Consider the following 57,671-nt stretch of genomic DNA (forward strand, 5'->3'; position numbering starts at 1 on the left):
TGATAACGGGCATTTCTATATCAAGAAATATAAGGTCTATATTATTAAGAGAGATACAGCTTTTTGCTTCAATTGCATTAGAAAAATCCCCGATTAAGTGCAAACCTGGGTGATTATTAACTAATTTTGCAATAATTGTCCTCTGTATAGAACTATCATCAACAACAACACAGTTTAGTTTCATAACATTAAATTTAGAATAATTTCAGGATAGCAGTAGTAAATGTATTATTTTTTTGCAAAAAAAACTAAAGTCATCCTGTGTTTTTTACTTTATAACGAATAAAAGTAAAATAATGTTGTATATATAAATTAATTGGTTACTTTTGCACCCAATTTTAACAAATAAATATTGTATTTATGAATCATTATGAAACTGTTTTCATTTTAAATCCCGTTTTATCTGAGGTTCAGGTGAAGGAAACAGTAACGAAATTTGAAGAATTTCTTACTAGTAGAGGAGCTGAAATGGTGTCAAAAGAGGATTGGGGTCTGAAAAAGATGGCTTACGAAATCCAAAACAAAAAAAGTGGTTTTTATCACTTATTCGAATTCAAAGTAGCTGGAGAAGTTCTAATTGCTTTTGAAACTGAATTTAGACGTGACGAAAGAGTTATGCGTTTCTTAACTGTAAGTTTAGATAAACATGCTATTTCTTGGGCTGAAAGAAGAAGAGCCAAATTAAAATCTACTAAAGCTTAATTATTATGTCTACAATAGAGCAATCTGCAAAAGGAAAAAAAGACGGAGATATCAGATATTTAACGCCTTTAAACATCGAAACTAACAAAACTAAAAAGTATTGTCGTTTCAAAAAATCAGGAATCAAATATATTGATTATAAAGATGCTGATTTCTTATTGAAATTCGTTAATGAGCAAGGAAAAATTCTTCCTCGTCGTTTAACAGGAACTTCATTAAAATACCAAAGAAAAGTTTCTGTAGCTGTAAAAAGAGCTCGTCACTTAGCTTTAATGCCATACGTGGCGGATTTATTAAAATAATATTAAAAACAAAGTTGTTGGTTTCCGGTAAGATGGAACCTAACTTCTCAAATAAAGGACAACAACATGGAACTTATATTAAAACAAGACGTACAGAATCTAGGATTTAAAGATGATGTAGTTTCTGTAAAAGCAGGTTACGGACGTAACTTTTTAATACCTCAGGGTTTTGCTGCATTAGCAACTCCTTCTGCTAAAAAAGTATTGGCTGAAAACCTTAAACAAAGAGCTCACAAAGAAGCTAAAGTTGTTGCAGACGCAAAAGCATTAGCTGAATCATTGAAAGCAATTGAAATTAAACTTTTTGCAAAAGCAGGTGGTGAAAAATTATTCGGTTCAATCACGAATATTGATATCGCTGACGCTTTAGCTAAAGGTGGACAAGTAATTGATAGAAAATTCATCACTAGCGGTATCGTTAAACGTACTGGTAAATACACTGCAAATGTGCGTTTACACAGAGATGTAATCGTTGAATTACCATACGAAATTGTTGCTGAAAAGTAATCGTTTTATATACTATATAAAAATCCCGATGCAAATCGGGATTTTTTTGTTTAAAAGAAATAATTAATTAATCAGACTTAAGGTTATTTGCTCAAAGCATCTTGCTTAAAGCTTATAGCGTAAGACATAAAGCCTGAAAGAAATGAAATACGCAAGATTAACAAAAGAGCAATTTGATGAATTGCACGCAGAATTCGCTAATTTTCTGGCGACTCAAACTATTGATAAAGCAGAGTGGGATGCTATTAAAATAAATAAGCCGGAAGTGGCAGAACAGGAACTGGATGTTTTCTCTGATTTAATCTGGGAAGGTGTTTTATCAAGAGCCGAATATTTAGAACATTTCTCTAAAAATCATATTTTCTTATTCAAATGTTTTGAAACAGATGTGCAATCTATAGTCTTAAAATCACTGGTTCCTGAAACGGATTTTTTAACTAAAGACGGCTTGCAATGGCTAAGTGATAATATGTTTACTGAAAACATAGAAATGAAAGTTGGAAAGAAAGTATTTACTGAAGATCGAAATGTTTCTATTTTTGAACTAATTCAGCAAGGTGCGTTTTTAAGTGACGGTCAATTGTTCACCCAAATCAATACTATTATTGAATCATAGTTTTTAAGCTGATATTATATAAAAATGGTAAGTAGTTGATGTTAAATTATTTACCATTTTTTATTTTTTTAAGAATTGTTTAAACTTTTTTATTTTTTTTACCCCGTATTTATACTTGTTTTTTCCTAATTCTGCAAAGAATCATTTTTATAGCTTTAAATTGTAAGTTTTACTTTTCAATTTTTATTTTACACCTGTTCCTCAACCGATTGCGCTGTTTTAAAAGTAATACTAAACTTACTTTTTGTTGTTTTATAAAAAACAGATATTTAATTTTGTGATATTTATAACAATTTTTTTTCATCATAAAGTCCTTGTTTTTCTGATGGTTTCGAGTTTTTGTTTAATGTTTTAATTTTTAATGTTAAAAAAAATAAGAATTTTATTCTTGTTTTGCATTTTAGTTTTTTATAATTTTAGGATAGAAAGTTAAACAAAATTGTTTTTCGGACTAGTTTAAAATTAAAAGATTTAGAACTGATTTTTTTATTTGAATTAGTAATATAAGAAGAATGACAATTTTGGATATAAAACTGAAACATTAAGAATAACTTAAATTAGTTGCATATGGAATTGACACTTACTCTCTTTATTAAGTTTGCATTAGGTATTTATATTATTTTAGATTTATTTATTATCAAATTGAAGATCACTAAGGGTATCGTTAAATTTGGTTTTAGAAAGTATGTAAACTTTTCTCAACAATTTTTTAGTTATGCCAGTTTTTTATTTTCAAAGCCCAAGCGTAGACTTTGTTAATGAAGAACTTTTTTGCGTTTTAATTTCAAAAACGCTTCAAATTAAAATAATGGATTCAATTTTAGAATTAATTCTAAAGAATAAAATTTATAAATTGGCTAATCAACTTTTTATAAATATTGAATCATCTCTATATAAACTAGAATTTTCCCCCTCTACATCAACTTAAATTTTCTTTTATGAAAATTAGTCCTATAACAAATCACTCCTTTTGGAAGATTGATGTAGATCAATATTCCCTAAAATTTTTGAGACTTTTTTTATTCTTACAGGATAAAAAATGCTCTTCGGTATACTTTGGTATACTGAATACAACATGATTTTTTTACTGAAATGCAGTTTACACTCTTAGCATTCTAGGATTTTAAATTTCATTTTAACTATCTGATTATTAATGTTTTTTGAATTGCCTAAGCATACGTGCTTATCGCAACAGGTATTTTATTGTCCATTTTCTAATCTTCCAAATTATGAAAAAAAATTTTACTTTTTATGATCTCATCGTAAAGACGAGATTATTGGGTTTATTGTTTTTGTTGCTTTTATGCAATAAAAACTTTGCACAAACCTTTTGCAGACCTATTTCTCATACTTCAGGTATTGGTGGTGTGTGTCTTGGTACAACCGAAATCCTTAATCCAACTTTGGCTTATGATTCGAGTTTAAGTACTTATGCAACTTTGACAAATGCACTTGGTGTACTTTGTTTTGCGCAGGAAACAGTAACATTTAATCAAACCGCACGAGCCGGAGATCAAATTGTTATTTATTATGGCTCAGATTCTGGTTTGTTAGACGTTGGTTTATTGTCTAATGCCAGTATTCAGCCAAGAAATTCTATTGCAGGTACCAATGGTCCTACAGTTGCATTAAATAGTCCGTTACTAAACATTCAGTTGTTAGCGGGAAACACAACCGGTGTTATAAGATACACACTTACCGGTGATGCTGACCAGGTTAGAATACAAGTAGGCGGACTTGTTAGTTTGTTATCTAATTTAAGAGTTTATGACGTACGCTTACAATTTGCAAGACCAACGATTGCAAATGGAGAAACACAAGCTGTTTGTATTGGTCAACCAGTTGCACTCTCGGCTACAGCCGCGGCTGGAACAACGGTAGCATGGTATGATTCACCAACATCTACTACAGCACTTTCACCTAATGGCAATTATACTACTCCGGCTTTAACAGCTTCAACTACTTATTATATCAGTACTTCAAGAATTGCGGGGTGTGAAAGTGACGCAAGAATACCGGTTACTATTAATGTGATAGATCCTGTACAACCTGTAATAAGTACTACAGGAACTTCGATTTGTTCTTCGGGGCCTACACAAGCAACAACTTTATCAGTCATAAATCCAGTGCTTGGAACAAATTATTCCTGGTATAATGTAGCAACTGGGGGTGTTGCATTATCGACAGGCAGTACATATACACCCACTGTGCCTACAGGAGTTAGTAATTATTATGTTGAGGCATCAATTGGTGCCTGTATATCAGCAAGAACTCCTATTACTGTTACTTCAAGTCCGGTTCCGGCACTTCCAACAGTTTTAACACAAAGTGTATCGATACTCTCTGGTCAGAATGCAACATTGAATGCTTCTACGACAGAAGCAGGAGTTGTTTTAGATTGGTATGATGTAGCTACAGGAGGTACTAAATTATTAGGGGCTTCAAATACTTTTACAACTCCTATTTTAACTGCAAGTAAAACATATTATGTTGAGTCACGTAATAGTGCTGGAGGATGTGTAAGTGTTACCAGAGTACCTGTAACTGTGACCGTTTTACCTAATCCGTTAGGGGGATGTTTAGAAGCGAATAGCCAACAAACTACTCAAAACGGACTTTGTGTACTTTGTTCTTCTACAACTCCAAATAATTCTGTTGATGGGAATAGTGCAACTGCAGCCAGAATAACTCTTCCGGTAGGATTGCTAAACGGATATATCCAACAAACATTACAATTTAATAATCCTGGTAAAGCAGGTGATATTGTTGATGTTGAATTAGCATTACCAGGAGGGATCGCAGATGTTTCATTATTAGGAGCCGTTAGTTTAGCAACTTACAATGGAGCAACCTTTAATAACGACAGAATTTTTATCAATAATCCTTTAGTTACTTTACAGTTATTGACAGGAAACCGATTTAGAGCCAGTATTGTTGCCGGTGCAAATTTTGATCGTGTCGAAATTAGATTAGGCGGTATAGTAACGGCTTTAACTAATTTAGATATCTATCAGGCAACTTATAGATATAAAGCAACTGTAGTTTCAGGAAATACGACTATTTGTAGTGGGCAAACAGCTACACTACTTGCTAATTTAGCTGTTGGAGAAACAGTTGGCTGGTATACTACAGCAACAGGAGGAACTCCGTTAGTTACAACAGCATCTTATACAACACCAATTTTGAATGCGACTACTACTTATTATGTAGAGGTTGCCAGAAATGGTTGTGTTAAGAGCGAAAGAACTCCGGTAACAGTCACAGTAAATAATCCTGTGGCTCCAACAGCAGTAAATATTGTTCCTCTAAATTTATGTAGTGGAGAATCGACTACTATAACAATTCAGGCACCGGTTGCAGGTACAACTTATAATTGGTACGATGCAGCGACTGGTGGGAATTTATTATTTACGGGAACATCTTATACAACACCAAATTTAACTGCTAGTACTTCATATCATATTGAGGCAGTCATTGGAACTTGTTTAAGTCCAACCAGATCACAGGCTATTGTAAATGTAAATGAACGACCACCTGCGGCTGTTCCGGTATCTTCAAATGTTATCATTCAGTCTGGTCAGGATGTAATTTTAGCAGTGACGGCACAGGCTGGCACAACCTATAACTGGTATGATGCACCTACTGGGGGAAATCTTTTACAGGCGAGTTCCAATACTTATAGTCCAAACCCAGCTTTGACAGCGAATAAAACATTCTATGTTGAGGCAATAGCTGGAGCATCAGATTGTACAAGTAGTACAAGAGCTGTAATTAATGTTATGGTAATTAATACTATTAACAGCTGTTTGCAACCCAATTTTCAAGTAACTACGACAGATGGTTTGCTTTGTACTTTGTGTACCTCTGCAAATCAAAATAGTTCTGTAGATGGAAATATAAATACATTTGCAACTCTTTTTACACCCGTTGCGGCAGTTGGTGCCTATATACAACAGCAATTAACTTTTCCTACTCCAGGTCAGGCGGGAGATATTATTGATGTCGAATTAGGATTACCGGCTGGTCTTGCTGATGTTTCATTATTAGGGGGCGGAATTAGTTTGGCAACTTATAATGGTGCAACTTACAATAATGACAGACGTTTACTGACTAACAATTTACTGAGCCTGCAACTATTATCAGGAAGTAAATTCAAAGTAAGTTTTAATGCTACTGCACCATTTGATAAAATAGAAATCAGAATAGGAGGAGCAGTTGCGACATTATTAACCACTTTAGATATTTATGAAGCTTCCTATAGATTTCCGGATGCAACAATAACAGGAGCAACAGCGCCAATTTGTGCAGGAGGAACTGCTACATTAACTGCAATTTCTACAGGAACAGAAACTTTTACATGGTATGATGCTCCAACAGGGGGAAATATCGTGGCAGTTAATCCAACTGTTCCGTTAAATGCTACTACTATTTATTATTTAGAAGCAACACGCGGAGGAACTTGTATTAATAGCGTTCGTCAGCCTGTTACAATTACTGTACTACCAATTCCAACAGCAGCTGATATTACTATTGCAAGTCCTTTAACAGCTTCATGTGCGGGAGGTATTGTATTGAATCCAACTTCTGCTTTAGCGGGAGCCACATTTAGATATTATACTGATCAGAATAAAACTCAGGAAATTATAACAGGATCTGTTGTTGCTTCTCAGCCGGGAGCAACTTTTTCTAAAGATGCTACAACGGGAGCGCTTACAATTAGCGGATTAACTCCCAATGCATCTTATACTTATTATGTTTCTGTGCTTAACGGAGGAACTTGCGAGAACCTAAACGGAACATTAAAAGAAGTTATCGTAAATGATCCTGCCGAATCAGCTTTAACAGTTCAGACTCCGCTAGTTCGTTGTGGTACGGCAAATTTAAAAGATGCTATCACAAATTTAGATACATCAGGAAATACAACTTATACTTTCTTTGATGTAGCCAATAATCCAATTACAGATCTTGCTGCTTCAAATATTCTGGCAAGTGGCACTTATTTTATTGAGGCACAAACAACAGGCGTTGCTTGTCCATCTTTAAGAGAACAAGTAATTGTAACTGTTAATCCGTTACCAACACTAACCGGAGTAACAAGTTCTATTGCTGTTACAACAGGAAGTTCGGTTGCATTAAATGCAACATCAAATGGAACAGTTGCCTGGTATGATCAACAAGGTAATTTGTTACCATCAAATAACACAGGCATTCTTACTACAGTTGGTGTTTACAGTTATACTGTAATTGCTACTCTTGGAACTTGTACTGTAAGCCAGACGATAACCGTTAGTGTTATTGATGCTGCTGCTTGTGATTCGTTATTAGAAAGAGTATATGCTAATTCTCAATTATCAGGTAGTATTATTACTGGATCTGTTACTAACGGACCTTTGGCTGCAGATGGTAATCCGGCAACTTTTTCAACAATAACTACAGGATTGGGACTTTTAGGCATTGGAACAACATGGCAGAATTTGCAATGGCCAACAACAATTCCTAAAGGAACTCCTGTGACAGTGAAACTAGGTTTACAAAATAGTCTGGTTGCGGTAGGACAAAATATTTCGGTAATAGGAACTAAACGTGACGGATCTAATAATCCTGTTGATATTGGAACTTTACAATCAGTATCAGGATCATTATTAAATTTATTACCGGGTCAAAATTCATTCGAATATACATTTGTACCTTCTAATACAGCTGGTCTTCAGGATTATGATGGTATCCGTGTACAATTAGGATCTGTTTTAAGTGTGGCACAAAATATCAATGTTTATGATGCACATTATAAAAAACCGGTAACACAAATTGCTTGCGGACAAGGAGATATTGAAGATATTTTTTCTGGTGTAAGAGATTTAGGAGTTGGGGCATTAACAACAACGGTAGGAGTTTCTGATCCTTGGAATGTAGCTGATGGCGATGTTGCTACTTATGCTACAATGTTTACAGGAGTAGGAGTTCTTGCTGCGGCAGAACTTACAACAACTTTTAGAACACCAAGTATGGTGGGAGATAGTTTAAGAATTACGATTTCAAAACCCGGAACTCTTTTAAATCTTGGTTTACTTACAGGATTTACTATTCAGCTTTATTCAGGAGACATCGCTGTTGGTGCTCCAATCCAAAACACAAGTAATTTATTGACTTTAAAATTACTTGCCGGAGATACAATGGCAATGACAATTATTGCACCACAAACACAGCCTTATGATAAAGTTGTAATTACTTTTGGAGGTGCTGCAAATGTCTTAGACCAACTTAGAGTTCATACTATTGATCGTGTAACCAATACTAAAGTTATAGGAAGTGATCCTGATAATGCTGTCACGGTTTGTCCCGGAGCAGCTATTACGCTCACGGCTACGCCTAAATCTTGTGCTGATTATGCCTGGTATGATTCTCCAACAGGAGGAAATCAGGTGGCAAGTGGTTTGACTTATACACTTCCTGAAACATTGGCTGCCGGAACATATAAATATTATATCCAGCCAATTCGTTATGGTTGTCCGGCTTTAGAAAGAGGTGAAGTAACAGTAATTGTTAGAGCCACAACTCCTGCAGCTGCAATAGCAAACGTAACCATAAACGGAAATAATAATACTATTGTTTGTACTGAAACTGGTACAGTAACATTAGACGCGATCTTAAATGGTGTACCGGCACTTACAAATCCGGTATATCACTGGTATAGTTTTGATGGTACAACAAGTCAGGAAATTGCTGGTGAGACAACGCCACAATTAATTTTGACAGGATTAGCTCCGGGTACTTATACCTATTATGCAGGAGTTAGTTCAGATGAATTTTGTGAAACTGCACCGGCAGATAGAAAACAGGTAACATTTACAATTTTACCAAGTTCTCTGCCAGCTGATATCTTGGTTGACAATGCTTCAATTTGTCATGATACAGCCGCTACATTAACACCAACAAGTGCTTTAACAAATCCGGTTTTCTTCTGGTATTTAGATGCTAATAAAACACAGCCTGTTACAGATGGTGCAATAATTGGCGGTGTAACCTATACTATTAGCCCTGCCGGAGTTTTAACAGCTACAGGGTTAACAACAGCAATGAGCCCAATTTCTTATTATGTTGCGGTTACAAGTGATACTACTTGTCCAAATAAAAACGGAGAACTGGCAGTTGCAACTGTTATTGTTAATGATCCTGCAACACCAACATCTACTACTGATCCTCAAAATTTTTGTGCAACGACAAATCCAACAGTTACTAATCTTCAGGCAAATGAGGCAAATGTAGTCTGGTATCTGTCACCAACAGGAGGAACTGCTTTAGATCCAACAACTGCATTAATAAACGGAACAATTTATTACGGAGCAATACAAGATCCAGCAACCCTTTGTGAAAGCTCAGTTCGATCTGTTGTAAATGTAACTATAACAGCTCCTGCAACACCAACATTGGTAACTGCCGGAACTCAAAACTTCTGTCAGGTAAATGCGCCAACATTTGCAAGCGTTCAATTTAACGAAGCAAATATTATCTGGTATACAGATTTAGTGGGTGGAACAGTGATTCCGTCAACTACAGCATTGACAAGCGGAACTTATTATGCGGTAATCCAGGATCCAACAACACTTTGTGAAAGTGCCGTAAGATTATCAGTAACCATAAATGTTTCTGATCCCGGTACACCAACATTGGTAACTGCAGGAACACAAAACTTCTGTCAGGTAAATGCGCCGACATTTGCAAGCGTTCAGTTTAACGAAGCAAATATTATCTGGTACACAGATTTAGTGGGTGGAACAGTGATTCCGTCAACTACAGTATTGACAAGCGGAACTTATTATGCCGTAATACAAGATCCAACAACACTTTGTGAAAGTGCCGTAAGATTATCAGTAACTATAAACGTTTCTGATCCCGGAACTCCAACATTAGTAACTGCAGGAACACAAAACTTCTGTCAGGTAAATGCGCCCACATTTGCAAGTGTTCAGTTTAACGAAGCAAATATTATCTGGTATACAGATTTAGTGGGTGGAACAGTGATTCCGTCAACTACAGTATTGACAAGCGGAACTTATTATGCCATAATAAAAGATCCTGCGTCAGGATGTGAAAGTGTAACAAGATTATCAGTAACTATAAATGTTTCTGATCCCGGAACACCAACATTAGTAACTGCAGGAACACAAAACTTCTGTCAGGTAAATGCGCCAACATTTGCAAGTGTTCAATTCAATCAGGCAAATATAGTTTGGTACACAGACTTGGTTGGAGGAACAGTAATTCCTTCAACTACAGTATTAACAAGTGGAACTTATTATGCCGTAATAAAAGATCCAACAACACTTTGTGAAAGTGTAACAAGATTATCAGTAACTATAAATGTTTCTGATCCCGGAACACCAACATTAGTAACTGCAGGAACACAAAACTTCTGTCAGGTAAATGCGCCAACATTTGCAAGTGTTCAGTTCAATCAGGCAAATATAGTTTGGTACACAGACTTGGTGGGTGGAACAGTGATTCCTTCAACTACATTATTGACAAGCGGAACTTATTATGCCGTAATACAAGATCCAACAACATTATGTGAAAGTGCTTTAAGATTAACGGTAACTATAAATGTTTCTGATCCCGGAACACCAACATTGGTAACTGCAGGAACACAAAACTTCTGTCAGGTAAATGCGCCCACATTTGCAAGTGTTCAGTTCAATCAGGCAAATATAGTTTGGTATACAGACTTGGTAGGTGGAACAGTGATTCCCTCAACTACAGTATTGACAAGCGGAACTTATTATGCCGTAATAAAAGATCCTGCGTCAGGATGTGAAAGTGTAACAAGATTATCAGTAACTATAAATGTTTCTGATCCCGGAACACCAACATTAGTAACTGCGGGAACTCAAAACTTCTGTTCAGGAAATAATCCAACTTTAGCAAGTATTCAGTTAAACGAAACAAATATAGTTTGGTACAGTGCCCCAACCGGAGGAACAGTATTACCTGCAACAACAGCATTAACAAGCGGAACTTATTACGCAGCATTAAAAGATGCAATTACTGGTTGTGAAAGTAATGTTAGACTTCAGGTTACCGTGAATATTGGAAATTCAAATAATCCAACGACAAACAATGCAGCGCAAAATTTCTGTTCAAATGCTGCACCAACATTTGCAAGTATTCAGGTTAACGAAAGTAATGTATCGTGGTTTAGTACTGCAACCGGAGGAACAGCAATTCCTTTAACAACAGCATTAAGTTCAGGTACTTATTATGGAGAAATTACAGACCCAATTACAGGATGTAAAAGTGCAGTTCGTTTAGCGGTTACCATCACCATTGTAAATCCTATGGGAACGCCTACAACTAATTCAGCTACACAAAACTTCTGTTCTGTAAATGCGCCAACAGTTGCTAATATTCAGGTAAACGAAGCCAATGTAATTTGGTACAGTACTGCAACAGGAGGAACAGCAATTCCCGCAACAACAGCTTTAGTTAGCGGTACTTATTATGGAGTTGTGGCAAGTGGTTCAGGTTGTGAAAATTCAAATAGATTAGCAGTTGTAGTGAATGTTAACACTCCGCTTTTAGTGACAGCACCCAGAACAACTCAAACATTTTGTTTATCAGCGGCACCAACAGTAGCCAGTATTTTGGTAAATGAAGCAAATGTGGTATTCTACAATTCTGCAAACGGAGGAACACCATTAGCAGCAAATACACCGCTTACAGCAACAACATATTATGCTGCAGCGAATAGTAATTTAACAAATGGCTGTGCGGCCGCTTCGAGGTTAGGAATAACAGTTGCGTTTGAAAATGATGCGATGGTTCCAATCACGACAACAGATGATACTCCATGTGTTTTCCAGGGAATTACGTATTCAATTTCTAATGGAAAATCAGATTATGTCTGGTCAATTACAAATGGTACAATTACTTCCGGAGGAGGAAACGCTGATGGAACCGTAACAGTTTCATGGTCTGATATTGGACCTGGTAAAGTTGAGGTTGCTTACATTAATACTTGTAATGAAAGAACCATTAAATCATTAAATGTAACAGTAGCAACTTGTTCTGATCTAACAATAACAAATACAGTTAGTAATCCTACACCTAATTTTGGTGAGCAGATAACATTTACTGTAACAGTCAATAATGTGGGTCAGGGTAACTTTATCAATACCATAGTGAGCGAGTTACTTCCAAGCGGATTCGATTTAATTAGCGCTAGTACCACTTTAGGCACATATGATTTAAATACACAGCTTTGGACAATCCCTACATTAAATGCAGGACAAAGTGTTGTACTTACAATCGTTGCCGAAGTATTGCCAAGCGGTAATTATACAAACGTTGCAACTGTCGAGATTTCGACTCCATTAGATGTTGATGCATCAAATAATTCGGCTTCAGTAACTGTAGTTCCCGTTTGTTTGACAGTTTATAATGAGTTCACTCCTAATAATGACGGAGCAAATGATCTTTTCAGAATAGACTGTATCGAATCATATCCTAACAATGAGTTGAAAGTATATAATAGATATGGCGCATTAGTATATAGTAAACAACATTATGAAAATGATTGGGACGGAACCGCCAATGTATCAGGAGTTATTAACAGAGGAGATATGCTGCCAACAGGTACTTATTTTTATGTGATAACCATGGGAGACGGAACGGCTAAAAAAGGATGGTTATCAATTATGAGATAAGCAGCTTAATCATCTAATTAATTAAACTTAATAAGTATCGTTATGAAACTATATATAAAATCATTAGAAACGTATTTCATTCTAATATGTTCTTTTACCACATTTTGTGCCAGTGCACAGCAAGATCCGGAGTACACACAATATATGTACAACACAATGTCCGTAAATCCAGCTTATGCTGGATCTACGGGAACATTAGAGGCAACACTTTTACACCGTTCACAATGGGTAGGAATTGATGGAGCACCAGAAACACAATCGTTTTCAATACATTCACCTCTAGTAAATGAGATGATTGGTTTAGGACTAAGCGTCGTAAATGACAAAATTGGTCCATCAAACGAATTGTATGTTGACGGAAACTTCTCGTATTCAATTCCTCTTGGATATGAAAAAAGATTAGCATTTGGACTTAAAGCAGGAATGCGAATGTTGAATGTTGACTGGTCAAAAGGAAGGTTTTACAATAATAATGATGTTTTGTTAAATCAAAACATTAATAATCAAATGAAATTAGCAGTTGGAGCAGGAATTTATTATTATACTGATAAATGGTATCTGGGATTTTCGATTCCAAGCTTTTTAGAAAATGATTATTATGATGATGTTCAGGAATCTATAGATTATGATCGCTTGCATTATTATTTAATGGGAGGGTATGTTTTTGATTTGAATCCAAATTTAAAATTCAAGCCTGCATTCTTAGTAAAAGCAGTAAGTGGAGCACCGCTTACTGCTGATATATCGGCGAATTTTATGATTGCAGAGAAATTTGTAATCGGGGGATCCTATAGAACAGATGATTCTGTGAGTATATTGGCAGGTTTTCAGTTATCCAGAAGTTTTTACATCGGATATGCTTTTGATTACACCGTAAGTGATTTAAACAAATACAATGACGGAACACACGAAATCATTTTGCGTTACCAATTTACTCAAAAAGAAAGTAAAATCAAATCACCCCGATTCTTCTAAACCCAAAACCCCTATGAAAAAATTATATATCCTAAGTTTAGTATTGAGTTTTACATTAGGTTTTGCTCAGACTAATTTAAAAAAGGCAGATGCATTGTTTAAAAGTTATTCCTACGCAGATGCATCAAAAGCTTACGAAGAATGTTTGCAGAATATTGAGAATCCATCGGCACAAACATTAAAAAATGCTGCAGATTCGTATTATTTTAATTCCGATGCCAGAAATGCATTGAAATGGTACAAAAGATTATACGAAGTACAAGGCAATAATTTAACCGATATCTATTATCTGCGTTACATTCAAACAATGAAGGCGGTTATGGATTATGACGATGCTGATAAAATCACAAAGGAATATCTGAATAAAAAAGGAGACCAAAAAGAAATCAATCGATATGTTGCCCAGAAAAAGCAACTCGATAGTTTAGCGAAAGCAAAGTCTCTTTACACCATTAAAAATTTAGATATAAACACCGGTAAATCAGATTTTGGAGCAACGTTTTATCAGGATCGAATTGTATTTACATCAGCAAGAGACACTACAAAGTTCAGCGATAAACTATACAACTGGAACAATCAGCCGTTTCTGAATTTATATGTTTCTGAAAGAAATCCTGCTGACGGAAGTCTGTTCAATGAAACCTTGTTTATTCCTAACGTAATGACAAAATATCATGAAGCAACGGCAAGTTTTGATGCCAACGGAAAAACAATGTATTATTCTACCAACATCGTCAAAAAAAACAAATTAGTTATTGATAGAGACAAAATCAATAATTTTCAAATTCTTAAAGGTGATATAATAGACGGAAAACTCGAAAATCCACAAAAAGTTTTTTTTGATAACGATGCCTATTCAGTTGGACATCCTTGTTTAAGCGACGACGGACAATGGCTTTTCTTTGCATCAGATATGCCTGGTGGTTATGGCGAAACAGATTTATACGTAGTAAAAATTGCCGATGACGGTACAATGAGTTCACCACAAAATCTGGGGCCAAAAATTAATACTATCGGAAATGATCTTTTTCCATTTTTCCGTAACGGAATACTTTATTTTTCTTCAGATGGACATTACGGACTTGGAGATTTAGATGTATATGAAAGTAAATTTTTATCAGATGGAAGTTTCACCACTCCGCGAAATCTTGGAACACCAATAAACAGTAACAAAGATGATTTTACTTTTATAATTGACAGAACAGGAACTTATGGATATGTTTCGTCAAACAGAGCAGGAGGTAAAGGCGATGATGATATCTATTCCTTTGTAAAAGGAGAACCAGTTTGCAATCAGAATATCTCAGGAAAAGCATCTGACAGAAAATCGAAATTGCCAATAACTGATGTTACAATTGTTGCCTACAATTCCTTTAACGAGATTCTGGCAGAAACCAAAACAAATTTTGAAGGAAAATATGCCGTAACAGTTCCCTGTAATAAAACAGTTCGATTAGTCGCTACAAAAACAAATTACAGTAACGACGAAAAAACAGTTGAAACAACAAAGGAAAATGAAGGCGAAATTATCGATGTCAATTTCGAATTAAGTAATTACGATGACTTAGTCGTTAAAAAGAAAGGTGTGGAAAAGGTAGACGTGAACCCAATTTATTTTGATTACGACAAATCGGACATTACACCTCTGGCTATTGAGGAATTGTCTAAAGTGGTTTTCATTATGAGAAAATTTCCTAACATCAGAATCAAAATAGAATCGCACACAGATTCCCGCGGAAAAGATGCCTACAACCTGAAACTTTCTGATAACAGAGCAAAATCTACACGAGATTATATTGTTTCACAGCAAATTGATCCCTCAAGAATAGAAAGCGCAATAGGTTACGGAGAAACCCGATTAATCAATAAATGTAAAAATGGAGTGAAATGTACAGAAGAAGAACATTTGTTAAACAGACGCTCAGACTTTATCATTATTCAGAAATAGTTTTATGTTTTTGTTGTAATCAATTGATATTCAATATGAAATATAAATCGAAGAGACCATTTGGAAGTTGGTTTTGTTTAAATTCTTTTTAAGAATAATGGGCAAGAAGAAAATCAAGTTGCATCGTTTTGCAACTTGATTTTTGATTTTATAAAAGTTTCGTTTTTTACTGTTTTTTCAACAAAAATAATCCTAATTTTGAGATTCAGTTATTCTAAAACACAACCTCCAGTATTTTAATATTTTATGAGTATTCAAGAAACAATTCAGACTTTAAGAGACGAACTTAATCAACATAATTACAATTATTATGTCTTGGACAATGCCACAATTTCTGATTATGATTTTGATATTAAATTAAAAGAACTGCAGGATTTAGAAACTAAACATCCTGAATTTTTTGATGAGGATTCTCCAACATTACGCGTTGGTGGTTCCGTAACAAAGAATTTTAAAACTATTGCGCACCAATATCGCATGTATTCCTTAGATAATTCCTATTCTAAGGAAGATTTACTGGATTGGGAAAACCGAATCCAGAGAGTTTTAGGGAATGTTAACTTGCAATATACCTGCGAACTAAAATACGACGGAGCATCAATAAGTATTACCTATGAAAACGGAAAACTGGTTCAGGCGTTAACACGAGGCGATGGTTTTCAGGGAGATGAGGTAACCAATAACATCAAAACCATAAAATCGATTCCGATAAAACTAAAAGGGAATTATCCGGAAAGATTTGATATACGCGGTGAAATTATTCTGCCATTTGCAGGTTTCACAAAAATGAATCAGGAATTAATTGAAATTGGAGAAACACCCTATTCAAACCCCAGAAATACAGCATCTGGAAGTTTAAAATTACAAGACAGCGCTGAGGTTGCAAAACGTCCGCTAGAATGTTTGTTATACTTTGTTACAGGAAATAATTTACCCTTTTCATCACAGTTTGAAGGATTAGAATCAGCCAGAAACTGGGGATTCAAAGTACCGTCCGAAGCTAAACTGGTCAATAATATGCAGGAAGTTTTTGACTTCATTGATTATTGGGATACGCACCGTCATACATTACCATATGAAACAGATGGCGTAGTGATAAAAGTAAACAGCATTCAGCATCAGGAAGAATTAGGCTATACTGCAAAATCTCCTCGCTGGGCAATTGCCTACAAATTCAAGTCTGAACAAGTTTCAACTCTTTTAAATTCAATTACATACCAGGTTGGTCGTACCGGAGCAATAACGCCAGTAGCAAATTTATTACCTGTACAATTAGCAGGGACAATTGTAAAAAGAGCTTCCTTACACAACGCAGATCAAATTGCAAAATTAGATATCAGAATAAATGATACCGTTTTTGTAGAAAAAGGAGGAGAAATTATTCCAAAAATTATCGCTGTAGATCTGACACAACGTCCAGAAAATTCAGAACCAACGCAATACATCACACATTGTCCGGAATGTCAAACTGAATTAGTTCGAAATGAAGGAGAAGCCAATCATTATTGCCCTAATTTTTACGGATGTCCTCCGCAAATTATTGGCAGAATCCAGCATTATATTTCAAGAAAAGCAATGGATATTGAAGGTCTTGGCGGAGAAACAGTTGCTTTGCTTTTTAAGAATAATCTCGTTCATAATTATGCCGATTTATATGAATTGAAAGTAGATGATATTTTGCATTTAGAAAGAATGGCAAAAAAATCAGCTGAAAATCTGGTAAACGGAGTGGAGAAATCCAAAGAAATACCTTTTGAAAGTGTTCTTTTTGCACTCGGAATCCGTTTTGTTGGAGAAACCGTAGCGAAGAAATTAGCCAAACATTATAAAAATATAGAGGCATTAAGCAAAGCTTCTTTAATGGAATTGATTCTGGTTGATGAAATTGGAGAACGAATTGCAAAAAGTGTAATCGAATTTTTTGAAAACGAAGAAAATCAAAAAATTATTGAGCGTTTAAAAACTTACGGCGTTCAATTTGAAATTGTAGAAAAAATTAACCCAAATGCCACCGTAAAATTCGTTGGGAAAACATTTGTAGTTTCAGGCGTATTTGCACAATTTTCAAGAGATGATTTAAAGAAAGCAATCGAAGATAATGGAGGTAAAGTAGGAAGTTCAATTTCTGCCAAAACTGATTTTGTAGTTGCAGGAGATAATATGGGACCGGCAAAATTAGAAAAAGCCAACAAACTAAATATTCCAATTTTATCTGAAGAAGATTTTATAAACAAATTAAATGAAAGCGAATAAACTGTTTTAATGTTTAATACGGTACATAATTCAAATTTTGGCTTATTTCTTTAAGTAGAATACTTTTAGAAAAAGCCAAAATTCAAAAAAAGGTTTTATACAATAATAGATCTTCCCTGATTAGTGTGCGCTTTATCTTTGTCAAAATAAAAATCGATACGGCCTAAATTGATTCCGTAGCAACCCACCTGGTTGACCAATACATCTTGTCCTGCTTTGTTTTTTACAATTGTAGGTTTATCTAAAAATGTATGCGTGTGTCCGCCAATAATCAGATCAATATCCTGAGTTAGTTCAGCGAATTTTAAATCAGAAATTTTTTCTTCCTCATCCTTATATTTATATCCCAAATGCGAAAGACAAATTACTAAATCGCATTTTTCCTGCTTTTTTAATAATTGTGTCATATCCTGCGCCACTTCTATAGGATTATTATAAACTGTTTCCTTGTAAAGTTGCTTGTCAACCAATCCTGCAAGTTCAATACCTACACCAAACACACCAACCTTAATTCCGTTTTTCTTAAAAATTTTATACGGTTTTACAAGACCGTCCATAACCGTATTTTTAAAGTCATAGTTGGAATTGATAAATTCAAAAGTAGCATGAGGCATTTGAGCATATAATCCGTCAAGACCATTATCAAAATCATGATTTCCTATTGTTGATGCGTCATATTTCATCATACTCATCAATTTAAATTCAAGTTCGCCACCATAATAATTAAAATACGGAGTTCCCTGAAAAATATCTCCTGCATCTAATAAAAGAACATTTGGATTTTCCTGACGAATAGTTTCAATTAGTGCAGCTCTTCTCGAAACACCGCCTTTATTGGGATTACGGGGATCATCAGCCGGAAAAGGATCAATATGGCTGTGAACATCATTAGTATGTAGAATCGTTAAGTGTTTAATATCGCTCGTTTCAAAACTGCTTAGTGACAACCCTAAACTTAATAAGGCTGTACTTGCAGCTGTTTTTTCGATAAATTCTCTTCTTTTCATTTTATATATTTTTGCGGAAAGGGATATTGTAATTGATTGATTTTTTTGCCACGAATTGCACAAATTTCCACGAATTTTTTTAATAGTAATTAGTGCAAATTCGTGCAATTCGTGGCAGACTTTTTCTCTTAATATTATTCTTCAGTAATTCTGATATTTTTTGCAACAGGAATTGTATCAACTTGTTTAAAATAATCAATCAATACATTTCGAAGTTTATAATTCAGGTCAAATTTCTCCACACCTTTTGCGAAAAAAGACATGCTGTCACCACCATTTGCTAAATAATCATTTGTAGCCACATAATACACCTTATTTAAATCCAGAGGTTTCCCCTGAATCAGAATATTTTTAGCCTTATTATCTTTTGCAATAGTAAAAGTCATTCCTGATAAAGGCTGCGCTTTTTGTACCTTAATAATATAAGCTGTGATTTCAAGAATTTGTTCTCCTTTTAATCCTATTACAACCAGATTATTTTCAAAAGGCATAATTTCAAAAGCAGTTCTCGTCGTCACATTTCCTTTAGGTAAAATGGCTCTGATACCGCCATGATTCAATAAACATAAATCTATAGTTTTTTTCTCACGTGCTTTAAAAACAATATTTCCTCTTTCAACACAAACATCTGCTAAAAGACTTCCAATACTGGTTTGCCATTTACCTGTACTTTTATCAAGAGTTTCAGGGCAATACGCTAAAACGCTGTCTAAATCCTTATTAATATGGTCTCGATACGGTTTAATGAAATTTTCAATTGAAGGAGTTTCAGCACCTTTTTCATTGATTGGAAGTTGTTTTCCTTCTATCTTCGTCAAATTGTAGTTCTTCTGACTGCAAGAAGTTATAAAAAAAAGTGTTAAGAATATAACAAAAAGTTTCAAAAATCCGTTATACTTTTTTAGTTTTACCATCTTAAATGCGACTTAAATAATTAATTTTGTAATCTGGCAAAAGTACTATGTTTTTAAATTATATAAAGGAATTTTTTGTAAAAAAATCATTAAAAAATAACTTGCATAATGTCAAAAACGAAGTCTTTACAAGCAACATACAAACAATTGGTTTACTGGTTGATGAAGGTAATTTTAATCATTCAGAAGATATAATAAAGGAATTAGTCTCGCAGGGAATAGTTCCAAAAAATATAAAAATTGTTGTGTATCGAAGTAAATTAAAGGAAAAAGAAACGTATTCCCTGCCTACATTTGGTAATAAAGACATCAGTTGGAACGGAGGAATTACAGCAGATTTTTTAAATGAATTTACAGAAACAGAATTTGATCTTTTGATCAGTTACTATACTATTGAAACATCCGTTTTGATGATGATAACCAGTAAATCAAAAGCTAAATTTAAAGTAGGGTTTGCATCTGTAGATAAAAATTTAAATCGATGGATGATAGATACCGCTATAGAAAATTATAAACTATTCGTTCACGAACTGTTTAAGTATTTAAAGAGTATAAAATAAAATATAAATCAGAATATGCAATCATTAATAGGAACTGGTGTTGCCCTTGTAACTCCATTTAAAAAAGACTTTTCAATAGATATCGAAGCTTTACAGCGAATCGTTAATTTTTCGATAGACGGAGGGGTTGAATATCTTGTAGTTATGGGAACAACAGCAGAAAATGCAACCCTGACACAAGACGAAAAAGAATTGGTTATTACTACTGTAATCGACACAAATAAAGGAAGATTGCCTTTAGTACTTGGAGTTGGAGGTAATAATACAATGCAAATCGTAGAAGAATTAAAAACAAGAGATTTTTCAGCTTTTGAAGCCATTCTTTCTGTTTCTCCTTATTATAATAAACCAACACAAGAAGGGATTTATCAGCATTTTAAAGCCATTGCCGAAGCTTCACCAATTCCGGTAATATTGTATAATGTTCCGGGAAGAACATCCAGCAATATGTTGCCTTCAACAGTAATTCGTCTGGCTAATGATTTTAAAAATGTAGTAGCTATAAAAGAAGCTGCAGGAGATATCGTGCAGGCGATGCAATTGATTAAAAATGCACCAAAAGAATTTCTTGTAATTTCAGGAGATGATATGATTGCTTTACCAATCGTTTTGGCAGGTGGAGCAGGAGTAATTTCAGTTATTGGACAAGGTTTTCCGAAAGAATTTTCAGAAATGATTCGTTTGGGATTAAATAAAAAGGTAAATGAAGCGTTTAAAACACAATACTTTTTAGCAGATTGTATTGATATGATTTTTGAACAGGGAAATCCTGCCGGAATCAAACAAGTCTTTCAAGCCCTTGGTATTGCTGATAACACAGTACGTTTGCCATTAGTTACCGTAGATGATTCGTTAGCAGACAGATTGAATGAATTTGTAAAAAACAGCATAAAATAGGAGTAAGATTGCCGGTATTTTATTATACCAAAAAATATTTTGTAGTAGCTAAATTAATAACTAAATTTGCCACCGGAACTTCGGTGTGATTTTGCTTTGGCATAATTGTCTAAGAAATCATAATAAAAGTAAGAAAATGAAAAAAATAGTATCTCTATTAATTGTTGTTGTCCTTTTTTGTTCTTGTAGTGAATACCAAAAAGCATTGAAAAACGAAGATGTTGCAGCCAAATTTGATGTGGCAACAAAAATGTACGATGCGGGTAAATATTCAAAAGCCATTCGACTTTTTGAACAACTGGCACCTTCTTACAGAGGTAAACCTCAGGCAGAGAAACTGTTTTACATGTTTTCACAATCTTATTATAAATCAAAACAGTATTATTTAGCAGGATATCAGTTTGAAAGTTTCGTTTCAGGTTATCCACGTAGTGAAAAAGTACAGGAAGCTGCATTTTTAGGAGCGTACAGTTATTCAAAACTAGCACCTGTTTATAGTTTAGATCAAACAGATACAGTAAAAGCATTAGAAAAATTACAAGCATTTATTGATAATTATCCAAATTCAGAATACATTGTTCAGGCTAACGAAGCAGTGAAAGTGCTAAACGGAAAATTAGAGAAAAAAGCATACGAAAACGCAAAAGGATACAATACAATTTCAGATTATAAATCAGCATTAATTGCATTTGATAATTTTATCGCAGATTTTCCAGGAACACCTTTTAAAGAAGATGCGTTGTTTTATAAATACGATTCAGCCTATAAATTGGCAATAAACAGTATTCCTGCAAAAATGCAAGAACGTTTAAATGTTGCAAAAGTGGCTTATAATAACTTGATTAAGTTTAATAGCGCTACAAAATATAAAAAACAGGCAGACGAAATGAATGCCAGAGTGGAAACAGATTTACAAAAATTTACTAAATAAAATAAAGTCATGGATTTAAAAAAGACGAATGCTCCTGTAAATACAATAACTTACAATAAAACAGTTATTGAAGAGCCAACAGGAAATGTGTATGAAGCAATTACCATTATGGCTAAAAGAGCAAATCAAATTAATTCTGAAATTAAAAAAGAATTAACTGAGAAATTAGAAGAGTTTGCTACTTACAATGACAGTCTTGAAGAAGTTTTTGAAAATAAAGAACAAATTGAAGTTTCTAAATTTTACGAAAAATTGCCTAAACCACACGCTTTAGCAGTTCAGGAATGGTTAGACGGTAAAACTTACCACAGAAGTTCAAACAAATAATATATAAGTATAATGTCAGTTTTAAACGGGAAGAAAATTTTACTGGGTGTTTCTGGTGGAATTGCAGCCTATAAAACAGCCTCATTAGTACGACTCTTTATAAAAGCAGGTGCACATGTCCAAGTGATAATGACACCTGCTTCTAAGGATTTTGTAACTCCACTTACGTTATCAACGTTATCAAAAAATCCGGTACATTCCAGTTTCTTTAATCAGGATGATGAGGACGCTGTCTGGAACAATCACGTTGAATTAGCACTTTGGGCTGATTTAATGTTAATTGCTCCTGCAACAGCCAATACATTATCTAAAATGGCAACAGGAAACTGCGATAACCTTTTAATTGCTACTTATTTATCAGCTAAATGTCCCGTTTATTTTGCTCCGGCAATGGACCTGGATATGTACAAGCATGCATCAACTTTATCTAATTTTACAGCTTTAAAACAGTTTGGGAACGTAATGATTCCTGCTGAAAATGGTGAATTAGCAAGCGGATTATCAGGTGAAGGCAGAATGGCTGAACCTGAAAATATTATCGCTTTTCTTGAAGCAGATTTAGAAAGTAAATTACCCCTAAAAGGAAAAAAAATATTAATTACTGCCGGACCAACATACGAAGTAATAGATCCTGTACGTTTTATAGGAAATCATTCCTCAGGTAAAATGGGTTTTGATATTGCAAATCAGGCAGCTAATTTAGGTGCAGAAGTTATTTTGATTTCAGGACCAACACATTATAAAGTTAAGAATTTATTGATTGAAGTTGTTGATGTGATTTCGGCTCAGGACATGTATGATGCATGTCACTTACATTTTAATGATGTTGATGTAGCTATTGCAGCAGCAGCTGTAGCAGATTACAAACCTAAAGTGGTAGCTTTACAAAAGATTAAAAAAGCATCTGATGATTTTTCTATCGAACTGGAAAAAACAAAAGATATTTTAGCATCACTTGGAGCCATCAAAAAAAATCAGTTTTTGATAGGATTTGCTTTAGAGACAGAAAATGAAATTGAAAATGCTAAGTTGAAAATTCAGAAAAAAAACTTAGATTTGATTGTTTTAAATTCCTTACAGGATAAAGGAGCAGGTTTTAAAAAAGAAACCAATAAAGTGACTTTTATTGATCAGAATTTTAAAATTGAACCAATGGAATTAAAATCAAAAGAATCTGTGGCAATTGATATTTTAGACAAAGTGATTTTGCATTTTGTGAAATCATAAATGAGTTAAAATAGAAAACAAAAGAAAGAATAGTATTACTTTTGTGGTTAATCCAAATTACCTTTCGTATGAATAAAATAGTTGCACTTTTAGTTTTTTTTATTTTTGGCTTTACACAGGCACAACAGTTAAATTGTACCGTAACTATTAATACAGAAAGATTACCAAATCCCAATCAACAGGTATTTAAAACTCTTCAGACATCTTTATCTGAATTTGTCAATAAAACAGACTGGACAGGATCAGTTCTAAAGCAAAACGAACGAATCAATTGTTCGATGTATATTACATTATCATCGAATAGTTCAGATCAATTTACCGGGACAATTCAGGTACAATCTTCGAGATTAATTTTTAATTCAACATATTCGTCACCTGTATTAAATTACAATGATAAAGATTTCAATTTCAGATATACTGAATATGAACCTTTATTATTTAATCCAACGACTTTCGATTCGAATTTAGTTTCAGTAGTTTCTTTTTACAGCTATTTAATTTTAGCGATGGATGCTGATACATTTCAAATGGGAGCAGGAAATCAATATCTTGAAACGGCTCAAAACATTGCCAATGTTGCACAACAAGGCGGATCAAAAGGCTGGAGCCAATCTGATGGAGTTCAAAACCGATATTATCTAATAAATGATATGGTTTCGCCAATGTACAGTGATTTACGTCAGGTTATGTATGCTTATCACACAGGCTTAGACGGAATGAGTACGGATCTGAAAACATCAAAAGAAAAAGTAAAAGCAGCAGTAATTATTCTTGGAAAACTGAATTCAGTTAAACCAAATGCGTTTTTGACAAGAGTCTTTTTTGATGCAAAATCAGATGAAATCGTTTCCATATTTTCAGGAGGACCCAGTATTCCTGTTGGTGACTTAACAGATGTACTTAACAAAGTGTCGCCTTTGAATTCTACTAAATGGTCACAGATTAAATTTTAATTGATTTTTCAATTTTTTCACTATCTTAAATAACATTTATACTTACACAATTTCCTTATGATAACGTCCTTGTCGATTAAAAACTATGCTCTGATTGAAAAACTTACCATCGATTTTTCAAGAGGTTTTTCTATAATTACAGGTGAAACGGGTGCAGGTAAATCAATTATATTAGGGGCAATAGGATTAGTTTTAGGTAAAAGAGCTGATTTGACCTCATTAAAAAATAAAGAAGAGAAATGCGTTATTGAAGCGCATTTTGAAATTTCAAAATATAACCTGAAAGAATTTTTTGAATCAAATGATCTCGATTACGAAGACGATACCATTATTCGAAGAGAGATTTTACCTTCAGGAAAATCTCGTGCTTTTATAAATGACAGTCCCGTAAATCTTCAGGAATTGCAAGATTTGAGTTTGTTTTTAATTGATATTCACTCCCAGCAGCAAACGCAGGAACTTTCAGATGAAGGAGTCCAGTTCAAAATAATTGATGCTATCGCAAATAATTTTGATACTATTCAATCGTATCAAAAAGTATTAAAAGCGTACAAAGCCGATAAATCTAAACTGAATGCTTTATTAAAAAAACAAAGTGATTCAGGAAAAGAGCAGGAATATAATACGTACTTATTAAATGAGTTGGTTAGTGCTAAACTAAAATCTGGGGAACAGGAAGAACTTGAAGCAGATTATGAAAAATTAAATAACGTTGAAATTATAAAAGAAGCACTTGATAAATCTCTTGTAATTGCAAACGAAGAACAATTTGGAGTGTTTCATAATTTAAATGAAATAAAAACTTCTTTACAGAAAATAGCACTTTTTTCACCTGAATATCAAGCAATATTTGAAAGAATTACAAGTCTGGCAATCGAATTTGATGATGTTTCAAGAGAACTTCAAAATTCCTCTGAAAAATTATTAAATGATCCTGCACAACTAGAATTAGTAAGTCAGAAATTACAATTGATTTACAATCTGCAAAAAAAGCATCAGGTAACTTCTGTAGATGAATTGATTGAAATTCAGGCTACTTTAGGAAATACGCTTCTTGAACTCGATAATATCGAAGAAGAAATTGCTGCTTTGTCAAAATCAATAGAGGAAAGAGTAATTGAATTAGATGCATTTTCAGCAACAATTCATCAAAACAGAACAAATGCAATTCCGGTTTTATCTCAAAAATTGATTTCAATTTTAGAAACTTTAGGAATGCCGAATGTTCGTTTTAATATGGAACTTCTACCATCAGAAACTTATTTTCAAAACGGAAAAGAAGAATTACAATTTTTATTTTCTGCGAATAAAGGAACCGATTTCGGATTGCTTAAAAAAGTAGCATCAGGAGGAGAAATGTCTCGTATTATGTTAGCTGTAAAAGCAATTCTGGCACAATATTCAAAATTACCTACTTTAATTTTTGATGAAATCGACACGGGAGTTTCCGGAGAAATTGCAATAAGAATGGGAGAGATTATGAAAGAAATGAGTGCAACAATGCAAATTTTTGCCATTACACATTTACCTCAGATTGCAGCAAAAGGAGATTCACACTTTAAAGTTTTCAAATCTACAGTTGATGATGATACCCAATCAGAATTAAAGCTTCTGTCTCAGGACGAAAGAGTTATAGAGATTGCCCAAATGTTATCAGGCGCAGTAGTTTCAGATTCGGCTTTAAATCATGCTAAAGCATTATTAAATTAAATATTTAAATTATATTTGCTTGACTAACTTTAATGATTAAACATTTATAATTTTATGTTGAAAAAAATAAATATTGCCTGTATTTTATATTTTTTTGTGAGTTATGTAAACGCACAGGATTTAATTCAAAACACAACATCAGACTCAAAATCTTCTGAAACTAATGTTGGTAATTTGTATTTGACAAAAGATTATCCTGAAGGAGTGTATAAAACATTTGAAGACTTTCTCGAAAAGAAATTTATCTACATGGGAGATGCATTGGAAAGAAAAAATATTGTTGGTTATACAAGAAAGTCAATAGAAAAAGAGATAGTAGTCGATCAGGTTTTTTTCTACTGGAAAAGAAACAACGTGAGAATTACGGATTACTTTGCAATATCTTACAACGGAAGCCTTTACATTCAGCAGAGATACTTTCATCAATTTTCTTCTAAGGAAGACCGAAATATTGATGGTGATAATCCAAATTCTTATCATAGGGTTTTAAATGATGGTAAGTTTTTATATCTGGAAGGTCCGTTTGCAAATCAATGGTCAAAAGCATTTGCTTATGGAAGCGGCGGAGCAGTTGGAGGAACGATAGGAGCTAACTTAAATAGCTTAAAAGGAGTTGTTTTTGATGTTAATAAAAAGGAATTTGATTTTATTAGAGAATGTGAAGATTTAAATTTGCTTATTGAAAAGTACAACGGAACTAAAATTGAATGTAAAGATAAAAAAATCGATATTCTTGTAGTAAGGGATAATGTTGGAAAAATTATAAAATAAGATACTTTACTGTGTATCGAAACAATAAAAATTTAGCTCAAAATAAAAATTGAAATAATAAAAATATGATTATAGAACCTAGAATGAGAGGATTTATTTGCTTGACATCACACCCAAAAGGTAGCGAGCAAAACGTTAAAAATCAAATAGAATATATAAAATCAAAAGGACCAATTGACGGTGCAAAAAAAGTATTAGTTATTGGTGCTTCAACAGGTTTTGGATTAGCTTCAAGAATTACAAGTGCTTTTGGATCTGATGCTGCAACTATTGGAGTGTTTTTTGAAAAACCACCAGTTGAAGGAAAAACAGCTTCACCGGGTTGGTATAATTCTGCTGCATTTGAAACAGAAGCTCACAAAGCAGGTTTATATGCAAAAAGTATCAATGGAGATGCTTTTTCTAACGAAATAAAAAGACAAACCTTAGACTTAATCAAAGCAGACTTAGGTCAGGTTGATTTAATAATTTACAGTTTAGCTTCTCCGGTACGTCAACATCCTGTGACAGGAGTTTTACATCGTTCAGTTTTGAAACCAATCGGACAAACTTTTACAAACAAAACAGTAGATTTTCACACAGGAAATGTAACGGAAGTTTCTATTGCTCCGGCAAATGATGAAGACATTACAAATACTGTAGCTGTAATGGGCGGTGAAGACTGGACAATGTGGATTGACGCCTTAAAAGCTGAAAATTTATTGGCAGAAGGCGCTACAACAGTTGCTTACTCTTATATTGGGCCATCATTGACAGAAGCAGTTTACCGTAAAGGTACAATTGGTCGCGCAAAAGATGATTTAGAAGCTACAGCATTCTCAATCACAGACAGTTTAAAATCAATAGGAGGAAAGGCTTACGTTTCTGTAAACAAAGCATTAGTTACACAAGCAAGTTCAGCGATTCCGGTAATTCCATTATATATTTCTCTTTTGTATAAAATCATGAAAGAAGAAGGAATTCATGAAGGTTGTATTGAGCAAATCCAACGTTTGTTTAAAGACAGATTGTATTCAGGTTCAGATGTGCCTGTGGATGAAAAAGGAAGAATCAGAATCGATGATTGGGAAATGCGCAATGATGTTCAGGAAAAAGTGGCTAAACTTTGGTTAGAAGCTACAACTGAAACATTACCTGCAATTGGAGATTTAGCCGGATACAGAAATGATTTCTTGAATCTTTTCGGATTTGAATTTGACGGAGTAGATTACGCAGCCGATACAAATGAAGTTGTTGAAATTGAAAGTATCAAATAATAAAGAAAAAAATACCATTATATAGTAAAACCATTCGCTACGGCGAATGGTTTTTTTGTTAATATAACATATCTTTGTTAAAATTTTGAAATTTAAAAATTGCCACTTTAATACCGCACATCCCGTTATGATTTTTTCTTTAATTATACCCGTGTATAATCGCCCAGATGAAGTTGATGAACTTTTAGAAAGTCTCTCAAAATCTGATTATAATGAAGCCTTTGAAATTGTTCTTGTTGAAGACGGATCATCAATACCATGTAAAGATGTGGTGATGACCTATCAGGGAAAACTAAATATTTCATATTATTTTAAAGAAAACTCAGGACCTGGTGATTCAAGGAATTTCGGAATGCAAAAAGCACGAGGTGATTACTTTATCATTTTCGATTCTGATTGTATCATTCCGACTAATTATTTGACAGAGGTTCGAAAAGCTTTGAATGCGGGTTACGTGGATTGTTTTGGAGGACCGGACAAGGCATTAGATAGTTTTTCTGATATTCAGAAAGCGATAAATTTTGCAATGACCTCTTTTCTTACAACAGGAGGAATTCGTGGCGGTTCTGAAAAAATAAATAAATTTCAGCCCAGAAGTTTTAATATGGGAATTTCAAAAAGAGCATTTGAAGCGTCAAAAGGCTTTGGAAATATTCATCCTGGTGAAGATCCTGATCTTTCCATACGTTTGTGGAATTTAGGATTTGAAACCAAATTGTTTACAGAGGCATATGTTTATCATAAACGCAGAATTGATTGGGAAAAATTCTCAGTTCAGGTAAATAAATTTGGTATCGCAAGACCTATTTTAAACAGTTGGTATCCGGAACATAATAAACTCACTTTTTTCTTTCCTTCAGTTTTTATCTTAGGGTTATTATTAGCTTTTTTACTATTAATATTCAATTTTGATTTATTATTACAATTATATTTTGTATATTTCGTTATAATTTTTCTTACAGCCAGTGTTCAGAATAAAAGCATAAAAATTGGATACTTATCTGTAATTGCAGTATGGAAACAGTTTTATGGTTATGGAACAGGTTTTTTAAAATCTTTCATAAAAATTATTCTTTTAAAGAAAAAACCACAAGAAGCTTTTCCTCGTATGTTTTTTTAAAGTATAATATGACAAAAGTTATTGGCTTAACAGGCGGAATAGGAAGTGGTAAAACCACAATCGCAAACTATTTTGCAGAAATGGGAGTTCCTTTATATATTGCTGATGATGAAGCTAAAAAAGTAATGCAGTCTGAAAAGATTATTGAACAGATAAAAACAACTTTTGGTAATTCGATTTTTGAAAATGAAATTTTAAACAGACCAAAACTCGCTGAAATCGTATTTAACGATAAGGATAAATTAGCACAATTAAATGCAATTGTACATCCAGCCGTGAAAGAAGATTTTGAATTTTGGCTACAGCAAAATAAAATGCATGAGTATGTTATTTATGAAGCTGCAATTTTGTTTGAAAGTGGTCGTTATAAAGAATGCGACGTCATCATAACAGTTACTGCCCCGGAAGAAATTAGAATAGAAAGAGTCGTTAAGCGAGATAATACCACACGCGAGCAAGTTTTAAGCAGAATGAAAATGCAATGGAATGATGAAAAACGGATTTCTTTAAGCAATTTTGTAATTAATAACAGTAATCTTAAAATTGCTAAAGAAGAAGTTGTTAAAATTCTTAAAATTTTAAATATAAAACAAAATCAGTCTTAAATGTTAATATTTGGTTAATGTATTATTTAGTATATTGTTAAAATATTAATTTTGTTGCGATGAATAAATTATTTTTTAGAATACTTGTTTTACTAATGAGTTTGTCCTTAATAGGGATTATTCTGGTACAAGTATATTGGTTCAACTCCTCGTTTAAAAATAACGATGAACAATTTAAATACCACGTTACACAAGTTATTGGTAATGTAGCTGATAAACTTGAACAGCAAGAAGAATACAGTTTTTATGACAAATACAATCGCATAAAAGACAGTACAGGTAAAACTCCCAAAAAAGAAGATCTGTTAGAAGTTCTTTATGTTCAGAGAAATACAAAAACAAATAAAACAATAGTTTATTCTAACACTCTTACATCTGAAGACTATGATATAAATGGTTCACTATTTAATAAAAAATTCAGTAGTGAAAGATTTAAAAATTTTAGTTCAAAAAGAGTAACAGAAGTTTATAACAATAATAACGGAATAGATAATAGTGCTTTAGGTCAAAGTATTATTCCGGATCTCAAGATTGAAAAATCAGGTAGTTTAGACATCTTAAATAAAGTTCAGCAGCAAATTCAATATAAAGATGTTGCTTCACTGACACCTATAGAAGGAAGAATTACAAAAGATAAACTTCAAAAACTTTTAAAGAAAGAATTAGAAGAATATGGTGTAAAAACCAAATTTGAATATGGTGTTCTTAATAGTGGTCTTGCGACAAAGGTAAAGTCTGATGGATTTCATTATGATAAAGATGCAAGTTACCACGTGCCAATTTATACTGATAATGAAGGGAATAGTAAATATGAATTATTTATTACTTTCCCTCATAAAAAGAAATTTTTATTGTCTGAATTGTTAAGTATCACAATACTGTCGATAATTTTTACATTAATTATAATTGTTGCCTACACAAGTGCGTTGAATCAATTACTGCGTCAAAAACATATTTCTGAAATCAAAACAGATTTTATAAATAATATGACGCATGAATTTAAAACACCAATAGCAACCATAAATTTAGCACTTGATGCGATTAAGAATCCTAAAATTATTGAAGATAAGGAAAAAGTATTTCGATATCTGCAAATGATTCGGGATGAAAATAAAAGAATGCATGCTCAGGTTGAAAATGTTCTTCGAATTTCTAAATTGGAAAAAAGAGAATTAGATATTATAAAAGAGCCAACTGCAATTCATGATATAATTGATGATGCAATTGAACATGTAAATTTAATTTTAGAAGACAGACACGGAACAGTTGTTAAGCACTATAATGCTGCAAGAACAACTTCACTGATTAACGAAGTGCATTTTACAAACGTGTTGGTTAATATTTTAGAAAATGCGATAAAATATTCGCCTAATATTCCGGAAATAGAGATTTTTACGGAAAATGTCAAAGACATGATTCTGATAAAAATAAAAGATAATGGTCTTGGTATGAGTAAAATAGCTCAAAAAAGAGTTTTTGAGAAATTCTATAGAGAACATACCGGAGATTTACATAATGTAAAAGGACACGGTTTAGGTCTGGCTTATGTAAAAAGAATTGTTGAAGACCATAATGGTCAAGTATATGTAGAAAGCGAAAAAGGAAAAGGTAGCACCTTTATAATAAAAATACCATTAATAAATTAAAATATGGAAAATAATAACAAAAGAATACTTTTAGTAGAAGATGACCTTAATTTCGGGGCAGTTCTTAAAGATTATCTAATGTTAAATGACTTTGAAGTTACTTTAGCTAAAAACGGTATGGAAGGTTTTGAGAAGTTCAAGAAAGATGTGTATGACTTATGTATTCTTGACGTAATGATGCCTTATAAAGATGGTTATACTTTAGCCAAAGAAATTAGAGAAAAGAATAGCGAAGTGCCAATTATCTTCTTAACAGCTAAATCTATGAAAGAAGATGTGCTAAAAGGATACAAAGCAGGTGCTGACGATTACCTTAATAAACCTTTTGATTCAGAAGTTTTATTGATGAAAATTAAAGCTATCATTCAAAGAAAATCTGCGGATACAAAAGCGGAACAAGTTCAGTTTGAATTTAATATTGGTAAATTCCACTTAAATTCAAAACTTAGATTCTTAACATTCGAAAGCGACGAGCCAATAAAACTTTCTCCAAAAGAGAACGAATTACTAAAAATGTTGATTCTTCATGAAAATGATTTGATGCCAAGAGAATTAGCATTAACAAAAATATGGAGAGATGACAACTACTTTACTTCAAGAAGTATGGACGTTTACATCGCTAAACTTAGAAAATATCTAAAAGCAGATGAAGATGTTGAAATTTTAAACATTCACGGTGAAGGTTTTAGATTAGTTGTTAAAAGCAAAGTTGCAGAATAAACAAAATTCACAAAACAAAAAACATAAAAAAGCTCTGAGAAATCAGGGCTTTTTTTGTGCTTGATATTTTTTAAAATCATTGTTAGCTCAATCTTATCATTTAGACGGAAATCACACGAGAAACTCCGTTTCTAAAAGCTTCCAATCTTTATAGAATCATTAGTGTGATTTCTCCTCCGTCGAAATGACAAACATCACGTAAAATTGGAATTTAAAAGATTGTAATTTTAATGTTAAGGACCTATTTCCTGCTGTCTGCTATATCTTTTCTTGCTAAAGAAGCAAGAAAAATGATCCCGCTTCAATAATGGCTAGGGCTTTAGTTTTCAGACAGGTAATGTGTTTATTTACGATTCAAAAGATATAGTAATTAATTTTTACAAAGATTTTCTCTATAATAATTTGGAAAATCAAAAAACAATTCACAATATTTGCAGACGAAAAAATTAATAACCCTTTTATAACGAAGAAAAATGTTTGTACTTACATCATCATCTCAAAGCTTCACACCAAATGAATTTGGTGCAGCGCTTCTTCGTGGCTTATTTCAATCTTAGAAATTCATTTTTAGATATATAAAAAAGCCCGAAGACATTTAGTTTCGGGCTTTTTTTATTCTAGACACTTCAAATTTTCCCGAATAATCGATTTTATAATTTATCCTTACGGATAAAATGGTATAGCCTGTTTTGGCTATTAATTTAATGCACTATAATTTTTTATGGAAAATTATACAGCAGGTGAGTATGCTTTGTGCTCTCGCTTAAAAAATATAAGAACAAAGAAAAGATTAGTAAAAGACGATTTTGAAAAATAATTAATTCAAATAAGAAAGCTTGAAGTCGCCCTCTGGAAAAAACGGCAGGAATTACCTTTAGTTCCTTTAGCAGTTCCTTATCAAAAAGGATGGCAGCGCAATTTTGTACTTAGAGAAGATATAGCAAGATCAACCGAATCTTCGTTTTACAAAGTATTGCTGGAAAAGATAAATACAGTACAATTTTCTTCTGAGAAATCTTTTAAGAAAAAGAAAAACAGGAGAAGAAAACATGTATATGTTGAAAAACTTCAGACAGTAAAAGAGTTTTCTGAATCAGAATGGAGAAGTCCAAAACTAACGTTGAAGGAAAAAGAAAAAACGCATTTTTATAAAAGTGAACACTGGTGTCCTAATTGTAAACGCTATAAAATTCATTATGTATTTAGTGATCCCTGGCGTTATGTAATGCGCGTTAGACCTAACATGATAACGCATACTAAAATGGTCGATGCAGTTTTGGAAAGTGAAATTCAGATTCTGGACAATTACATTACGAATCTTAATTTGCGATATAAAATAAACAAATTAGTAGATGGTTTTTCGTATCGATGGAGTTATTATCAAGATGAAAACCCAAGAGAGAGAAACCCAATTAAAAATAAAAGTCTGCCTGTATTGTATCAACAGTATGTAGACGAAATGATATAAATCATGGGAAATAAATTATCCGGAAAAGACCTGATTAAATTAGGCTTTCCAAAAAATAATTCAATAAATATAGCCTTAGGGCAAATAAACAGATATAGAAAAAGAGAGAAAAAAGAATTTATTCTAACAGAAGCCAAGGAGGTTTTACTTCATCCTGAAAAGTTTGAAGGACACGGAACCTGGGGAAAAGTCGCCGAAGGATTGATAAACCCAGTTCACGTAAGAATGCATCAGCTAAAAACCACCCGAGTTCCTTTTGCCATTTTTGGAGAAAACGAAATCGACCAACAAGCAAAATTTCAATTGTATGATTCTTTAAAATTGCCTATTTCCGTTGCAGGAGCTTTAATGCCTGATGCTCATTCAGGTTACGGATTGCCAATTGGTGGTGTTTTAGCCACAGATAATGCTGTAATTCCATATGGAGTTGGCGTTGATATTGGCTGCCGAATGAGCTTATCGATTTTTGATTTGCCTGCTTCCTATTTCAAAGGAAAAGAACATCAGTTACAGGCAATATTAAAAGACAATACAAAATTCGGGATGAATGAAACACATGCCACAAAAGCAGATCACGAAGTTTTTTACAAAAGTGAATTTCAGGACATTCCGTTATTAAAAAATCTTTTGCCAAAAGCCTATAAACAGTTAGGGAGTTCTGGAGGAGGAAATCATTTTGTAGAATTTGGTATTGCAAAAATTGATAATCCTGAAAACGAATGGAAGTTAGGTGTAGGCGAATATTTTGCAGTTTTATCTCATAGTGGTTCACGTGGCTTAGGTGCAAATATCGCAAAGCATTATACGTATTTGGCAACAAAACAATGCCCGTTACCTAAAAATGTTCAGCATTTAGCGTGGTTAGATTTGAACACACATGACGGACAGGAATATTGGTTGGCAATGAATCTCGCAGGAGAATATGCAAAAGCTTGTCACGATGATATTCATAGAAGAATTGCTAAAGCCATAGGGAAAAGAGTAGTGGTAACAATTGAAAATCACCACAATTTTGCCTGGAAAGAAATGGTAAACGGAATGGAATGTATCGTGCATAGAAAAGGTGCTACCCCAGCTGAAAAAGGCCAATTAGGAATTATTCCGGGATCGATGACAGCTCCTGGATATATTGTAAAAGGCAAAGGAAATGCGGAAAGTTTAAATTCGGCTTCACATGGAGCAGGACGTTTATTTTCAAGAGCAAAATGTAAAGCTACGTTTACTCAAAGTGAGATTAAAAAAGTATTGAAAGCTAATGATGTAACATTAATTGGCGGCAATATTGATGAAGCGCCAATGGCGTACAAAGACATTACAAAAGTAATGGGAAATCAAACAGATTTGGTTGAAGTTCTTGGAACTTTCACTCCAAAAATTGTTAGAATGGACCGATAAAAGAAATTAAAAATGGAAAAAATAATTCAGATAACAGCGGGTCGCGGACCCGCAGAATGCACTTGGGTGGTTGCCCAAGTGCTTAAAAAAGTTTTGGATGAAGCTCAGGATCAAAGTTTAGAAACTGTTTTGCTTCAAAGAGAAGTAGGGCAGGAAAACGGAACGATTGAAACAGCAACTATTTCTGTAAAAGGAAAGAATGCCGATATTTTTGCTAATTCCTGGATTGGAACAATTCAATGGATTGGTCAGAGTCAGTTTAGGAAAATGCACAAACGTAAAAATTGGTTTATTGGCATTTTTGAGATTGAACCGCAAAAGAATACATCAATTTTAGAAAATGATATTCATTATCAGGCAATGCGAAGTTCCGGAGCGGGCGGGCAACATGTCAATAAAGTAAGCTCAGCTATTAGAGCAACACATATTCCTACGGGAATTACAGTTGTATCTATGGACAGCCGGTCGCAGCACCAAAACAAAAAACTGGCCACAGAAAGATTATTAAAAAAACTAGAAGGCGAAACTTTGCAACAGCTTAAAAATCATGTTGGGAAACAATGGGAAAACCAGTTGAATATTCAGCGTGGGAATCCTGTGAGGGTTTTTAGCGGATCGGACTTTAAGAAGAATAAAGTCGAAAAAAGCTACAAAGGAACTCGTCAGCAATTAAAAACCAATTTACGAAATGAAAACAATTGATAAATACCTTTTTCAGGCTTTGGATAGTTATCCGTATTCGCTTGAAGAAACGATTGAATCTTTAGATTATGCGTTTTCTTATGATGCAAAAAATACAATGGTTTTGTGTTTGTACGGAAGAATTCAGGCAGAACAATTGTTGAATTATGAGGAAGCAAAATGCTGTTTTCAGGAAGCTTTATCCATAAATATTTATGCACTTGAAGTATATGCGTATTATATTCAGACTTTAATATTGAATGAAGATTATGAAGAAGCAGAAAAACTCATTGATTTTGCTTTGACTATAAAAGGGATAAACAAATCTGAAATCTATGTCAAGAAAGCGATTCTGTTTGAAGCGCAGCACGAGTTTAAAAATGCATTAGCGGAAATTAAAAATGCAAAACTTGCTACTTTACAGTTCGCTTTTGATTCTGATATTGTTAAAATTGAAAAAAGAATTAAAGGTAAAATTGATTTGATAAAGGATAAAAAAAGCCTAAGAAATCAAAAAAAGATTCTAAAAAGAAATCAAAGTGATTTTGATTAAAATTAAAAAGCGATGCATTCAGGATATGAAATGTGTCGCTTTTTATTTGTCTTTTTGTTCATCTTATGGAATGTTCATCTATAGTCCCTACAGGACATTTTTATTGTTGTGCAATTTGTTTTCTACCAACATTTAACTCCTAACGGAGTATTGTATAAAATTTAAAAGCAATTTTGAGAGGTATATCGTAGAGATTACATGTGGTAGAAAATGTGTTAAAAAGGATATTTGTCCCATAGGGACTACACAAATTTTAATGGATTAATTATTATTCGATATTTTGAGGGCATCATTTTTTGTTTTTTTTTTGCCACTAATTCCCCGAATGTTCACGAATCCAAAATAAAATCGGTGTAAACCCGTTTAATCCGTAAATCTGTGGGCAATTTATTTCCAGTGCAATTCTAGCGCAAAACACGTTTTTTCTCCTTTTGTAATGCTGAATGTTGCGGTTGTATGATCATCATCTTCACTTTCATGAATAACAACCTGATCTTTTAAGGAAAGTTCTTTCATGAAATTCATTTCAAAGCTTTTTACTTCTTGTTTTAAGATTCTTTTTTCATCAACATGGTCAAGACACCATTCTAAATATTTTACATTATTTACGTGATTAACGATATCTAAATCTGATAAATAAACTGTTTTTTCAAAAATCGCTTCCTTGCCGTGATTGATATTAATTTTAGAGAATCCCTCATTTGTAGCGCGATTATCTGGAAACAATTCGAAATGTTCGTAGGGCAAAGCCAGAGGTTCCGGACGGCGTGCTTGTGTATTAAATACAGCCCAATAGGTTTCGCAGCCCACTATTTTTTTGCCGTTTACATACATTTCAAGAGCACGAACAGAACGTGAATTTTCTAAACTATTAATCCATGTTTTAACTGTTACAACATCTTGCCATTTTGGTAAACCGCTAATTTCAACTCGCATTCGGCTTAAAACCCATGCTTGGTGAAATTCCTGCATATCAAAAAAGCTGATTCCCCCAACTTCTGAATGTGCTGCGGCGGTAAGCTGTAAAATATTACACAAGTCAGTATATTTTAAAAAACCGTTTGGAGTGCATTGAGTAAAATTGATTTCCCAGTCTTTGCTTAAAACAGATGTGAAATTAGGTGATATAGGCATTGGTAACTTTAGATTTTAAATTGTTGATTTTAGATTGATTTAGAAAATAGAGCAAAGAATATAGAAAAAAGACTTTACTTTAGTGAATTTTCTACATATTCTATTATTTCTTTTTTATTCGTTGCGTAATCAAACCATTTTGTGGCTTCATTTCGCTTGAACCATGTAAGTTGTCTTTTCGAAAAACGTCGAGTATTTTTTTTGATTTCTTCGATAGCAAAAGCTAGTGAGAAATATCCGTCAAAATAACTGAATAATTCTCGATATCCCACGGTTTGAAGCGCATTTAACGCTTTGTTAGGATACAAAGTTTTAGCTTCTTCTAATAAACCTTCGTTCATCATTATGTCAACACGCTGATTGATACGATTATAAATAGTTTGTCTTTCGGCTTCAAGACCAATTAAAATAGGAATGAAGTTTCTGTTGTTTTTCTTTTGATTTAGAAAAGAGGAATATGGTTTTTTAGTTCCGATACAAACTTCTACAAAACGCATCATTCGTTGTGGGTTTTGAAGCGTTTGTGGATTTTCTAATGTTATTTTTTGGTAATAATCAGGATCTAAATTTTGCAATTGCTCTTGCAGGTATTCTATTCCGAGTTTTTCGTAATTAGAATTTACCTCGTAACGTACTTCAGGATTTATTTCAGGAAATTCATCAAATCCTTTTAAAATGGCATCAACATACAATCCTGAACCCCCAATAAGAATCGCAAAATCATTGTTTTGAAATAATTCTTCTAATTTAATAAGCGCCTCTTTTTCGTAATCGCCAACGGTATAATTTTCGAAAATTGATTTATTCTGAATGAAATGATGTGTTGCTGCTTGTAACTCTTCCTGATTAGGAACTGCAGTGCCAATTGTCATTTCTTTAAAAAACTGACGACTGTCACAAGATATTATTTCGCATTTAAAATGTTGTGCCAGAGCAATACTTAAGGCGGTTTTGCCTATAGCTGTTGGTCCGACGATGGTAATTAAGTGTTTCATATTTTTTTAGCCCAGATGGGAGTGAAAACCCCGGACTTATATTTGTTAGTTTTTTTTGGGATAAAAGAGCGACTTTAGAAGCTCCTTTTATGCCTTAAAAAAACAACAAAGATAAGAAGGAGTTGTAATGTACAGCTGGAAAAGCTCCTTCATATTAATTATTTGGTAATTCGGTTCCGCATTCATAACAATATTTTGCGCTGTCAAAATGTACTTGTGAGTTGCAATTTTTGCATGTTTTTTTAGTGCTTACCGCATTATTTCTAAGGCTGCTTTTTGCAAATTCTGCGGTTACAATTCCTGTAGGTACGGCTATAATGCCGTAACCTAAAATCATTACTAAAGCGGCAATAAATTGTCCTAAAGGAGTTTGTGGAGAAATATCTCCATATCCTACTGTTGTTAAAGTTACAATTGTCCAATAAATACTCATTGGAATACTTGTAAAACCAGAACTTCTGCCTTCGACCAAATACATTATTGAACCAATAATTATTGTACTGATAAGAACAAAATAAATGAATACAAGAATTTTTTCCTTACTGGCTTCAATTGCTTCGCGAAGTTGGACAGATTGATGTGATATTTGTGGAATGTGCAAAATTTTGAATAATCGAAAGAAACGCAACGCTCTTACAATAGACAAAATACTTGCTCCCGGAAAAAATATGGACAAATACATAGGTAAAACGGCCAGTAAATCAATAATTCCATAAAAGCTAAAAACATATTTAACTGGCTTTTGAATTGAAATTATCCTTAAAATGTATTCGATAGTAAAAAATATGGTGATAACCCATTCACAAATCAAAAGCTGGTAGTGATATTTTTGATTGATTCCCTGAACGGTCTCCATCATGATTAAAATGACGCTCAATAGTATCAATCCCAGTAAAACTAAATCGAACATTCGTCCTAAGATGGTATTGGTGCCATATAGAATGATTTTGATTTGTTCTCTGAAGACTTCGTATTTTGATTTTGTTTTTCTCATATCCACGAAGATAATGAAAGTTTTGTTGTGTTAAAAATGTAGAATTTTAAGCGATTTGCTTTTACGAATGTGATTTTGAATAATATTCTTTACTTCACGATTGTGTTGCATTGGAATTAGAATATTTTTTAAGATATCAATATTTGTAATTTGATAATTTAGATCATAAAAAGCATATCCCTGATAAATTCCGTTTTCTATTAATATAGCACTTCTTTCATTGACATTTCGACCTCTGTCAATGATGATCATACTTTTATTATCGAAACTGTTTTCGGATATAAATTCTTGTACTCTGGCATTGTATACTTCGGGTGTAATTTCCCCTTTGCACGCGCCATCACATTCTTTTATTTTATATTGAAAACATTCTTTTTTGCTTTGATACAATCCTGTTAGTTTTTGGCACAAATGGTATTTTGCAGTGAATTTAAAAAGTGCATTTTTGCCTTCTTGTAAAGTTGCAAACGAAGTAATTTCCTTTTTTCGACCGTCTGCTTTTTCAAGTTTTAAATTTAAATAGCCATTTGCATCTTTTTCAGAATATAAGGCATATTGAAAAATTGTTTTTCGTTGTGAACGATTATGTCTGGGACGGTTTATTTTTATCTCCTGACTTTCTTTCAATAAAGCTATAAGTTCGCTTCCGGTTTCATCATACGTTATGGTAAAAACTTCGGCTTGAATTTTTTTACTTTTAGTTGTAATTCCGGTAAAATGCTGATTGACTCTCTTTTTGATATTTTGGCTTTTGCCAATATAAATCAGATTTCCACCTTCGTTATAAATATAATAAATACCGGTTTTGGTTGGCATCTGAGCTAAAAGGTCTAAAAATCTTGGGGCAATTCCTTTTTCTACTTCCAGCTTTATAAAATCCTTTACAATAGTTTTTTCAGTGTCTTTTTCAAGAAGCATTTTAAACAACTTTGTTGTTGCCATTGCATCACCACTAGCACGATGCCTGTCTGCCATTGGTATTCCAAGTGCACGGACTAATTTTCCTAAGCTATAAGAGGGCTGTTCCGGAATTAGTTTTTTGGCAAGTTCAACTGTACAAAGTGTTCTGGCTTCAAAATCGTAACCTAAACGTCTGAATTCTGTGCGTAAGATTCTATAATCAAATGAAGCATTATGCGCTACGATAATACAATCAGAAGTGATTTCGATAATTCGTTTGGCAACTTCAAAAAACTTAGGGGCAGAACGCAACATAGCATTATTTATTCCGGTTAACTTCACCACAAAAGGCTGAATCGGAATTTCAGGATTGACAAGGCTAATGAATTGGTCGACTACTTCATGACCGTCAAATTTATAAATGGCGATTTCGGTAATTCCTTCTTCGTTAAACTGGCCTCCAGTGGTTTCTATGTCTAGTATTGCGTACATTTTCAATGTCAATTTCAAAAATCAATGGCAATATCAATTTTAAAAATCAATTTCAATTTTAGAAAATTGTTATTGTAATTGCCATTGCTATTGTAATTGAATTATTTCTTATTTATTATCATTTTTGACGAAATAGCGATAAGTTGTTCTACTTCAATTAGAAGCTTATTTCTTTTATCTTCATCACCTTCTTTAATATAATCTAGAATTTTTAATGAGTTTCTAGATTCTTTTAATTCTTTTACTACTAAAGAGACTTTAAATATAAAATCTTTATCAGTAATTGTTCCTTGTGCTTCTCCAAAATTTAAGGATGAGCTTCCAGATGATCTAATTAATTGATTTTTATAATATTCATTTTCAAATAATCTTTCTAATTTCCTTGTAAAGAAAATACATTCTCCGGCAAATCGAACCAATCGATCTTCAAAATTGAATATTTTTTCCATTTAATTATTTGAATTATACTTTTAAAATTTAATATTAATTTTTGCAATTGAAATTGATATTGAAAAACTAGCGACCTCCAAAAATGCTGCTTCCAATTCTAACCATTGTACTGCCGCATTCTATTGCTAGCTGATAATCTCCGGACATTCCCATTGAGATTGTATTTAGTTCGCAGTTTTGGGTTTTCAGTTCTTTGATAGAATCAAAAATGGATTTTAAATGTGTAAATTCTTTTTTTATTTGGTTTTGGTCTTCTGTAAATGTTGCCATTCCCATTAATCCTAAGATACGAATATTTTTCATGTCTTTGAATTCTGATGACGATAATAATTCGTTTAATTCATTTTCGTCCAGACCAAATTTAGATTCTTCTTCGGCAATATGTATTTGAAGCAAACAATCGATGATTCTGTTATTTTTTAACGCTTGTTTGTTGATTTCCTGTAATAATTTCAAACTGTCAATTCCATGGATCAAGCTCACAAATGGCGCCATAAATTTGACTTTATTTGTTTGTACGTGACCAATCATGTGCCATTGAATATCTTTTGGCATTTGTTCGTACTTATCAGCCATTTCCTGGATTTTATTTTCTCCAAAAATGCGCTGACCGGCATCATAAGCTTCCATTAAATCAGAAACAGGTTTTGTTTTAGAAACCGCAACTAATGTTACATATTCAGGTAAACTTGCTTTGATTGTATTTAAATTTGATTGTATCGACATGGTATTTCTTTTTTATGAAAGAATAAATTGCTTAGAGATTTTCTCTGCTTTTTTACTTTCACTATAATCATAAAATCCTTCACCGGATTTTACACCTAATTTTCCGGCTCTCACCATATTTACTAATAGGGGGCAAGGAGCGTATTTAGGATTTTTGAAACCTTCGTACATAACGTTTAATATTGCTAGGCAAACGTCAAGACCAATAAAATCAGCTAATTGAAGAGGTCCCATTGGATGTCCCATTCCTAATTTCATCACGGTATCAATTTCATAAACACCCGCTACTTTATTGTATAACGTTTCAATTGCTTCGTTTAGCATAGGCATCAAAATTCTATTAGCAACAAAACCGGGATAATCGTTTACTTCAACAGGAGTTTTTCCTAGTTTTTCAGATAAATCCATAATGATTTTAGTGACTTCATCGCTGGTATTGTAACCGCGAATGATTTCGACTAATTTCATAATTGGCACCGGATTCATAAAGTGCATTCCTATAACACGTTCAGGATGTGATACAACCGCTCCAATTTGTGTAATTGAAATTGATGAAGTATTTGTTGCTAAAATTGTATTATGAGAACAAGCTTCGTTTAATTGTTTAAAGATGTTTAGTTTTAGTTCAACATTTTCTGTTGCAGCTTCAACAACTAAATCAACGCCCACAACACCATCCTTAATATCTGTATACGTAATAATATTAGTGATAGTTTTTGCAACATCTTCCTGGGTAATAGTTCCTTTAGATAACATTCTGTCTAAGTTTGCGGCAATAGTTGCCATTCCTTTGTCTAATGATTTCTCAGAAACATCAATCAGTTTTACAGTAAAACCACTTTGTGCAAAAGTATGAGCAATTCCGTTGCCCATTGTTCCTGCACCAATTACAGCTATAGTTTTCATTCAATTCCGGGATTTAAATTTTAAAAGTTAAGGTTTAAAGCGACTTTTTTGCCAACTTTAAACCTTAAAATTAATGAGTTATATTTTAGTATTATTTTTCGAAACAGTCGATAATTTGGTAAGCAACTCTTAATGCATCAGTTGCTTGTTCAAGCGTAACAACTGGAGTCGTATCTGTTTTAATAGCGTTTGCAAACGATTCTAATTCGTCCAGAATAGCATTATTTTGCTCAACATCAGGATTCGTGAAATAGATTTGTTTTTTTACACCTTCGGCATTTTGAAGGATCATGTCAAAATCTCCCGGAATTTCAGGAGCATCTTTCATGCGCACGACTTCACATTTTTTCTCTAGAAAGTCAACAGAAATGTAAGCATCTTTTTGAAAAAAACGTGTTTTACGCATGTTTTTCATCGAAATTCTGCTGGCAGTTAAGTTCGCCACACATCCATTTTCAAATTCAATTCGGGCATTTGCAATATCCGGAGTATCACTAATTACAGAAACGCCACTGGCATGAATATCTTTTACTTTTGAATGGACAACACTTAAAATAGCATCAATATCATGAATCATCAAATCTAAAACCACAGGAACATCTGTACCACGCGGGTTAAACTCTGCCAGTCGATGTGTTTCAATAAACATTGGATTATCAATCATGTTTTTTGTGGCAATAAAAGCAGGATTAAAGCGCTCAACATGACCAACCTGACCTTTCACGTTGTATTCTTTGGCTAAAGCAATAATTTCTTCAGCTTCGTCAACGGTATTGGCAATTGGTTTTTCTATAAAGATATGTTTACCTGATTTTATCGCTACCTTAGCACATTTATAGTGAGAAAGTGTTGGAGTTACAATATCAATGACATCCACAGCGTGGATTAATTTTGCGATAGTACTGAAGTTTTTATAGCCAAATTCTTTTGAAATTCTTTCGGCATTTTCTTGATTTTCGTCGTAAAATCCAACTAATTCGTATTGGTCAGATTGTTGTAATAAGCGTAAATGTATTTTACCAAGATGACCCGCACCTAAAACTCCTACTTTTAACATGAGAATGTATTTTAAACAAAAATATAATTTATTTGTTGAAAGTAAAAGTGATTGCAATAAAGATTTAGCGATTTAATAATTAAAAATCAATATTTGATTTCCTGTTTTGTTTCTTATTTTTGCCAAAATAAAACCTACCCATTTTGAAAGACACTGCCAAACATCAAGGACTTCGTAATCAATTAGTAAATACTTTAGAACAAAAGGGAATTACTGACAGAGCGGTTTTGGATGCGATAAAAAAAATCCCAAGACACCTTTTTTTAAATTCAAGTTTTGAAGATTATGCTTATCAGGATAAGGCATTTCCTATAGGAGCAGGGCAAACTATATCTCAGCCTTACACTGTTGCTTTTCAATCACAATTATTAGAAGTTAAAAAAGAACATAAAATTTTAGAGATTGGTACCGGTTCAGGTTATCAAACGGCCGTTTTATGCATGTTAGGTGCTAAAGTATTTAGTGTAGAAAGACAAAATGAATTGTTTAAAACAACTTCAAATTTGTTTCCAAAATTAAACATCCGTCCCAAACATTTATCTTTTGGTGATGGCTACAAAGGGTTACCAAGTTATGCACCGTTTGACAGCATTATTGTTACTGCAGGAGCTCCATTTATTCCTCAGCCATTAATGGCACAGCTTAAAATAGGAGGAAGGCTTGTTATTCCGTTAGGAGAAGATGTTCAGATTATGACATTATTAATTCGTAAAAACGAAACGCAATTTGAAAAGCATGAGTTTGGAGAATTTCGATTTGTTCCTTTATTAGAAGATAAAAATTAAAAATAACAATAAATTTTAAACACGAATTTCACAAATACCACTAATTGTTTTTTGAAATTAAATTCACAAACCCAATTGATTATTTAATTTGTGCAAATTAGTGATATTCGTGTTTTGTTTTATTGCGCAATAATACCAATATATCGTTCTAAGTTTTCTTTTTCAATTTTAGCAACAAAAAGCAAAAAGTCTTCTTTATTGTTTTTAGTCTGGGCTGTTTCTAAAGTTTGGTAATATTGCATTCGCGTATCATAATCTCCTTTGATATTTGCAATTATATATCCTTTTTGCAATAGAATTAAGTTCATAACTAAACGGGAAGTTCTTCCGTTTCCATCAATGAAGGGGTGAATTGTTACTAATCTCTCATGCATTTCGGCAGCAAGAATAATTGGGTGCAACTTGCTTTTATTGATTTCATACCAAATAAAATAATCTTCCATTTGTTTAGCAACCAAAAAAGGCTGTGGTGGCATATGTGTACTGCCTTTTATCATAACTTGTACTTTCCTGTAACGACCTGCATCTTCAGGAATTATCCCGCGAAGAATTAAATTGTGAATAGATAAAAGATCGCGTTCGTTTAATGAAACGTTTCTCTGCATCAGGTCTTTAATAAAACCAATAGCTTCGTGATGGTTAATTGCCTCTAAATGTTCACGCATGCTTTTACCTGAAATCGTCAAACCTTCGTTGATAACCATATCGGTTTCCCGAAGTGTCATTGTATTTCCTTCAATTCGATTACTTTCAAACGTATATTCTAATTCTAATGCCTGAGTAATTCTATAGCTGTCATATTGACGATAACTGTCTAATTTCGATTTTAAGGCATCAATTTCTTTTAAAAGATTTTCAAGAGTACTTGAAATCTTTAATTTTGAAATGGTTTTATTGTATTTGATTTCTTGCTCAGCTACTAATAAAGCTTTTAAGGCAAATTCATCATCTCCAATTTCGTAAAGAATTTTTTCCTTTAACCACGCAATCATTAGAGTTTCAAAGTCAATCTCTAAAAGTTGTGAAAGTTTTGAAATTTGTTCTCTGGTTGGTTTTCTTGCTCCTGATTCAAATTTACTTATTAAAGCTTGATCTATACCAAGAGTTTGTGCCACTTCTCGAGTTTTTAAACCCTTTTGTTCTCTTGCATTTTTAAGAAGTGTTTTCATTTTTTTTTAATTATGATTTAAATTGTCTTGACAAAATTAGTCATTTTATATTGCTTAAAAAAAGCAATACTCAATTATATTGCTTTCTAAATATTATTTTTTTGGAAGTGAACCGTCTTTTCTCATTTCTGCAACTACAGTTTGCATGATCGCATCTACTGTTGATCCCAGATCAGTGACATAATCTGATTTTGTTGTTCCTGTCCAGATTAATTTATTTTCTTTCAGTGAAAAAACATTTGTTTCTACCATGTATGATGTGGTTTCCTGATAATATCCCGGGTCATAAAAGTTTGGAGAATACATTCCGTACCAATTCCCAAAGCCATAACCGTACATTCCGGTATATACACCATCAAATCCGCCATAATACATGCCGGTGTAAGATCCAGGAACATATTCAGTTTCTTTTTCGGTACTTACTAAACGTAATGTAATCACTCCGTCAAAGTTCTCGTCTTGCAAAATTTTTAATTTTTGCTCCTGCGTTAGGCTTTTTGTTGTTTCGTTTAAGTACTGGTAAGAGGTTTTGAAAATTTCATTACTTGCAGCAATTCTATTTTCAGTTATTCTGCGTGAAGCTTCGTCTTTTACCAATGCAACTACTAAAACTTTTTTGAAATTTTCCTGAGCGACTGTTATTTTTGGATCTCTCCAACTATTAACAATCGAGGTATTAGTGCCGCAGCTAAAAAGTGCAAAAGTCATCATTAATAAAATTAAGTATTTTTTCATGTTATAATTTTTTATAATTATTGTAGTAAAAATACGTATAAAATGTAAGAAAATATGACTTTACGAATAAAATATATTTTAGTTATAAGCTTTTTTGATTCGGTCTAAATCACGTTTTGTATCTTGTTCTTTTAGAGATTCGCGTTTGTCGTAAGTTTTCTTTCCTTTACAAAGACCTATTTGCAATTTTGCAAGTCCTTTTTCATTGGTAAATAATTTCAACGGGACAATTGTAAGACCTTTTGCCTGAACACTTTTATGAAGGCTTTTTAATTCCTTTTTATTTAAAAGTAATTTTCTTTCGCTTCTTGATTGGTGATTGAACTGATTTCCAAATGTATATTCTTCGATATAGGTATTTATAGCGAATAGTTCAAGATTACTAAATTCACAAAAACTTTCTGTGATATTTGCTTTTCCTAATCGGATAGATTTAATTTCAGTTCCGGATAAAACAATTCCAGCAGTATAAGTATCGATTATCTCATAATCAAATCGAGCTCTTTTATTAAGTATATTGACTGTTTTTAACATAAGTGCAAATGTAAGTAAAATAAAAACTTTGGCGCAATCAAAGATAATTAAACATTTTTTTTTAATCAATGATTTTAATCATTTTAGAAGGACAGGCTTCCTGTAAGTTTGTAAAATAATGGATTATTTACATTTCAATTTACTAATTTTGTAAAAAAAGAAAGACCGTACTTTTTTGGTGCGGTCTTTTTAGTATTATAAAAGAAATATAAAAATGCAAAATCAATCAAAAGATCCTTTACACGGAATTACACTTCAAAAAATAGTAGAAATATTGGTAGATAATTATGGCTTTGATACTTTAGCAGAATTAATCCCGATAAAATGTTTTACATCAAATCCAAGTGTAAAATCAAGCTTAACTTTTTTAAGAAAAACCGATTGGGCTCGAAAAAAAGTAGAAGATTTATATGTGAAATCAATACCTAAATTTAAGAATTAATTACAATTTATAAGAAAGCATTACCCCACCACGGTAAGGAAGCCATTCACCACTTTTATTCCAGTTTGGTGCTTTTTCATATCTCCCAGGGGTTCCGTCATTGTAATAACCATGATAAAAACCCTGATGCCAACCTGCTCCTGCAAAAACATCAAGTAAAAATTTATCGTTTATTTTAATGTTATAGCCAACGGTAACACCTAGACGGTAACCAAAACCATGTTCGTATTTGTTACTATCCCAATAATTCCATTTTTGCAATTCGTAGATATCCGGACCTGCGTGACCTCCTACATAAAAACCATCGTATTTTTCTTTAAAATGGTAACGTAATTCAGGTGTTAAGGTGTAAAATTTCATTGGATTATGACCGTTGAAAGATTCCCAGAACGAGGCCATGACATCAACGCTAAAAGTCAATTTCTTTCCAATGCTAGTTTCAATCCCAACATTAGGTATTGCAAGTAAAGCTGTTGCAGCATTAAATTTAATAAAAGTCTGACTTTGAGATTGAATCGAAAAGAAAAAAACGATTACAATTAGGATTTTTTTCATACAAATAGTTTTTCGTGGTATTAAAAATAAGTCTTTATGACTTATTTTGCCTGCAAATATAACGTAAACCATTAGTTACTATTATCAAAATTTACTAAATTAAGGGGAATATTTTATGTGTTGAGCAACTAAATTTACTTAGGTTCTAATAATGAGTATATTACCTTGTCAAGAAAACGTCCTTCATAAAAATCAGATTCCTTGAAATGCGCTTCTTTCACAAAACCACACTTTTGTAAAACTTTTTCTGAGGCAAAATTTTCAGGATCAATTACGGCTTCAATGGAATGTAATTTCAGATCCTCAAATCCATATTTAATTAATCGGTTTACAGCTTCAGGAATCAGGCCTTTACCATGAAATTCAGGTAATAGCATATAACCTATTTCAGCGCGGTAATTTTCAGGCTGCATTCTATAATATCCAATAATACCCAATAATTTAGGGTCATCCTTTAAAGTAATTCCCCAATTGATTCCCACATTTGTTACAATTTTATCTTCGATCATGGCAATATGCGCAAAAGCATCTTCAGCATTTTTAACTAATGGTATTGGTATATATTTCATGGTTTCAGGATTAGAACGCAATTCGAAAACTTCACTGACATCGTCGTTTGTTATTCGTCTTAAAAGCAAACGCTCAGTTTCTATTACAGGAAAGGGAGTAAAGTTAAATTCTAACATTGGTCTGAAATTATAATATTGTGATTGTAAATTTTGAATTGAAAGTTTGATTTTCATCCAAAACCAAAATGCCTTCTTTTTCGAATAAATCCCCTGAATTTTCATCAGTGTCAGAATAACCCAACCACGGTTCAATACAAATAAAAGGAGCTTTTTCCTTAGTCCAGATTCCTAAACTGGGAAAATCTTCAAAATCGACTTTAATATAAGGTTGAGAATTTTCAAGAATAGTCAATGATTTTGATTCCAGAGTTTTAAAAATTAAAGCGTCATTTTTAAACAATTTGTAAGTTAAAGGAACCAAATTTTCAGTTGTTTCTAAAACTTTAGTTTTGTTAGAAATCAAATCATTCTCTAACAGATAATATTTTAGCGTTTCCTCTTTTTGAAATTCAAAAGCATAATTTTCAAATTTCTCAGGCAGAGCAATTGCCGGATGAGCTCCAATTGAAAACGGCATTTTACCTTCGGCTTTGTTGATTATCTTATATTCAATATTTAATGAATGTTCTTCAAGAGTATAAATTAATTGCAGTTCAAATTCAAAAGGATATTTTTTTAGCGTTTCCACATCTGATTTTAATGAAAAAGTGATGCTATTTTCTGTTTTATGAATAAGTTGAAATTCCATATCACGAGCAAAACCATGTCTTGGCAGTTGATATTCTTTTCCGTTGATTGTGTATTTGTTATTTTTTAAAGTGCCAACAATTGGAAAAAGAACAGGAGAATGTTTGCCCCAGAAATCGGGATTACCTTCCCAGATATATTCTTTATTTTGATTGTCTTTCAAGGAAAATAATTCGGCTCCGGAATGTTTAATAGAAGCACTTAGTGTTGAATTTGAAATAGTTGTATTCAAAGTATGTGTAATTGAAATGAATTAATTTTTTAGACTGATGTAAATATATTTTATAAATTTTAGTTTTTTAGGAAAATGCTCCAAATTATTTTTCTGATAAATTTTTGCTAAAATTAAATTTATGATTCTTGTTTCTTCTGTAAATAGCTTTTTTTTTCATTAATTTGCTAGATAAACAGCTAAAAAATATGAAAATACAATCGTCAAAAGCCCTGTTAACCATGGCTTTGTTTGTTGGGATTTCTTCTGTTTGGGCACAACAAACGCCTGCAACAACAGCGGTAAAACCAGTTAATAACTACAACTATCATGATGCGTTTGGACCGCAATTTTATACAAAAAACGGAACTCCTACTCGCTCTGCAAGTGGTCAGCCAGGAGTTGAATACTGGCAAAACAGAGCTGATTATCAGATAACAGCAAGATTAAACGGAACTACTAATGAAATTATTGGTACAGATGAAATCACTTATACCAATAATAGTCCTGATAAAATGTCATTTGTATGGCTGAATCTGGATCAGAATTTATTCAAAGAGGATTCCAGAGGAAATTCAGTTGTGCCTTTAACAGGAAGTCGTAACGGTGCTCAGGGGCAGGTTTTTGATGGAGGAAATAAAATCAAATCGGTAAAAGTAATTTCTGTTGGAAAGAAAAAAACCGAAATTGAAGCAAAATATGTAATTACAGATACCAGAATGCAAATATTTCTTCCAGAAGAATTAGCATCAAAAGGAGCAGCTGTAAAAATAAAAATCGAATATTCATTCACCGCTCCTCTCGAAGGGTCAGACAGAATGGGAGTTTTAGACACTAAAAACGGTAAAATTTTCACCATTGCACAATGGTATCCGCGTATGTGTGTGTATGATGACGTGAAAGGATGGAATACTGCACCATATTTAGGAGCTTCAGAGTTTTATTTAGAATATGGAGATTTTGACGTAAAACTTACCGTTCCTGCCAATCATTTTGTTGTAGGATCAGGAGAATTAGTGAATGGTTCAGAAGTATTGCCAGCCCATATATTCAAGCGTTATAAAGAAGCTTCTGTAAGTGATAAAACAGTCATGATTCGTTCTGCTGATGAAGTTGCTGCAACTGCCAATACAAATGCAACTGGCGAAAAAACATGGCATTATCAAATAAAAAATGCTCGTGATTTTTCCTGGGCATCTTCTCCGGCATTTATTTTAGACGGAGCAAAAATTAATTTGCCAAGTGGTAAAAAATCATTGGCTTTATCTGCGTATCCTGTAGAAAGTGCTGGACAAGATGCTTACGGACGTTCGACGGAATATGTAAAAGCGGCGATAGAAAATTATTCTAAAAGATGGTTTGAATATCCTTATCCGGCAGCGACAAACGTAGCAGGAAATGAAGGTGGAATGGAATATCCCGGAATCGTTTTTTGCGGATGGGAATCTAAAGGAAAAGATTTATGGGGAGTTACAGATCATGAATTCGGTCACATTTGGTTTCCAATGATTGTAGGTTCAAACGAAAGATTATTTGGCTGGATGGATGAAGGTTTTAATACTTTCATTAATTCATTAAGTACTGCCGAGTTTAATAAAGGAGAATATATCGAAGAGCCAACGGATTTTCATAAAGGAGCGGAATCATTTACAAGACCTAATTTAGAAACCGTAATGAGTTCTCCTGATAACATGAAAGAAGCTAATATTGGTATGTTATGTTATTTTAAACCAAGTACAGCCTTAATCATTTTAAGAGAACAAGTATTAGGAAAAGAGCGTTTTGATATCGCTTTCCGTACTTATATTGAACGCTGGGCTTACAAACATCCTCAACCTGACGACTTTTTCAGATCGATGGAAAATGTGGCTGGTGAAGATTTGAGTTGGTTCTGGAGAAGCTGGTTCGTAAACAACTGGCGTTTTGATCAGGGGATTAATGCAATAAAATACATCAAAAACGATCCGGCAAAAGGAGTGGCAATTACGATTGAAAATTTTGATAAAATGCCAATGCCTGTTATTTTAGATATAAAAACTAAAAGCGGAAAAGTTTCAAGAGTTAATTTGCCGGTAGAAATCTGGCAGCGTAATACCGTTTGGACATTTAAACACAATTCTACCGAAGAAATTGAAAGTATAACACTTGATCCTGATCACCTTTTTCCAGATAATAATGAAGCAAATAACACGTGGAGATTGGGAAACGGTAAAATAGAGAAGGATGTAATTTTAGATGGTTATTTAGGAAACTATTCCACTTCAAAAGCACCTTTGAAAATTGATTTTACCGAAAAAAATGGAACGTTAAACGTTGAAATTACAAACTTTCCTAAGTTTAGTGTTACTCCTGTAGAAAACGAAAAAGATACTTTTCAGTCCACTAGTGCAGGATTAAAATTTAAATTCAATGAAGCAAAAACAGGTTTTGACATGATTATTTTAGGTAATGGACAAGTAATACCATTTACTAAAAAATAAGAATAAAAATAAAGAAAATAAAGTCTTTTAAACCCGATAGCAGTATAGCTATCGGGTTTTTTGTTTCAAGTTTCAGGTTCCAAGTTCCAAGTTTCAGGTTCTAGTGATTATTTGTCAAAGTTTATGATTAAAAAAAAAACTCAGAAACTCAGTATCTTTAAAACTAACATTTCATTAAAAAAATGTTAGAATTTTAATTTTTTGTTTTGGAAATAAAAAAATAGTGTACTTTTGCACCGATGAATAAAATAAGTTTACATATAACTTCTTTGTCACGGACAAACTCACCTGTAACTTCTCCCGAAGTACGGATACTATCTCTATAGTATTCACAGAGTTTTTCGCCGCGTATTTATTTATATTCATTTTTCATTTTGAAATCACAAAATTTGTCCTTTGGACAAACATATCCTGAAAGTATATATTATTTTTTGAATTTTCTTAATCAAGTTTTTGATTTTGAGAATGTTACTTCTATTTTGTTTATTTTTATTGGATTGAATTCAGGATTTCAAACTAAACAATACGTTTTAATTTTTAACTCTAACTTCAACTATTGAATGAAAATCTCTATTGTTGTTACTCAGGAAGAACACTTCAAATTCGCCCAGGAAATTTGCGATACGATAGAATCATCTGCCTTGCTAAGAGGTACGGGGATTGCTAAAAGAACTCCTGAATACATTCAGAAAAAAATGTCGAACGGTGATGCGATGATTGCTTTAGCAGATGGAAAATTTGCAGGTTTTTGTTATATCGAAAGTTGGCAGCACGGAAAATTCGTGGCACATTCGGGTTTAATTGTACATCCGGATTACAGAAGTTTAGGTTTAGCCAAAAAGATAAAATCAAAAGTTTTCGATTATTCCCTAAAAAGATATCCGGATGCTAAAATATTTGGTATCACAACCGGATTGGCTGTAATGAAAATCAACTCTGATTTAGGGTATAAACCAGTTCCTTTCTCTGAACTTACAACAGATCCAAGTTTTTGGTCAGGATGTAAAACCTGTACCAATTATGAAATTCTAAAAAGCAAAGAAAACAAAATGTGTCTTTGTACAGGAATGTTGTACGATCCAAAAGAAAAACAAAAAGATCCGCCAAGACATCCATTCAATGAAGCTGTTTTGAAAAGGTTGAAAAAAATTAAACAAGCTTTATTCTTAGGTAAAATATTGTCTTTTGGCTTTTTATCTTAAGAATAATCAATTAAAAAGAAATCTCAAACTTGCTGCATACGAAAGTATGAGCCTAAATTATAAAAAATGAAAAAAGTTGTATTAGCTTATAGTGGAGGATTAGATACCTCGTATTGTTTGAAATATTTAAAAAATGAAAAAGGATACGAAGTTCACACCGTACTAGTAGATACAGGAGGATTTGATGCTGAAGAATTATCAGCAATTGAAAAGAGAGCCTACGAATTAGGAAGCGCACAACACGCCAACCTGACCATCGTAGACAAATATTATGACAAAGCTATAAAATATTTGATTTTCGGAAACGTATTAAAAAACAATACCTACCCATTATCGGTAAGTGCAGAGCGTGTTTTTCAGGCAATTGAAGCTATTAAATATGCTAAAAAAGTAGGAGCAAGCGCGATCGCACACGGAAGCACAGGTGCAGGAAATGACCAAATTCGTTTTGATTTGATTTTCCAGACCATCGCTCCCGAAATTGAAATTATCACACCAATTAGAGATTTAAAACTTTCAAGACAAGAAGAAGTAGATTATTTGGCTCAAAACGGAGTTCACTATTCTTGGGAAAAAGCACAATATTCAATCAATAAAGGACTTTGGGGAACAAGCGTTGGAGGAAAAGAAACTCTAACTTCAAGTCAGCCATTGCCAAGTGACGCTTATCCTTCGCAATTACAAAAAGAAGGAGAAGAAAAAGTAAGATTACATTTTGAGCAAGGAGAATTAGTTGGAATAAACGGTCAATTAGACAAACCATCAAACATTATTGTTGCACTAGAAAAACTGGCAAATGCTTATGCCATTGGTAGAGATATTCACGTAGGTGATACAATCATCGGAATTAAAGGTAGAGTTGGTTTTGAAGCTGCTGCTCCCTTAATTATTATTAAAGCGCACCATTTATTAGAGAAACATACACTTGGTAAATGGCAGCAATACTGGAAAGAACAATTAGGAAACTGGTACGGAATGTTGTTTCACGAAGGCCAGTTTTTAGATCCTGTAATGCGTAACATCGAAACGTTTTTACAAGACACACAAAAAACAGTAAATGGTGTTGTAACCGTTTCGCTAAAACCATATCATTTTTCGCTTGACGGAATTGAATCAGATAATGATTTGATGAATACAGGTTTTGGCCAATACGGAGAAATGAACAATGCATGGACGTCTGACGATGCAAAAGGATTTATTAAGATTTTAGGAAATGCCCAAAACATATTTTCATCTGTAAACCATTTAGATCATGATTAATGTCGGAATAATTGGTGGTTCAGGCTACACGGCCGGAGAACTTATCAGAATATTAATGTATCATCCCAATGTAAACATCGATTTTGTTTACAGCACAACAAATTCTGGTAAACCGCTTTCTGTGGCGCACCACGATTTGATGGGTGATATTGAGATGAATTTTACTGATGTGGTGAATCCGAATGTAAATGTTGTTTTCTTGTGTTTAGGTCACGGAAAATCTATTTCATTTTTGCAGGAAAATCAATTTGCAAGTCATACCAAAATCATTGATTTAGGAAACGATTTCAGATTGAATAAAGACGCTCAATTTGAAGGAAAAGATTTTATTTACGGTTTACCCGAATTGAATAAAGCAGAAATTAAAAAAGCAAATTTTATTGCAAATCCGGGTTGTTTTGCGACAGCAATTCAATTGGCTTTATTGCCATTGGCGAAACATGATTTGTTGAATAATGATGTTCATATAAATGCTACAACGGGAAGTACCGGAGCAGGAGTTGGACTTTCAGAAACCTCTCATTTTAGCTGGAGAAACAACAATATGTCGCACTATAAAGCTTTTGAACACCAGCATTTAGGAGAAATTGGTGAAAGTCTGGTTCAATTGCAGGAAGATTTCGAAAGTGAATTGCTTTTTATTCCTAACAGAGGAGATTTTCCAAGAGGAATTTTTGCAACTTTATATACAATTTCAGACGAAAGTCTGGAACAAACCGTTGCCAAATACGAAGAGTTCTATAAAAATGAACCGTTTGTAACCGTTACAACGACAAATATCAATATGAAACAAGTCGTTCAAACCAACAAATGTATCATCAGTTTAATGAAAAAAGGAAACCGGATTTTGATTACCTCAATCATTGACAATTTAACCAAAGGTGCTTCAGGACAAGCGATTCAAAACATGAATTTAATGTTCGGATTAGAAGAAACCACCGGTTTACATTTGAAACCAAGCGGATTTTAGGAGAAAGTAAAAATGTTAGAAGTTAGATGTTAAACGTCTTTACTTAAACTTCTCACATTTTACAACATTTAAATTGGTTAAAAGTTTAGGTTAGAATGTAAACGTTTGCATCATAACTTATAACATTTAACAAATAACATTTAACTTTAAAAGAAATGAATTTATTCAACGTATACCCACTTTACGACATAACTCCTGTAAAAGCGTTAGACTGCACAATTACAGACAATAACGGAGTGGAATATTTAGACTTATATAGCGGACATGGCGTGATTTCGATTGGCCATACGCAACCGGATTATGTAGCCAAATTAAAAAATCAACTGGATCATTTAGGATTTTACTCCAATGCAATTCAGAATCCTTTGCAGGTAGAACTGGCACAGAAATTAGGGAAGCTTTCAGGATTAGAAGATTACGAATTGTTTTTGTGTAGTTCCGGAGCCGAAGCCAATGAAAATGCCTTAAAATTAGCTTCTTTTCATAACGGAAAATCAAGAGTTGTAGCTTTTGATAATTCTTTTCACGGAAGAACTTCTGCAGCCGTTGCGGTTACAGATAACAAGAAAATCGTAGCGCCAATAAATGCACAGCAAGTAGTTACTTTTTTACCCTTAAACCAAATCGAATTAGTTGAAGCTGAATTGGCAAAAGGAGATGTTACAGCCGTAATTATCGAAGGAATTCAGGGAGTTGGTGGTTTAGATCAGGGAACAACAGAATTTTTCCAGGCTCTGGAAAAAGCATGTAAAAAACACGATGTTGTTTTAATTTTAGATGAAGTGCAATCAGGATACGGAAGAAGCGGGAAATTCTTCGCTTTTCAACATCACGGAATCAACGCTGATATTATTTCAGTGGCAAAAGGAATGGGGAATGGATTTCCTGTTGGAGCTATTTTAATTTCACCAAAATTTGAAGCAAGTTTCGGATTATTAGGAACTACTTTCGGCGGAAGCCATTTATCATGTGCAGCAGGAATCGCTGTTCTGGATGTAATCGAAAAACTAAATTTAATAGCTAACGTAAACGAAGTTTCAGCTTATTTTTCAGAACAAATCAAACAAGTTCCCGGAATTAAACAAGTAAAAGGAAAAGGTTTAATGCTTGGCGTTGAATTTGATTTTGATGTAGCTGCCTTAAGAAAAAAGTTAATTATCGAAAAGCACATTTTTACAGGAAGTGCCAACAACAAAAATCTATTAAGAATTTTGCCACCATTAACTGTGAAAAAAGCTGACATTGATACGTTTATTGTAGCTTTAAAAGAAAGTTTAGAAGAGCTTCAAAATTAAGTTTATGAAAGCAGGGGTGTTTATCAGTACTTTAATACTCTGGATAGTTAATATTTTTGTTTACTATTTATTTAATTATCCAGAGCGTTTTACTTTGAGTGATATTCTAATCCAACATGTTGAATGGAAGGAGCTTTTATTCATTTACGGCGTATTATTTTTAGCAGCTATTTTTTTTAGCCTGTTATTTTATAAGAAAATAAGTTTTTCGCGAAAATTAATTCGTTCTATGATTCTTATCAATGTTTTGTGTATCATTTTGATGTTATCAAATGGACTATATCGGTTTTATATTAATAAGGAAGAATTAGAAAGTTCG

At 33.1% G+C, this 57,671-nt stretch carries 50 protein-coding genes (2 of these 50 running past the window's edge); 33 read left to right on the top strand and 17 right to left on the bottom strand.

Translation table 11 applies throughout. The features are described 5' to 3' along the window. A protein-coding gene (locus ACHRVX_RS03310) for a LytR/AlgR family response regulator transcription factor (protein ID WP_395329158.1) crosses the window boundary here: on the bottom strand, positions 1-184 show its 5' portion. 515 nt of this gene lie to the left of the window's left edge; 184 of the gene's 699 nt are visible here — the first part of the coding sequence; it begins with the start codon at positions 182-184; the stop codon falls past the left edge of the window. 176 nt (positions 185-360) lie between these two features. Between ACHRVX_RS03310 and rpsF the strand changes: the two genes are divergently transcribed. The 8 genes from rpsF (at position 361) to ligA (ending at position 18,003) form a co-directional block, all read left to right on the top strand. Next, positions 361-702, top strand: a complete 342-nt coding sequence (rpsF, locus tag ACHRVX_RS03315; protein WP_007810575.1) for a 30S ribosomal protein S6 — start codon at positions 361-363, stop codon at positions 700-702. Between the two features lie 5 nt (positions 703-707). Beyond that, complete coding sequence (gene rpsR / locus ACHRVX_RS03320; protein WP_002987043.1) at positions 708-1,004, top strand: 30S ribosomal protein S18; 297 nt, start codon at positions 708-710, stop codon at positions 1,002-1,004. A 66-nt stretch (positions 1,005-1,070) separates the two neighbouring features. Beyond that, on the top strand, positions 1,071-1,511 hold the full coding sequence (gene rplI, locus ACHRVX_RS03325) for a 50S ribosomal protein L9 (RefSeq protein WP_213303198.1): 441 nt from the start codon (positions 1,071-1,073) through the stop codon (positions 1,509-1,511). A gap of 142 nt (positions 1,512-1,653) precedes the next feature. Then, a complete protein-coding gene (locus ACHRVX_RS03330) occupies positions 1,654-2,127 on the top strand; it encodes a DUF6495 family protein (protein WP_395329161.1) in 474 nt (157 codons plus the stop codon). Between the two features lie 1,229 nt (positions 2,128-3,356). Beyond that, complete coding sequence (locus tag ACHRVX_RS03335) at positions 3,357-12,827, top strand: gliding motility-associated C-terminal domain-containing protein (protein ID WP_395329163.1); 9,471 nt, start codon at positions 3,357-3,359, stop codon at positions 12,825-12,827. A gap of 42 nt (positions 12,828-12,869) precedes the next feature. Further along, positions 12,870-13,802: a type IX secretion system membrane protein PorP/SprF gene (locus tag ACHRVX_RS03340; protein WP_395329166.1), complete on the top strand. Its 933-nt coding sequence runs from the start codon at positions 12,870-12,872 to the stop codon at positions 13,800-13,802. 13 nt (positions 13,803-13,815) lie between these two features. After that, positions 13,816-15,750: an OmpA family protein gene (locus ACHRVX_RS03345; protein ID WP_395329168.1), complete on the top strand. Its 1,935-nt coding sequence runs from the start codon at positions 13,816-13,818 to the stop codon at positions 15,748-15,750. A 246-nt stretch (positions 15,751-15,996) separates the two neighbouring features. Then, positions 15,997-18,003 (top strand): NAD-dependent DNA ligase LigA, encoded by a 2,007-nt coding sequence (gene ligA, locus ACHRVX_RS03350; protein WP_395329171.1) that lies wholly within the window; start codon positions 15,997-15,999, stop codon positions 18,001-18,003. Between the two features lie 95 nt (positions 18,004-18,098). Here ligA and ACHRVX_RS03355 read toward each other — a convergent pair whose 3' ends face one another. After that, on the bottom strand, positions 18,099-19,010 hold the full coding sequence (locus tag ACHRVX_RS03355) for a bifunctional metallophosphatase/5'-nucleotidase (RefSeq protein ID WP_395329174.1): 912 nt from the start codon (positions 19,008-19,010) through the stop codon (positions 18,099-18,101). Positions 19,011-19,144: 134 nt separating this feature from the next. Continuing rightward, positions 19,145-19,924 (bottom strand): 5'-nucleotidase C-terminal domain-containing protein, encoded by a 780-nt coding sequence (locus ACHRVX_RS03360; protein WP_395329177.1) that lies wholly within the window; start codon positions 19,922-19,924, stop codon positions 19,145-19,147. A gap of 47 nt (positions 19,925-19,971) precedes the next feature. Between ACHRVX_RS03360 and ACHRVX_RS03365 the strand changes: the two genes are divergently transcribed. The 17 genes from ACHRVX_RS03365 (at position 19,972) to ACHRVX_RS03445 (ending at position 36,744) form a co-directional block, all read left to right on the top strand. Then, positions 19,972-20,484 (top strand): DUF6913 domain-containing protein, encoded by a 513-nt coding sequence (locus ACHRVX_RS03365; RefSeq protein WP_395329180.1) that lies wholly within the window; start codon positions 19,972-19,974, stop codon positions 20,482-20,484. Positions 20,485-20,499: 15 nt separating this feature from the next. Continuing rightward, positions 20,500-21,381 carry a 4-hydroxy-tetrahydrodipicolinate synthase gene (gene dapA / locus ACHRVX_RS03370; RefSeq protein WP_395329183.1) on the top strand — a complete coding sequence of 294 codons (882 nt, stop codon included), beginning with the start codon at positions 20,500-20,502 and terminating at the stop codon, positions 21,379-21,381. Positions 21,382-21,517: 136 nt separating this feature from the next. Continuing rightward, positions 21,518-22,312 (top strand): outer membrane protein assembly factor BamD, encoded by a 795-nt coding sequence (locus tag ACHRVX_RS03375; RefSeq protein ID WP_395329186.1) that lies wholly within the window; start codon positions 21,518-21,520, stop codon positions 22,310-22,312. 9 nt (positions 22,313-22,321) lie between these two features. Next, positions 22,322-22,639, top strand: a complete 318-nt coding sequence (locus ACHRVX_RS03380) for a DNA-directed RNA polymerase subunit omega (RefSeq protein WP_008463064.1) — start codon at positions 22,322-22,324, stop codon at positions 22,637-22,639. Positions 22,640-22,651: 12 nt separating this feature from the next. Next, the gene (gene coaBC / locus ACHRVX_RS03385) at positions 22,652-23,866 is read left to right on the top strand and encodes a bifunctional phosphopantothenoylcysteine decarboxylase/phosphopantothenate--cysteine ligase CoaBC (RefSeq protein WP_395329189.1); all 1,215 of its coding nucleotides are present in this window, start codon (positions 22,652-22,654) and stop codon (positions 23,864-23,866) included. Positions 23,867-23,934: 68 nt separating this feature from the next. Continuing rightward, entirely contained in the window at positions 23,935-24,819 is an 885-nt protein-coding gene (locus ACHRVX_RS03390) for a DUF4835 family protein (RefSeq protein WP_395329192.1), read from the top strand. Between the two features lie 57 nt (positions 24,820-24,876). Beyond that, positions 24,877-26,529, top strand: a complete 1,653-nt coding sequence (gene recN, locus ACHRVX_RS03395) for a DNA repair protein RecN (RefSeq protein WP_395329195.1) — start codon at positions 24,877-24,879, stop codon at positions 26,527-26,529. Between the two features lie 54 nt (positions 26,530-26,583). Further along, the gene (locus ACHRVX_RS03400) at positions 26,584-27,300 is read left to right on the top strand and encodes a hypothetical protein (protein WP_395329198.1); all 717 of its coding nucleotides are present in this window, start codon (positions 26,584-26,586) and stop codon (positions 27,298-27,300) included. Between the two features lie 65 nt (positions 27,301-27,365). Then, positions 27,366-28,556 carry an enoyl-ACP reductase FabV gene (fabV, locus tag ACHRVX_RS03405; RefSeq protein ID WP_395329201.1) on the top strand — a complete coding sequence of 397 codons (1,191 nt, stop codon included), beginning with the start codon at positions 27,366-27,368 and terminating at the stop codon, positions 28,554-28,556. A gap of 127 nt (positions 28,557-28,683) precedes the next feature. Then, positions 28,684-29,676, top strand: coding sequence for a glycosyltransferase (locus ACHRVX_RS03410; protein WP_395330279.1), 993 nt, complete (start codon positions 28,684-28,686; stop codon positions 29,674-29,676). 8 nt (positions 29,677-29,684) lie between these two features. Next, positions 29,685-30,281 carry a dephospho-CoA kinase gene (gene coaE / locus ACHRVX_RS03415; protein WP_395329204.1) on the top strand — a complete coding sequence of 199 codons (597 nt, stop codon included), beginning with the start codon at positions 29,685-29,687 and terminating at the stop codon, positions 30,279-30,281. A 59-nt stretch (positions 30,282-30,340) separates the two neighbouring features. Beyond that, positions 30,341-31,927 (top strand): sensor histidine kinase, encoded by a 1,587-nt coding sequence (locus ACHRVX_RS03420; protein WP_394776599.1) that lies wholly within the window; start codon positions 30,341-30,343, stop codon positions 31,925-31,927. 3 nt (positions 31,928-31,930) lie between these two features. After that, positions 31,931-32,647, top strand: coding sequence for a response regulator transcription factor (locus tag ACHRVX_RS03425; RefSeq protein ID WP_065449593.1), 717 nt, complete (start codon positions 31,931-31,933; stop codon positions 32,645-32,647). 973 nt (positions 32,648-33,620) lie between these two features. After that, positions 33,621-34,115 (top strand): hypothetical protein, encoded by a 495-nt coding sequence (locus ACHRVX_RS03430; protein ID WP_395329208.1) that lies wholly within the window; start codon positions 33,621-33,623, stop codon positions 34,113-34,115. A gap of 3 nt (positions 34,116-34,118) precedes the next feature. Beyond that, the gene (locus ACHRVX_RS03435; RefSeq protein ID WP_395329210.1) at positions 34,119-35,510 is read left to right on the top strand and encodes an RtcB family protein; all 1,392 of its coding nucleotides are present in this window, start codon (positions 34,119-34,121) and stop codon (positions 35,508-35,510) included. A gap of 12 nt (positions 35,511-35,522) precedes the next feature. Next, the gene (prfH, locus tag ACHRVX_RS03440) at positions 35,523-36,212 is read left to right on the top strand and encodes a peptide chain release factor H (RefSeq protein WP_395329212.1); all 690 of its coding nucleotides are present in this window, start codon (positions 35,523-35,525) and stop codon (positions 36,210-36,212) included. Further along, positions 36,199-36,744, top strand: a complete 546-nt coding sequence (locus ACHRVX_RS03445) for a hypothetical protein (protein ID WP_395329215.1) — start codon at positions 36,199-36,201, stop codon at positions 36,742-36,744. The genes prfH and ACHRVX_RS03445 overlap by 14 nt, the downstream gene beginning before the upstream one ends. Positions 36,745-37,131: 387 nt before the next feature. Here ACHRVX_RS03445 and ACHRVX_RS03450 read toward each other — a convergent pair whose 3' ends face one another. The 8 genes from ACHRVX_RS03450 to ACHRVX_RS03485 form a co-directional block, all read right to left on the bottom strand. Next, on the bottom strand, positions 37,132-37,878 hold the full coding sequence (locus ACHRVX_RS03450; protein ID WP_395329218.1) for an acyl-[acyl-carrier-protein] thioesterase: 747 nt from the start codon (positions 37,876-37,878) through the stop codon (positions 37,132-37,134). A gap of 74 nt (positions 37,879-37,952) precedes the next feature. Beyond that, complete coding sequence (miaA, locus tag ACHRVX_RS03455) at positions 37,953-38,873, bottom strand: tRNA (adenosine(37)-N6)-dimethylallyltransferase MiaA (RefSeq protein ID WP_395329221.1); 921 nt, start codon at positions 38,871-38,873, stop codon at positions 37,953-37,955. A gap of 154 nt (positions 38,874-39,027) precedes the next feature. After that, the gene (locus ACHRVX_RS03460) at positions 39,028-39,867 is read right to left on the bottom strand and encodes an ion transporter (RefSeq protein WP_395329224.1); all 840 of its coding nucleotides are present in this window, start codon (positions 39,865-39,867) and stop codon (positions 39,028-39,030) included. A gap of 30 nt (positions 39,868-39,897) precedes the next feature. Continuing rightward, positions 39,898-41,259 (bottom strand): exonuclease domain-containing protein, encoded by a 1,362-nt coding sequence (locus tag ACHRVX_RS03465; protein ID WP_395329227.1) that lies wholly within the window; start codon positions 41,257-41,259, stop codon positions 39,898-39,900. Between the two features lie 101 nt (positions 41,260-41,360). Continuing rightward, positions 41,361-41,708: a four helix bundle protein gene (locus ACHRVX_RS03470; RefSeq protein ID WP_213303283.1), complete on the bottom strand. Its 348-nt coding sequence runs from the start codon at positions 41,706-41,708 to the stop codon at positions 41,361-41,363. Between the two features lie 67 nt (positions 41,709-41,775). After that, positions 41,776-42,435 (bottom strand): YggS family pyridoxal phosphate-dependent enzyme, encoded by a 660-nt coding sequence (locus tag ACHRVX_RS03475; protein WP_395329230.1) that lies wholly within the window; start codon positions 42,433-42,435, stop codon positions 41,776-41,778. Positions 42,436-42,447: 12 nt separating this feature from the next. Further along, the gene (locus tag ACHRVX_RS03480; RefSeq protein WP_395329233.1) at positions 42,448-43,341 is read right to left on the bottom strand and encodes a 3-hydroxyacyl-CoA dehydrogenase family protein; all 894 of its coding nucleotides are present in this window, start codon (positions 43,339-43,341) and stop codon (positions 42,448-42,450) included. A gap of 91 nt (positions 43,342-43,432) precedes the next feature. Continuing rightward, positions 43,433-44,398: a Gfo/Idh/MocA family protein gene (locus ACHRVX_RS03485; protein ID WP_395329235.1), complete on the bottom strand. Its 966-nt coding sequence runs from the start codon at positions 44,396-44,398 to the stop codon at positions 43,433-43,435. Positions 44,399-44,541: 143 nt separating this feature from the next. Between ACHRVX_RS03485 and ACHRVX_RS03490 the strand changes: the two genes are divergently transcribed. Further along, on the top strand, positions 44,542-45,183 hold the full coding sequence (locus tag ACHRVX_RS03490; RefSeq protein WP_395329238.1) for a protein-L-isoaspartate(D-aspartate) O-methyltransferase: 642 nt from the start codon (positions 44,542-44,544) through the stop codon (positions 45,181-45,183). A gap of 119 nt (positions 45,184-45,302) precedes the next feature. Here the strand turns inward: ACHRVX_RS03490 and ACHRVX_RS03495 are convergent, their stop codons facing one another. The 3 genes from ACHRVX_RS03495 to smpB all read right to left on the bottom strand — a co-directional run bounded on the left by ACHRVX_RS03495 (position 45,303) and on the right by smpB (position 47,621). Further along, the gene (locus ACHRVX_RS03495; protein WP_395329241.1) at positions 45,303-46,352 is read right to left on the bottom strand and encodes a Fic family protein; all 1,050 of its coding nucleotides are present in this window, start codon (positions 46,350-46,352) and stop codon (positions 45,303-45,305) included. Positions 46,353-46,445: 93 nt separating this feature from the next. After that, complete coding sequence (locus ACHRVX_RS03500; RefSeq protein ID WP_395329244.1) at positions 46,446-47,087, bottom strand: hypothetical protein; 642 nt, start codon at positions 47,085-47,087, stop codon at positions 46,446-46,448. Positions 47,088-47,165: 78 nt separating this feature from the next. After that, positions 47,166-47,621 (bottom strand): SsrA-binding protein SmpB, encoded by a 456-nt coding sequence (gene smpB / locus ACHRVX_RS03505; protein WP_395329247.1) that lies wholly within the window; start codon positions 47,619-47,621, stop codon positions 47,166-47,168. 214 nt (positions 47,622-47,835) lie between these two features. Here smpB and ACHRVX_RS03510 point away from each other — a divergent pair, with 214 nt between their 5' ends. After that, on the top strand, positions 47,836-48,063 hold the full coding sequence (locus tag ACHRVX_RS03510; RefSeq protein ID WP_395329250.1) for a VF530 family DNA-binding protein: 228 nt from the start codon (positions 47,836-47,838) through the stop codon (positions 48,061-48,063). Here the strand turns inward: ACHRVX_RS03510 and ACHRVX_RS03515 are convergent, their stop codons facing one another. The 3 genes from ACHRVX_RS03515 to ACHRVX_RS03525 form a co-directional block, all read right to left on the bottom strand. Further along, positions 48,064-48,618, bottom strand: coding sequence for a DUF3575 domain-containing protein (locus ACHRVX_RS03515; protein WP_395329253.1), 555 nt, complete (start codon positions 48,616-48,618; stop codon positions 48,064-48,066). A 134-nt stretch (positions 48,619-48,752) separates the two neighbouring features. Beyond that, complete coding sequence (locus tag ACHRVX_RS03520) at positions 48,753-49,304, bottom strand: GNAT family N-acetyltransferase (protein ID WP_395329256.1); 552 nt, start codon at positions 49,302-49,304, stop codon at positions 48,753-48,755. 10 nt (positions 49,305-49,314) lie between these two features. Beyond that, positions 49,315-50,166 carry an aldose 1-epimerase family protein gene (locus ACHRVX_RS03525; RefSeq protein WP_395329258.1) on the bottom strand — a complete coding sequence of 284 codons (852 nt, stop codon included), beginning with the start codon at positions 50,164-50,166 and terminating at the stop codon, positions 49,315-49,317. Positions 50,167-50,354: 188 nt separating this feature from the next. On the opposite strand from ACHRVX_RS03525, the gene ACHRVX_RS03530 reads away from it, so the two are divergent. The 6 genes from ACHRVX_RS03530 to ACHRVX_RS03555 all read left to right on the top strand — a co-directional run. Beyond that, on the top strand, positions 50,355-52,625 hold the full coding sequence (locus tag ACHRVX_RS03530; protein WP_395329261.1) for a M1 family metallopeptidase: 2,271 nt from the start codon (positions 50,355-50,357) through the stop codon (positions 52,623-52,625). A gap of 560 nt (positions 52,626-53,185) precedes the next feature. Beyond that, positions 53,186-53,827: a GNAT family N-acetyltransferase gene (locus tag ACHRVX_RS03535; RefSeq protein WP_395329264.1), complete on the top strand. Its 642-nt coding sequence runs from the start codon at positions 53,186-53,188 to the stop codon at positions 53,825-53,827. Positions 53,828-53,893: 66 nt separating this feature from the next. After that, positions 53,894-55,087 carry an argininosuccinate synthase gene (locus tag ACHRVX_RS03540; protein WP_395329267.1) on the top strand — a complete coding sequence of 398 codons (1,194 nt, stop codon included), beginning with the start codon at positions 53,894-53,896 and terminating at the stop codon, positions 55,085-55,087. Then, a complete protein-coding gene (argC, locus tag ACHRVX_RS03545) occupies positions 55,080-56,057 on the top strand; it encodes an N-acetyl-gamma-glutamyl-phosphate reductase (protein ID WP_395329270.1) in 978 nt (325 codons plus the stop codon). The genes ACHRVX_RS03540 and argC overlap by 8 nt, the downstream gene beginning before the upstream one ends. Positions 56,058-56,212: 155 nt before the next feature. Beyond that, the gene (locus ACHRVX_RS03550) at positions 56,213-57,352 is read left to right on the top strand and encodes an aspartate aminotransferase family protein (protein ID WP_395329273.1); all 1,140 of its coding nucleotides are present in this window, start codon (positions 56,213-56,215) and stop codon (positions 57,350-57,352) included. A 4-nt stretch (positions 57,353-57,356) separates the two neighbouring features. Continuing rightward, positions 57,357-57,671, top strand: partial view of a hypothetical protein gene (locus ACHRVX_RS03555; RefSeq protein WP_395329276.1) — the 5' portion only. 291 nt of this gene lie beyond the right edge of the window; 315 of the gene's 606 nt are visible here — the first part of the coding sequence; its start codon is at positions 57,357-57,359; the stop codon falls past the right edge of the window.

The organism is Flavobacterium sp. FlaQc-47, assembly GCF_044006475.1.
Classification (GTDB): domain Bacteria; phylum Bacteroidota; class Bacteroidia; order Flavobacteriales; family Flavobacteriaceae; genus Flavobacterium.

Bases quoted from the DNA above. Each gene is read 5' to 3' on its own strand.
- rpsF (WP_007810575.1), top strand. From the start codon at position 361: ATGAATCATTATGAAACTGTTTTCATTTTAAATCCCGTTTTATCTGAG.
- rpsR (WP_002987043.1), top strand. From the start codon at position 708: ATGTCTACAATAGAGCAATCTGCAAAAGGAAAAAAAGACGGAGATATC.
- rplI (WP_213303198.1), top strand. From the start codon at position 1,071: ATGGAACTTATATTAAAACAAGACGTACAGAATCTAGGATTTAAAGAT.
- ACHRVX_RS03330 (WP_395329161.1), top strand. From the start codon at position 1,654: ATGAAATACGCAAGATTAACAAAAGAGCAATTTGATGAATTGCACGCA.
- ACHRVX_RS03335 (WP_395329163.1), top strand. From the start codon at position 3,357: ATGAAAAAAAATTTTACTTTTTATGATCTCATCGTAAAGACGAGATTA.
- ACHRVX_RS03340 (WP_395329166.1), top strand. From the start codon at position 12,870: ATGAAACTATATATAAAATCATTAGAAACGTATTTCATTCTAATATGT.
- ACHRVX_RS03345 (WP_395329168.1), top strand. From the start codon at position 13,816: ATGAAAAAATTATATATCCTAAGTTTAGTATTGAGTTTTACATTAGGT.
- ligA (WP_395329171.1), top strand. From the start codon at position 15,997: ATGAGTATTCAAGAAACAATTCAGACTTTAAGAGACGAACTTAATCAA.
- ACHRVX_RS03355 (WP_395329174.1), bottom strand. From the start codon at position 19,010: ATGAAAAGAAGAGAATTTATCGAAAAAACAGCTGCAAGTACAGCCTTA.
- ACHRVX_RS03360 (WP_395329177.1), bottom strand. From the start codon at position 19,924: ATGGTAAAACTAAAAAAGTATAACGGATTTTTGAAACTTTTTGTTATA.
- ACHRVX_RS03365 (WP_395329180.1), top strand. From the start codon at position 19,972: ATGTTTTTAAATTATATAAAGGAATTTTTTGTAAAAAAATCATTAAAA.
- dapA (WP_395329183.1), top strand. From the start codon at position 20,500: ATGCAATCATTAATAGGAACTGGTGTTGCCCTTGTAACTCCATTTAAA.
- ACHRVX_RS03375 (WP_395329186.1), top strand. From the start codon at position 21,518: ATGAAAAAAATAGTATCTCTATTAATTGTTGTTGTCCTTTTTTGTTCT.
- ACHRVX_RS03380 (WP_008463064.1), top strand. From the start codon at position 22,322: ATGGATTTAAAAAAGACGAATGCTCCTGTAAATACAATAACTTACAAT.
- coaBC (WP_395329189.1), top strand. From the start codon at position 22,652: ATGTCAGTTTTAAACGGGAAGAAAATTTTACTGGGTGTTTCTGGTGGA.
- ACHRVX_RS03390 (WP_395329192.1), top strand. From the start codon at position 23,935: ATGAATAAAATAGTTGCACTTTTAGTTTTTTTTATTTTTGGCTTTACA.
- recN (WP_395329195.1), top strand. From the start codon at position 24,877: ATGATAACGTCCTTGTCGATTAAAAACTATGCTCTGATTGAAAAACTT.
- ACHRVX_RS03400 (WP_395329198.1), top strand. From the start codon at position 26,584: ATGTTGAAAAAAATAAATATTGCCTGTATTTTATATTTTTTTGTGAGT.
- fabV (WP_395329201.1), top strand. From the start codon at position 27,366: ATGATTATAGAACCTAGAATGAGAGGATTTATTTGCTTGACATCACAC.
- ACHRVX_RS03410 (WP_395330279.1), top strand. From the start codon at position 28,684: ATGATTTTTTCTTTAATTATACCCGTGTATAATCGCCCAGATGAAGTT.
- coaE (WP_395329204.1), top strand. From the start codon at position 29,685: ATGACAAAAGTTATTGGCTTAACAGGCGGAATAGGAAGTGGTAAAACC.
- ACHRVX_RS03420 (WP_394776599.1), top strand. From the start codon at position 30,341: ATGAATAAATTATTTTTTAGAATACTTGTTTTACTAATGAGTTTGTCC.
- ACHRVX_RS03425 (WP_065449593.1), top strand. From the start codon at position 31,931: ATGGAAAATAATAACAAAAGAATACTTTTAGTAGAAGATGACCTTAAT.
- ACHRVX_RS03435 (WP_395329210.1), top strand. From the start codon at position 34,119: ATGGGAAATAAATTATCCGGAAAAGACCTGATTAAATTAGGCTTTCCA.
- prfH (WP_395329212.1), top strand. From the start codon at position 35,523: ATGGAAAAAATAATTCAGATAACAGCGGGTCGCGGACCCGCAGAATGC.
- ACHRVX_RS03445 (WP_395329215.1), top strand. From the start codon at position 36,199: ATGAAAACAATTGATAAATACCTTTTTCAGGCTTTGGATAGTTATCCG.
- ACHRVX_RS03450 (WP_395329218.1), bottom strand. From the start codon at position 37,878: ATGCCTATATCACCTAATTTCACATCTGTTTTAAGCAAAGACTGGGAA.
- miaA (WP_395329221.1), bottom strand. From the start codon at position 38,873: ATGAAACACTTAATTACCATCGTCGGACCAACAGCTATAGGCAAAACC.
- ACHRVX_RS03460 (WP_395329224.1), bottom strand. From the start codon at position 39,867: ATGAGAAAAACAAAATCAAAATACGAAGTCTTCAGAGAACAAATCAAA.
- ACHRVX_RS03465 (WP_395329227.1), bottom strand. From the start codon at position 41,259: ATGTACGCAATACTAGACATAGAAACCACTGGAGGCCAGTTTAACGAA.
- ACHRVX_RS03470 (WP_213303283.1), bottom strand. From the start codon at position 41,708: ATGGAAAAAATATTCAATTTTGAAGATCGATTGGTTCGATTTGCCGGA.
- ACHRVX_RS03475 (WP_395329230.1), bottom strand. From the start codon at position 42,435: ATGTCGATACAATCAAATTTAAATACAATCAAAGCAAGTTTACCTGAA.
- ACHRVX_RS03480 (WP_395329233.1), bottom strand. From the start codon at position 43,341: ATGAAAACTATAGCTGTAATTGGTGCAGGAACAATGGGCAACGGAATT.
- ACHRVX_RS03485 (WP_395329235.1), bottom strand. From the start codon at position 44,398: ATGTTAAAAGTAGGAGTTTTAGGTGCGGGTCATCTTGGTAAAATACAT.
- ACHRVX_RS03495 (WP_395329241.1), bottom strand. From the start codon at position 46,352: ATGAAAACACTTCTTAAAAATGCAAGAGAACAAAAGGGTTTAAAAACT.
- ACHRVX_RS03500 (WP_395329244.1), bottom strand. From the start codon at position 47,087: ATGAAAAAATACTTAATTTTATTAATGATGACTTTTGCACTTTTTAGC.
- smpB (WP_395329247.1), bottom strand. From the start codon at position 47,621: ATGTTAAAAACAGTCAATATACTTAATAAAAGAGCTCGATTTGATTAT.
- ACHRVX_RS03510 (WP_395329250.1), top strand. From the start codon at position 47,836: ATGCAAAATCAATCAAAAGATCCTTTACACGGAATTACACTTCAAAAA.
- ACHRVX_RS03515 (WP_395329253.1), bottom strand. From the start codon at position 48,618: ATGAAAAAAATCCTAATTGTAATCGTTTTTTTCTTTTCGATTCAATCT.
- ACHRVX_RS03520 (WP_395329256.1), bottom strand. From the start codon at position 49,304: ATGTTAGAATTTAACTTTACTCCCTTTCCTGTAATAGAAACTGAGCGT.
- ACHRVX_RS03530 (WP_395329261.1), top strand. From the start codon at position 50,355: ATGAAAATACAATCGTCAAAAGCCCTGTTAACCATGGCTTTGTTTGTT.
- ACHRVX_RS03535 (WP_395329264.1), top strand. From the start codon at position 53,186: ATGAAAATCTCTATTGTTGTTACTCAGGAAGAACACTTCAAATTCGCC.
- ACHRVX_RS03540 (WP_395329267.1), top strand. From the start codon at position 53,894: ATGAAAAAAGTTGTATTAGCTTATAGTGGAGGATTAGATACCTCGTAT.
- argC (WP_395329270.1), top strand. From the start codon at position 55,080: ATGATTAATGTCGGAATAATTGGTGGTTCAGGCTACACGGCCGGAGAA.
- ACHRVX_RS03550 (WP_395329273.1), top strand. From the start codon at position 56,213: ATGAATTTATTCAACGTATACCCACTTTACGACATAACTCCTGTAAAA.